This window comes from Pseudomonas sp. NFACC39-1 (assembly GCF_900110355.1).
GTDB lineage: Bacteria > Pseudomonadota > Gammaproteobacteria > Pseudomonadales > Pseudomonadaceae > Aquipseudomonas > Aquipseudomonas tehranensis.
In genome coordinates this window covers 1-57,671 of sequence record NZ_FODL01000001.1, presented here as the reverse complement: position 1 = coordinate 57,671, position 57,671 = coordinate 1, and the positions used below count along the sequence as shown (strand labels likewise).

Below are 57,671 nucleotides of genomic sequence, written 5' to 3'. Positions count from 1 at the left end.
TCCCTGTAAGGGAATATTGCAGGCCCGTTTAAGGCGGCATTATAAGGACTTTTTTGCCTACGTGCTGCGGCGAAATAGCCCACGGAGGAGGTCGCGGGCGGCATATCCGCGTGGGAGCAAGGGTTTACAAGGCTTTGGCCGCTGAAGATTTTTTTTGCATGGGTTGGGTGACGGTATTTTTTGATCAAAAAACGAGCGTTTTTTGTGGTTTTGCACTACATGTTGTGTTTGCAAGGGCTTTTTGACGGTTGCAGACACAACCAAGCCCGATCGAAACCGGGCTGTGGAAAATGCCATTTATGATCAACCGATGTGTGCCGAACCGGTGTGGTCGTAACCATCTTCAGCGACAGTGGCGGAGCCGGTGCGGTCGTAGCCGTCCTCAGCGACTGTCGCCGAGCCGGTGCGGTCATAGCCGTCTTCAGCGACAGCGGAACCGGTGCGGTCATAACCGTCGGCGGCAAAGGTATGGGCGGCCAGGACGGACAGGGTCAGGGCGAGGATCAGTTTGGTTTTCATGGAGGTTGCTCCTGGTGGGTTTAGGTTGATCAGCCGTTGGAGCAGCCGTTGCCCATGACGCTGTAGCGCAGGATGTGGCGCTGGCCTTTGGAGTCGTCGTATTCAATCTTGGCCGGGACTACTTCGCAGACGTTCGGGATCTCGCTCATGGAGATGACTTTGGCGATGTCCAGATGGGTGGAGTAGGTGTACTCCTCAATGGCTGGTGTTTGCTGTGCAACGTCGGTCGGGGCCTCGTCTGCCATCGCGGTGGCGCTAAGGCCGGCGATGACCAGAACCCATAAAGCTTTCATCTGTTTCACCTTTTTTGAGGTCGAGTGGGGTCACGCAACCTTTTTGGGGCTGCGTGTGGAGCAGGTTTTGGGGGGGTGGATTAACGGCCTTCGTGGGGGCTGTGTTGCGTTAATCGTGTTTGCCGGTTGGCGAGGTGGATTTTAGGGGGTGGGGTTAATCGCAAAAAGACCGGGTTTTGATAAACACTGTTGGTTGATCTGGTAATAATCGTTGCTGCAACCGCTTGTTTGCAGTTACGTCGGTGTTGGATTTACCGCCGTTTTCGCGAGCAAGCCCGCTCCCACAGAGGAGCTGTGTTGGACAGAAGATAGGCGTTCACTGAATTCAACTGTGGGAGCGGGCTTGCTCGCGAAGACGTCAGGTCAGTCAGCAGCACTGTTGACTGACACACTGCCATCGCGAGCAGGCTCGTTCTCACAGGAAAATGCCTGCTGGCAAGGGCTGGCACGTTAGTACCGACATTTTGTAGGGACTTGTTACTACCATCGTCGAATGGTTCTATAGGCTCGCCCCGGCTACAACGGGTACATACAAAAACAACTATGTCACCGAGGTAAGAAAGATGAGTGCGGCTTCTCTGTATCCCGTTCGTCCCGAGGTAGCGGCTAACACGCTGACTGACGAGGCGACCTACAAGGCCATGTACCAGCAGTCGGTGGTCAACCCGGATGGTTTCTGGCGCGAGCAGGCCAAGCGCCTCGACTGGATCAAGCCTTTCACCACGGTGAAGCAGACGTCCTTTGACGATCACCATGTCGACATCAAGTGGTTTGCCGATGGCACCTTGAACGTTTCCTACAACTGCCTCGACCGTCATCTGGCCGAGCGCGGCGATCAGATTGCGATCATCTGGGAGGGCGACGACCCTGCCGAGAGCCGCAACATCACCTATCGCGAGCTGCATGAAGAAGTCTGCAAGTTCGCCAACGCCCTGCGCGGCCAAGACGTGCATCGCGGTGACGTGGTGACGATCTACATGCCGATGATCCCCGAAGCCGTGGTCGCCATGCTGGCCTGCACCCGGATCGGCGCGATTCACTCGGTGGTGTTCGGCGGTTTCTCCCCCGAAGCACTGGCTGGCCGGATCATCGACTGCAAATCCAAAGTGGTGATTACGGCCGATGAAGGTGTTCGTGCCGGCAAGAAGATCCCGCTCAAGGCCAACGTCGATGACGCACTGACCAACCCGGAAACCAGCAGCATTCAGAAAGTCATCGTGTGCAAGCGCACCGGTGGCGGCATCAAGTGGAACCAGCACCGCGACATCTGGTACGAAGACCTGATGAAGGTGGCCGGCACCGTTTGCGCGCCGAAAGAGATGGGCGCCGAAGAAGCGCTGTTCATCCTCTACACCTCCGGTTCCACCGGCAAGCCCAAGGGCGTGCAGCACACCACTGCCGGCTACCTGCTCTATGCGGCCCTGACCCATGAGCGCGTGTTCGACTACAAGCCGGGCGAAGTCTACTGGTGCACCGCCGACGTCGGCTGGGTCACCGGCCACAGCTATATCGTCTACGGTCCGTTGGCCAACGGCGCGACCACGCTGTTGTTCGAAGGCGTGCCGAACTACCCGGACATCACCCGGGTGGCCCAGGTCATCGACAAGCACAAGGTCAATATTCTCTACACCGCGCCGACCGCTATCCGCGCGATGATGGCCTCGGGCACCGCCGCCGTCGAAGGCGCCGACGGCAGCAGTCTGCGCCTGTTGGGCTCGGTGGGTGAGCCGATCAACCCGGAAGCCTGGGACTGGTACTACAAGAATGTCGGCAAGGAACGTTGCCCGATCGTCGACACCTGGTGGCAGACTGAAACCGGTGGCGTGCTGATCAGTCCATTGCCGGGTGCCACGGCGTTGAAGCCGGGTTCGGCCACGCGTCCGTTCTTCGGCGTGGTGCCGGCGCTGGTGGACAACCTCGGCAACCTGGTGGAGGGCGCGGCCGAAGGCAACCTGGTGATCCTCGATTCGTGGCCAGGCCAGGCGCGTACGCTGTACGGCGACCACGACCGCTTTGTCGATACTTACTTCAAGACCTTCAGCGGCATGTACTTCACCGGTGACGGCGCGCGTCGCGACGAAGACGGTTACTACTGGATCACCGGTCGGGTGGATGACGTGCTCAACGTGTCCGGCCACCGCATGGGCACGGCCGAGATCGAAAGCGCCATGGTCGCCCACCCGAAAGTCGCCGAAGCGGCGGTGGTGGGTGTGCCGCACGACATCAAGGGGCAGGGCATTTACGTCTACGTGACCCTCAATGCCGGCGAAGAAACCAGCGAGGCTTTGCGTCTGGAGCTGAAGAACTGGGTGCGCAAGGAGATCGGTCCGATTGCTTCGCCGGACGTGATCCAGTGGGCCCCGGGCCTGCCGAAAACCCGCTCCGGCAAAATCATGCGCCGCATCCTGCGCAAGATCGCCACGGCGGAATACGATGGGCTGGGTGATATCTCCACCCTGGCTGATCCGGGTGTGGTGGCGCATCTGATCGAGACGCACAAGACCATGAATGTTGCCTGACGGTAGCCCGTAACACCAAAAGCCCCGCCCGGTTTTGCCGAGCGGGGCTTTTTTATGGGGCTGGTGCGCCCCTCGCCACAGGTTGAGTGTTCGACGACCGCGGTGCCTGGCTTTGGAGCTGCTTCGCAGTCCAGCGGGAGCAAGCTCCCTCGCCACGGGTTCGATGGGTGAATAAATATCGGCGTTTAAAGTAAGAGGTGTCTGAACGTTACCGACCTTTCGAAATGTGTAACCAAAGGCGCCATCACGGGGCGATGTGCAACGCAATGCCCCGTTTGAGGGCCTTTGCTCGCTGTTCGTGAAAGAAGGCGACACGCTGTGCTTGCCGGATTAGAAGGGTTTGCGAATAATGGGCCCGCTATTTGCAGCATGGATCGGTTCCCTTTCTTTTGCTCTTGCATGAATTTGCGGGGCTGTCAATGCGCTCGGTTCGCGTTTTCGGTGCTTCTGTAATTTGTTGTCGCATTGAAGAAATATCGGCTTCGGGCCTGTCGTTAGAATGCCGATCACTCGCTCGTCGTGAGCTGCGTTGAATTGACGCACGCTTTCTTAGGACGCAGCACTAAAGTTCGTTTCACCCATTCGCATATTGGGCTGTTGCTCACTCTGCCGTTTTTGCCCTTTCCCGATGGAGTTCCAAGATGAAGAAACTTGTGCTGCTTGGCGCCCTGGCACTGTCCGTGCTGTCCCTGTCGACATTCGCCGCAGAAAAGCCCCTGAAAATCGGTATTGAAGCGGCTTACCCTCCGTTCGCCTCGAAAGCCCCGGACGGCAGTATCGTCGGTTTCGACTACGACATCGGCAATGCGCTGTGCGAAGAGATGAAGGTCAAGTGCGTGTGGGTCGAGCAGGAGTTCGACGGCCTGATCCCGGCGCTCAAGGTGCGCAAGATCGACGCGATCCTGTCGTCCATGTCCATCACCGAAGATCGCAAGAAGTCTGTTGATTTCACCAACAAGTACTACAACACCCCAGCCCGTCTGGTGATGAAGGCCGGCACCCAGGTCAGCGACGGCCTGACCGAGCTCAAGGGCAAGAATGTCGGCGTGCAGCGCGGTTCGATCCACGAGCGCTTCGCCCGTGAAGTCCTGTCCCCGCTGGGTGCCGAGATCAAGCCGTACGGTTCGCAGAATGAAATCTACCTGGACCTGTCCGCCGGCCGCCTAGACGGCACCGTGGCAGACGCTACCCTGTTGGATGACGGTTTCCTCAAGACCGACGCCGGCAAGGGCTTTGCGTTCGTGGGTCCGGCCTTCACCGATGTCAAATACTTCGGCGACGGCGTAGGCATCGCGGTGCGCAAGGGCGATGCTCTCAAGGACAAGATCAACGGCGCGATTGCCGCCATTCGCGAGAACGGCAAATACAAGCAAATCCAGGACAAGTACTTCGCCTTCGATATCTACGGCCAGTAACAACGTCCCGCCACTCGTGCGAAATGGCGCAAGCAACAGGATCTCTGCGGTTTGCGCCATTTTTTCATCCCACTCTCGAGGACCTGAATCATGTTGAAAGGCTACGGGGCTGTCATCCTCGATGGCGCATGGTTGACGCTTCAGCTCGCCTTGTCGTCCATGGCCCTGGCCATTGTCCTGGGGCTGATCGGCGTCGCGTTGCGCCTCTCGCCGGTGCGCTGGCTGGCGTGGTTGGGCGACCTGTATTCCACGGTCATTCGCGGCATTCCCGACCTTGTGCTGATCCTGCTGATTTTCTATGGCGGCCAGGACCTGCTCAATCGCGTGGCGCCGATGCTCGGCTATGACGATTACATCGACCTGAACCCGTTGGCCGCCGGTATCGGCACCCTGGGCTTCATCTTCGGTGCATACCTGTCGGAAACCTTTCGCGGCGCGTTCATGGCTATCCCGAAGGGGCAGGCCGAGGCGGGCGTGGCGTATGGCATGAGTGGGTTCCAGGTGTTTTTCCGGGTGATGGTGCCGCAGATGATTCGTCTGGCGATTCCGGGGTTCACCAACAACTGGCTGGTGTTGACCAAGGCCACGGCGCTGATTTCGGTGGTGGGCCTGCAAGACATGATGTTCAAGGCCAAGCAGGCGGCGGATGCCACCCGCGAGCCTTTCACCTTCTTCCTGGCAGTGGCGGCGATGTACCTGGTGATTACCAGTGTCTCGTTGCTGGCATTGCGTCAACTTGAGAAGCGCTACTCGGTAGGCGTAAGGGCGGCTGATCTATGATCTTCGACTACAACGTCATCTATGAAGCGTTGCCACTGTACTTCAGTGGCCTGCTGACCACCTTGAAGCTGCTGGCCCTGTCGCTGTTCTTTGGCTTGCTGGCGGCATTGCCCCTGGGCCTGATGCGGGTGTCCAAACAGCCGATCGTCAACATGACCGCCTGGCTCTACACCTATGTGATTCGCGGCACGCCGATGCTGGTGCAGCTGTTTTTGATCTACTACGGGTTGGCGCAGTTTGAGGCCATACGCGAGAGCTTCCTCTGGCCATGGCTGTCCAGCGCGACCTTCTGTGCGTGCCTGGCGTTTGCCATCAATACCAGCGCCTACACTGCCGAAATCATCGCCGGCAGCCTGCGGGCCACGCCTAACGGTGAGATCGAGGCGGCCAAGGCCATGGGCATGTCGCGCTACAAGCTGTATCGCCGGATCCTGCTGCCATCGGCGCTGCGCCGGGCGCTGCCGCAATACAGCAACGAAGTGATCATGATGTTGCAGACCACCAGCCTGGCCTCCATCGTGACCCTGATCGACATCACCGGTGCCGCGCGTACGGTGAATGCGCAGTACTACTTGCCGTTCGAGGCTTACATCACGGCCGGCGTTTTCTACCTGTGCCTGACTTTTATCCTGGTGCGCCTGTTCAAGCTGGCCGAGCGCCGCTGGCTGGGTTACCTGGCCCCGCGCAAGCACTGATAACGCATCGATCCGATCGACTGCTCAACGACTGACGTTTTGTGAGAACCGACCGCATGTACAAGCTCGAAGTCCAAGACCTGCATAAACGCTATGGCAGTCACGAGGTGCTCAAGGGTGTCTCCCTCAAGGCCGCCGCCGGCGATGTGATCAGCATCATCGGTTCCAGTGGCTCGGGCAAAAGTACCTTCCTGCGTTGCATCAATCTGCTTGAGCAACCCCATGCCGGCAAGATTCTGCTCAACAACGAAGAGCTGAAACTGGTGTCCGGCAAGGACGGCGCCTTGAAGGCCGCCGATCCCAAGCAACTGCAGCGCATGCGTTCGCGACTGTCGATGGTGTTCCAGCATTTCAACCTGTGGTCCCACATGACCGCGCTGGAAAACATCATGGAAGCGCCGGTGCATGTGCTGGGCGTGGGCAAGGCCGAGGCGCGCGAAAAGGCCGAGCACTACCTGAACAAGGTCGGCGTGGCGCATCGCAAGGACGCCTACCCTGGCCACATGTCCGGCGGCGAACAGCAGCGCGTGGCGATTGCCCGGGCGTTGGCGATGGAGCCGGAAGTCATGCTGTTCGATGAGCCGACTTCGGCCCTGGATCCGGAACTGGTGGGCGATGTGCTCAAAGTGATGCAGGCCCTGGCGCTGGAAGGCCGGACTATGGTGGTGGTGACCCACGAAATGGGCTTTGCCCGTGAGGTGTCGAACCAACTGATCTTCCTGCACAAAGGCATCGTCGAAGAGAGCGGCAACCCGCGCGAAGTGCTGGTCAATCCGCAATCGGAGCGGCTGCAACAATTTCTTTCGGGCAGCCTCAAGTAATCGCTCCCGTTTCGCACCTGATTCAGGTCATGCTGCGCACCGTGCGCCAGATGGTCTAATTTGGTTGCAGCCGCTTTTGGCTTTAATACTGTTTTCGCTTCGGATTGCCCACCATGACTGCCCATCGAATTGGTTTCCTGATTTGGCCCAGCACTAAAGCCTTGACGCTGGCGCTGGCCGAGGAGGCCTTGCGTGTTGCTCAGCGGGTGCATCCGGATGTCGTCTACGAATTGTCGTTCCTGCAGGCCGAGCCACAGGCCGAAGGCGCCTGGCAGCTACCGGGCGAGCCTTGGGCCGGCAAACTCGAAGGCTTGCATAAGCTGTTCCTGCTGGCCGACGAGCCACCGACGGCTCTTGCGCCGCCCCTGAGCAGCGCGCTCAAACAACTGGTGCGTGCCGGTTGTGTGATTGGTGGTTTGTCCGCCGGTGTCTACCCATTGGCCCAGTTGGGCTTGCTCGACGGTTTCCGCGCCGCGGTGCACTGGCGCTGGCAGGATGACTTTTCCGAGCGTTTTCCCAAGGTCATTGCCACCAGTCATCTGTTTGACTGGGACCGCGATCGCCTGACCGCGTGCGGTGGCATGTCGGTGCTCGATCTGCTGCTGGCGGTGCTGGCCCGGGATCACGGCGCGGAACTGGCCGGCGCGGTCTCGGAAGAGCTGGTGGTCGAGCGCATCCGCGAGGGTGGCGAGCGCCAGCGCATCCCCTTGCAGAACCGTCTGGGCTCCAGTCATCCGAAGCTCACCCAGGCCGTGCTGTTGATGGAAGCCAACATCGAAGAGCCGCTGACCACCGACGAAATTGCTCAGCATGTGTGCGTGTCTCGTCGCCAGTTGGAGCGGATTTTCAAGCAATACCTCAACCGTGTGCCGAGCCAGTACTACCTGGAATTGCGCCTGAACAAGGCCCGGCAGATGCTGATGCAGACCAGCAAATCGATCATTCAGATCGGCCTGTCCTGCGGCTTCTCCTCGGGGCCGCATTTTTCCAGCGCCTATCGCAACTTCTTCGGTGCCACGCCCCGGGAAGACCGCAACCAGCGGCGCAGCAGCAGCCCCTTCGAACTGTCGTCGGTGCCGTCCGAGCGCGGCTAGGGCCGGCGCCTCCTCTGTAAGGGCCGGGGTATGTAACCCTGTGGCAAGGGGATTTATCCCCGTTGGGTTGCGAAGCAACCCCAAGACAGTCAACCCAATCTATCTGGCACACCGAATTGCCTGGCTTTAGGGTTGCTTCGCAACCCAGCGGGGATAAATCCCCTCGCCACAAGGTTTTGCATGGCCAGGGAAATATAGAAGCCAGCGCCTAAAATCCCGCGACAACGTTTAAACTGCGCCTTTGCGACGCTAATTGTCGCATTGCCATAAACCCGCTAAAAACGGGGGTTGGCGCTATAAGAAGTTGTCGCTTGGCGACAAGGCCGGGCTGAAAACTGTCCTTACAATCCCCTCATCGCTCGCCAGTTCCAGGCGGGTGTTCCTCTTCAGGAGACTCCGATGTCCGTTGAGCAAGCCGCCGTACAACGCGCCGATTTCGATCAGGTTATGGTCCCCAACTACGCGCCAGCTGCTTTCATCCCTGTGCGTGGCGCCGGTTCCCACGTGTGGGACCAGTCCGGTCGCGAACTGATCGACTTCGCCGGCGGTATCGCGGTCAACGTATTGGGACACGCCCATCCGAAACTGGTCGCGGCCCTGACCGAACAAGCCAACAAGCTGTGGCATGTGTCCAACGTCTTTACCAATGAGCCGGCCCTGCGCCTGGCCCATAAACTGGTCAATGCAACCTTTGCCGAGCGGGCGTTCTTCTGCAACTCCGGCGCCGAAGCCAACGAGGCCGCGTTCAAGCTGGCGCGTCGCGTCGCGTTCGATCGTTTCGGTAGCGAAAAGTACGAAATCATTGCCGCGCTCAACAGCTTCCACGGCCGTACGCTGTTCACCGTGAACGTGGGCGGGCAATCGAAGTACTCCGACGGTTTCGGGCCTAAAATCACCGGTATTACCCACGTTCCCTACAACGACTTGGCGGCTTTGAAAGCGGCCATTTCGGACAAGACCTGCGCCGTGGTGCTGGAGCCGATCCAGGGCGAGGGCGGCGTATTGCCGGCCGAGCTGGGTTACCTGCAAGGAGCCCGTGATTTGTGCGATGCCCACGACGCACTGCTGGTATTCGACGAAGTGCAGACTGGCATGGGCCGTAGCGGCCACCTGTTCGCCTACATGCATTACGGCGTGGTCCCGGACATCCTCACCAGCGCCAAGAGCCTGGGCGGTGGTTTCCCGATCGCGGCAATGCTCACCACCGAAGCGTTGGCCAAGCATCTGGTGGTCGGCACCCACGGCACCACTTACGGCGGCAACCCGCTGGCGTGCGCGGTAGCCGAAGCGGTGATCGATACGGTCAACACGCCTGAAGTGCTCGAAGGCGTCAAAGCCAAGCACCGCAAGTTCAAGGCCCGCCTGGAGCAGATCGGCGAGAAATACGGCCTGTTCACCCAGGTGCGTGGTTTGGGGTTGCTGATCGGCTGTGTGCTGAACGACGCCTGGAAAGGCAAGGCCAAGGACATTTTCAACGCCGCCGAACAGGAAGGCCTGATGATCCTCCAGGCCGGTCCGGACGTGATTCGTTTCGCCCCGAGCCTGGTGGTCGAAGATGCCGACATCGATGCCGGCCTGGACCGCTTCGAGCGGGCTGCGGCGAAGCTGACGCAAGCCTGATTGTTTACAGACTGTACCGGCTCCAATGGGAGCCGGGCTTTTGTGGGAGCGAGCCTGCTCGCGATTGCAATCGCCTTGGTCCGCCAGGCAGACCGAAGTGTCTGCATCGCGAGCAGGCTCGCTCCCACAAGAAGTCCACTCTCGCGCTTGGATTGATGCGTAGCCGGTCCGTATTTTTTCTCTGTGTATCGACCTGCTGGTCGAACCATTTATTTCAAGTAAAGGAGTGACACCATGCTGGTGATGCGCCCCGCACAAATGGCGGATCTGGGCGAGGTACAGCGTCTGGCTGCGGACAGTCCGATCGGTGTCACTTCCTTGCCGGATGACGTGGAACGCCTGAGCGACAAGATCGCCGCGAGCGAAGCCTCGTTCGCCGCCGAGGTCAGCTTCAACGGCGAAGAAAGCTATTTCTTCGTCCTTGAAGACACCGCGACCGGCAAGCTGGCGGGCTGTTCGGCCATCGTGGCCTCGGCCGGTTATTCCGAGCCGTTCTACAGTTTTCGCAACGAGACGTTCGTTCACGCTTCCCGTGAGCTGAAGATCCACAACAAGATCCACGTGCTCTCCCAGTGCCACGACCTGACCGGTAACAGCCTGCTGACCAGCTTCTATGTGGTGCCGGAATTGGTCGGCTCGCCGTGGTCGGAACTCAATTCGCGTGGGCGCCTGCTGTTTGTCGCCAGCCATCCGGAGCGCTTTGCCGATTCGGTGGTGACCGAGATCGTCGGCTACAGCGATGAAAATGGCGACTCGCCGTTCTGGGACGCCATCGGTCGCAACTTCTTCGACCTCAACTACGCTGCCGCCGAGCGCCTGTGCGGGCTGAAGAGCCGCACCTTTCTCGCCGAGCTGATGCCTCACTATCCGATCTACGTGCCGCTGTTGCCGGACGCCGCCCAGGAAGCCATGGGGCAGGTCCATCCGCGTGCGCAGATCACCTTCGATATCCTGATGCGCGAAGGTTTCGAGACCGATCATTACATCGACATCTTTGACGGTGGCCCGACACTGCATGCGCGTGTTTCGGGGATCCGCTCGATTGCCCAGAGCCGCGTGGTGCCGGTCAAGCTCGGCGAGCCCGTCAAGGGCGCCGGCCGGCAATACCTGGTGGCCAACGCCCAGTTGCAGGATTACCGCGCCGTTTTGTTGGAACTCGACTACGCGCCCGGCAAACCGGTGACCCTGGATATGGAAGCGGCCGAAGCCTTGGGCGTCGGCGAGGGTGCCAGCGTGCGCCTGGTGGCGGTTTAACGCTTTACAGCTGAGTTTCGCGGGTGGCGCAAGCGGCCCGTATGAGGAGATAGCATGATCGTTCGTCCCGTACGCAGCAGCGATTTACCCGCTCTGATTGCCCTGGCCCGCAGCACCGGCACCGGCCTGACCACCTTGCCGGCCAACGAGGAGCGCCTGGCTCATCGGGTCGGCTGGGCCGAGAAGACTTTTCGCGGCGAAGCCGGACGTGGCGATGCGGACTACCTGTTCGTGCTCGAAGACGACGACGGTCGCGTGGTGGGCATTTCCGCCATCGCCGGGGCCGTTGGGCTGCGCGAGCCCTGGTACAACTTCCGGGTCGGCCTGACGGTCAGCGCCTCCCAGGAACTGAACATCTATCGGGAAATTCCGACGCTGTTTTTGGCCAACGACCTGACCGGCAATTCCGAGCTGTGTTCGCTGTTCCTGCACGCTGACTACCGCAGTGGCCTCAATGGCCGCATGTTGGCCAAGGCGCGGCTGCTGTTCATCGCCGAGTTCCCGAATCTGTTTGGCAACAAGATCATCGCCGAGATGCGTGGCATGTCCGATGACAGAGGTCGCTCGCCGTTCTGGGAAAGCCTGGGGCGACACTTTTTCAAGATGGAATTCAGTCAGGCCGATTACCTGACCGGCGTGGGCAACAAGGCGTTCATCGCTGAGCTGATGCCCAAGTTCCCGCTGTACACCTGTTTCCTGTCGGAGGATGCCCGGGCGGTGATCGGCCAGGTTCATCCCGACACGGAGCCTGCGCTGTCGATGCTCAAGAGCGAAGGGTTCAGTTACCAGGGTTACGTCGACATCTTCGACGCCGGTCCGGCCGTTGAATGCGAAACCGGCAAGATCCGCGCGATTCGCGACAGCCAGGCACTGGTATTGGCCATCGGCACGCCGGGCGACGACGCCACGCCGTTCATCATGCATAACCGCAAACGCGAAGACTGCCGCATCACTGCTGCGCCGGCCCGCTTGGCCGCGGGCACCCTGGTGGTGGATCCGCTGACGGCCAAACGTCTTCAACTCAACGCCGGCGATCAGGTGCGTGCCGTTGCGTTGTCCGCTGCTCGGGAGTCGAAATAATGAAGTCGCTGTACATCGCTGGAAGCTGGCTGGAAGGTCAGGGTGACCTCTTTGAGTCGTTGAACCCGGTGACTCAGCAAGTGCTGTGGTCGGGTAATGGCACCACGGCCGCGCAGGTGGAGTCGGCGGTGCAGGCCGCACGTCAGGCCTTTCCGGACTGGGCCCGCCGTTCGCTGGATGAGCGTATCCAGGTGCTGGAAGCGTTTGCCGCTGCCTTGAAGAGCCACGCGGATGAACTGGCTCACTGCATCGGTGAAGAAACCGGCAAGCCGTTGTGGGAAGCGACCACCGAAGTCACCAGCATGGTCAACAAGGTCGCCATTTCCGTGCAGAGCTACCGCGAGCGCACCGGCGAGAAGAGCGGCCCCCTGGGCGACGCCACCGCCGTGCTGCGCCACAAACCCCATGGTGTGGTGGCGGTGTTCGGCCCTTACAACTTCCCCGGCCATTTGCCCAATGGGCACATCGTCCCGGCCTTGTTGGCCGGCAACACGGTGTTGTTCAAGCCCAGCGAGCTGACCCCGAAAGTTGCTGAGCTGACGGTCAAGTGCTGGGTCGAGGCCGGTCTGCCGGCGGGCGTGCTGAACCTGCTGCAAGGCGCGCGGGAAACCGGCATCGCCCTGGCGGCGAATCCGGGCATCGACGGGTTGTTTTTCACCGGTTCCAGCCGCACCGGCAACCTCTTGCATCAACAATTCTCCGGGCGCCCGGACAAGATCCTGGCGCTGGAAATGGGCGGTAATAATCCGCTGGTGGTGGATGAAGTGGCGGACGTCGATGCGGCGGTCTACACCATCATTCAGTCGGCCTTCATTTCTGCCGGCCAGCGCTGCACCTGCGCACGGCGCTTGTTGGTGCCGCAAGGGGCGTGGGGCGATGCCTTGCTGGCGCGCCTGGTGGCGGTCAGCTCGACGCTGGAAGTCGGCGCCTTTGATCAGCAACCGGCACCGTTCATGGGCTCGGTGATTTCCCTGGGCGCAGCGAAGGCGCTGATGGATGCGCAAAACCATTTGCTGGGCCTGGGCGCCGTGCCACTGTTGGCCATGACCCAACCGCAAGCCCAGGCTGCGTTGCTGACACCGGGCATCCTGGATGTGACGGCGGTGGCCGAGCGTCCTGATGAAGAACTGTTCGGGCCGTTGTTGCAGGTGATTCGCTACGCGGATTTCGCCGCGGCAATCACCGAAGCCAACAACACCCAATATGGCTTGGCTGCGGGGCTGCTGTCGGATTCCCAGGAGCGCTACCAGCAGTTTTGGCTGCAGAGCCGTGCCGGCATCGTCAACTGGAACAAACAACTGACCGGCGCCGCCAGCAGCGCGCCGTTCGGCGGTGTCGGGGCCTCGGGCAACCACCGCGCCAGTGCCTATTATGCGGCTGATTATTGCGCGTACCCGGTGGCGTCACTGGAAACCCCAAGCCTTGTCATGCCGGCTGCCCTGACCCCCGGTGTGAGAATGGTGTAGCCCCAATCGCGAGCAGGCTCGCTCCCACAGATATGATGCAAAACCTGTGGGAGCAAGGCTTGCCCGCGATAGCCGCGCCGCGGTGTTCGATGAACCGTTACTTGATGCCTATAAAAAACAGATTCTCGTGGAGCCTCGCTGATGAAATCCTATGAAGTCAACTTTGACGGTCTAGTGGGGCCGACCCACAACTACGGCGGGCTCTCGTACGGCAACGTCGCGTCCCAGAGCAATAGCCAGCAGTCCTCCAACCCCAAGGAAGCGGCGTTGCAGGGCCTGGCGAAAATGAAAGCGTTGATGGACATGGGCTTCCAGCAAGGCGTGTTGGCGCCCCAGGAGCGTCCTGATGTGGCGGCCCTGCGTCGGTTGGGTTTTGCTGGCAGCGATGCCCAGGTCATACAGCAGGCTGCCAAAGAAGCGATGCCGCTGCTGGTCGCCAGTTGCTCGGCCTCCAGCATGTGGGTGGCCAATGCCGCTACGGTCAGCCCGAGCGCCGACACGGCTGATGGCCGCGTGCATTTCACCGCTGCCAACCTGAACTGCAAATACCACCGCAGCATTGAACACCCGACCACCAGTCGGGTGCTGGGGGCGATGTTTGCCGATCAGCAGCACTTTGCCCACCACGCCGCGCTGCCGGCGGTGGCACAGTTCGGTGACGAAGGCGCGGCCAACCACACGCGTTTCTGTCGGGCTTACGGCGAGGCGGGTGTTGAATTTTTCGTGTTCGGCCGCAGCGCCTTCGACACTCGTTATCCCGCACCGCAGAAATACCCGGCACGCCAGACCCTGGAAGCTTCTCAGGCGGTCGCTCGTCTGCATGGTCTGAGGGAGGAGGGCGTTGTGTACGCCCAACAGAACCCATCGGTGATCGACCAGGGTGTGTTCCACAATGATGTGATCGCGGTGGGCAACGGCGAAGTGTTGTTCTATCACGAGGATGCGTTTCTCGAGACCGACCGGATGCTGGCCGAACTGAGCAGCAAACTCGCCAAGGTCGGGGGGAAATTTCAGTCGGTGTGCGTGCCGCGTTCGGCGGTTACCGTCGATGACGCGGTACGTTCCTACCTGTTCAATAGCCAGTTGCTGTCGCGTCCCGACGGCTCGATGCTGTTGATCGTGCCGGAAGAGTGTCGCGGCAACGAGCGCGTCTGGCAGTACCTGCAAGGCCTGACGGGCTCTGGCGGGGTGATTGGCGAAGTGAAAGTCTTCGACCTCAAGCAAAGCATGCAGAACGGCGGTGGTCCGGCTTGCCTGAGGCTGCGCGTGGCCCTCAATGAAACCGAACTGGCCGCCGTCAACCCAGGGGTTATCATGACCGCGCCGTTGTACGATTCGCTGACCCAATGGGTCGAGCGTCACTACCGCGATCGCATGACCGAAAACGACCTGGCGGACCCGCAGCTACTGCTCGAATGCCGGGCGGCACTGGATGAGCTGACACAAATCCTTAAACTTGGCGCGGTTTATCCTTTCCAGATCAATTGAAAGCGCGCGCGACCTGACTACAGTCAAAGCAGGGCGCGTTGCCTTTTCCCCCGACGAGAACGTAAAAACATGAGCGATACCTTGCAACTGATCCTTGAAGACACCGACGGCACCCAACTGGAAACCTCCTGCACCCGCGTTGCGGTCATGTGGCAGGGCAAAGAGGTGTGGATCCAGCAGGATGGCCGCGGTCAGTTGCTGATCGGCGTCGACGTCGAGGAAGGGGATGAGGAATACGCGAACCTGTTGCTGCGCCCCTTGGCGACCAACCTGGTGAGCCTGCAACTGGAAATGGAACCGGCCGACATGGGCGACGATGATCATGTCCATGGCCCGGATTGCGGCCACGACCATTAAGGAGCCGCGCTATGCTCGCCCTCGGCAAATTGCTTGAACTGACCCTCGCCGGCCGTGAACCGGCGGAGAAGACTCAACTGACCGTCGAGGGCGTACGGATGCGCTGGCTGAGCGAGGGCGCGCTGGAGGTCAAGCCGCCCCAGGCCCGGGACAATGGCCAGGACCTGTTGCTGTCAGCCGGTATCCACGGCAACGAAACCGCACCGATCGAATTGCTTGATCGGTTGCTGCACGACATCGCCCGTGGGGATCTCAAGCCACGGGCACGCATTCTGTTTCTGTTTGGCAATCCCGAGGCCATCCGCCGCGGAGAGCGTTTTGTCGAGCAGGACGTCAACCGGTTGTTCAACGGTCGTCATGAGCTGAGCGGCGGCGCCGAGGCGTTGCGGGCTTGTGAATTGGAGCGGTTGGCCGCCAGTTTCTTCAGCGTGCCGGACCGCAGTCGCTTGCATTACGACCTGCACACCGCCATCCGGGGTTCGAAGATCGAGCAATTCGCCCTGTATCCGTGGAAGGAAGGTCGCCAGCATTCACGCCGTGAACTGGCGCGGCTGCGCGCCGCCGGCATGGAAGCGGTGCTGCTGCAGAACAAACCGTCCATTGTGTTCAGCGCCTACACCTATGACCAGTTGGGTGCCGAGTCTTTCACCCTGGAACTGGGTAAGGCCCGGCCGTTCGGGGAAAACGATGGCGTCAACGTCAGTCTGCTGGAAACCCGTCTGCAACAGATCATCGAAGGCACCGAACCCGAATCGGACGAAAGTCTGGACGGCCTGCAACTGTTCAGCGTCGCGCGGGAAATCATCAAGCACAGCGACAGTTTCCGTCTGAACCTGCCGGCGGACATCGAGAACTTCTCGGAGTTGGGCAAAGGCTATGTCCTGGCTGAAGACATCGCCCAGACCCGTTGGGTCATCGAAGAGGAAGGTGCGCGGATCATCTTCCCGAACCCCAAGGTCAAGAATGGCTTGCGGGCGGGGATCCTGATCGTGCCGGCCACGGATGAAAACCTGGCTTGACCCGAATGTAGACTCAATACATGCCCCCTGTGGGAGCGAGCCTGCTCGCGATAGCGGTATATCGGCCGACATTGTTGGCGACTGACACTCTGTCATCGCGAGCAGGCTCGCTCCCACAAGGGAATCTGTGTCTAGCCTTAGACCGCTACCGCCCGCTGCTCACTACGACGCAGCACCCGGGTCTTGTGCAGGGTGTCGGCGCAGGTCTTCGCCGCTTCCTGGCCCTTGTGCACAAAATGCTCAAAGAAGAATTTCTGATGCTCTTCCCCAGCATGGAAGTGATGCGGCGTGAGTACGACCGAGAACACCGGCACCTCGGTTTCCAGCTGCACCTGCATCAGGCCGCTGATCACCGATTGGGCGACGAACTCGTGACGATAGATACCGCCGTCCACCACCAGCCCGGCGGCGACGATGCCGGCGTAGCGGCCAGACTTGGCCAGCAGTTTGGCATGCAGCGGGATCTCGAAGGCGCCGCCGACTTCGAAGAAGTCGATATCGCTTTCCTGGTAACCCTGGCTGATCATTTCGGCGACGAAGCCTTTACGACTCTGGTCGACGATTTCCTTGTGCCAGCAGGCCTGGATGAACGCGACGCGCTCGCCGGGATGACTTTTGGTTTTGCTGTCGATTGCGGTGGGTTGCATGTTCTGGTTCCTGTTTGTGTAAAAAACAGGGCGTCATGAATCGAAGGGGATTCGAGGGTGCGTCGCGCGCAGACAGTCGCAGACGGCCCTTGGGTGCCGATCCCGTTCTCTCTTCATCCGGACTATGACCGTCGGCCCCGGAATCACACCGGGTCTGCTGACCTTGGCACTACACCGCAGAAGCCGTGTATCGCCAAGCGCTCGCGGGCTATGCACCTTGCGTGCAATTACCGCCGGTGGGGAATTGCACCCCGCCCTGAGAACGTTTTTGCCGCCATGGTTTATGGCAGCGGAGGATTTTTAACACATATTTCAGCACAGCGCATGACCTGGATGGCCCGAGCACAATGTGGCGAGGGAGCTTGCTCCCGCTCGGGTGCGAAGCAGCCGCCAGAGATTGGGCCTGCTTCGCAGTCCAGCGGGAGCAAGCTCCCTCGCCACGGAAATTCCTTCAATCAGACTTGATTATTCACCGCCAAGCCCGCAGTAATTGCCCTTCGAAAAGGATTCCCCTTCACCTGAACCCGAGGCCAGATTCATGAGTGTTATCGATCTTCGCAGCGACACGGTCACCCAGCCCTCCGCCGCCATGCTGGAGGCTATGGCCAGCGCGCCTACCGGCGACGATGTGTATGGCGAAGACCCGACCGTCAATCGCCTCGAAGCCGAACTGGCCGGGCGCCTGGGGTTCGCTGCGGCGCTGTTCGTACCCACCGGCACGATGAGCAACTTGTTGGGGTTGATGGCCCATTGTGAGCGTGGTGACGAATACATCGTTGGCCAGCAGGCCCACACCTATAAATACGAGGGCGGCGGCGCGGCGGTGCTCGGTTCAATCCAGCCGCAACCCCTTGAGCTGCAAGCGGACGGCTCTCTGGACCTGGAGCAAGTGGCGGCCGCCATCAAACCCGATGACTTCCACTTTGCCCGTACTCGCCTGCTGGCGCTGGAAAACACCATGCAGGGCAAGGTCCTGCCGCTGGAGTACCTGGCCCGGGCCCGGCGCTTTACCCAGGCGCATGGCTTGGCCCTGCACCTGGACGGCGCGCGGCTGTACAACGCCGCAGTCAAGTTGAATGTCGATGCCCGGGAGATCACCCAGCATTTCGATTCGGTGTCGGTGTGCCTGTCCAAAGGCCTTGGCGCACCGATTGGCTCGGTCCTTTGCGGCAGCGCCGAACTGATCGGCAAGGCACGCCGGCTGCGCAAGATGGTGGGCGGCGGCATGCGCCAGGCTGGGATCCTGGCAGCGGCGGGGCTGTATGCCCTGGATCATCAGGTCCAGCGTCTGGCCGATGACCATGCCAATGCCCAGCGGCTTGCCGAGGGCTTGCTCGGGGCGGGTTACGAGGTCGAGCCGGTGCAGACCAACATGGTCTACGTGCAAATGGGCGAGCGGGCCGACGCCATCAAGGCGTTTGCCGCTGAGCGTGGCATCACGCTCAGTGCCGCGCCAAGGCTGCGAATGGTGACTCACATGGATGTCAGCGGCGCGCAAATCGACGAAGTGATCTGCGCTTTCGTCGACTTTTCCCGTAACTGACCCGTCAAGCGGTCCAATTGACCGTTTCTATCGCATAAACACGCTGTACCCCAGGCGAAGGGCCGATATAATGCGGCCCTTTGCCGTTGCTTCGTCTGTTGACGTTTTGCACAGGCCTTTGGCCGCAGCCTCCGTGGAAGAACCTAATGAAAAGCGCAGAAATCCGTGAAGCCTTCCTTCGCTTCTTCGAAGAGCAAGGCCACACCCGAGTAGCCTCCAGCTCTTTGATTCCGGGCAACGACCCGACCCTGCTGTTCACCAACGCGGGGATGAACCAGTTCAAGGACTGCTTCCTGGGCCAGGAAAAACGTGCCTACACCCGTGCCGTCAGCAGCCAGAAATGCGTGCGCGCCGGCGGCAAGCACAACGATCTGGAGAACGTCGGCTATACCGCTCGTCATCACACTTTCTTCGAAATGCTGGGTAACTTCAGTTTCGGTGATTATTTCAAGCGCGACGCCATCACCTTCGCCTGGACCTTCCTGACCTCCGACAAGTGGCTGAATCTGCCCAAGGAGAAGCTCTGGGTAACGGTCTACGCCACCGATGACGAGGCTTATGACATCTGGACCAAAGAGGTCGGTGTTCCGGCCGAACGCATGGTGCGTATCGGCGACAACAAAGGCGCGCCTTACGCCTCCGATAACTTCTGGACCATGGGCGACACCGGTCCATGCGGCCCTTGCACCGAGATTTTCTACGATCACGGCGCCGACATCTGGGGCGGCCCACCCGGCTCGCCGGAAGAAGATGGCGACCGCTACATCGAGATCTGGAACAACGTCTTCATGCAGTTCAACCGCACCGCCGATGGTGTGTTGCATCCGTTGCCCGCGCCGTCGGTCGACACCGGCATGGGCCTGGAGCGGATCAGTGCGGTGCTGCAGCACGTTCACTCCAACTACGAAATCGACCTGTTCCAGAGCCTGCTAAGCGCTTCGGCCAAGGCCATCGGTTGCAGCAACGACAATCAGGCGTCGCTCAAAGTGGTCGCCGACCATATCCGGTCCTGCGGCTTCCTGATTGCCGATGGCGTGTTGCCGTCCAACGAGGGCCGCGGCTATGTGCTGCGCCGGATCATTCGTCGCGCCTGCCGTCACGGCAACAAGCTGGGCGCCAAGGGCAGTTTCTTCTATCAGATCGTTGCGGCCCTGGTGGCCGAAATGGGTGAGGCCTTCCCGGAACTCAAATCCCAGCAGGCGCACATCGAGCGTGTGCTCAAGGGTGAAGAAGAGCAGTTCGCCAAGACCCTGGAGCAGGGTTTGAAGATCCTCGAGCAGGATCTGGCCGAGCTCAAGGGCAACGTGGTACCGGGCGATGTCGTGTTCAAGCTGTACGACACCTACGGTTTCCCGATGGACCTGACGGGCGACATCGCCCGCGAACGCAACCTGACCCTCGACGAGGAAGGGTTCGAGCGCGAGATGGAAGCCCAGCGAGTGCGTGCGCGTTCCGCCAGCTCCTTCGGCATGGATTACAACAGCCTGGTCAAGGTAGACGTGGCCACCGAATTCACCGGCTACGCCGCCACTACCGGCTCTGCCAAGATCGTGGCTATCTATAAGGACGGGCAGTCGGTCGACATCCTGAGCGAAGGTCAGGAAGGGGTGATCGTACTGGACCAGACGCCGTTCTACGCCGAATCCGGCGGGCAGATCGGGGACAGCGGTTACCTGCAGGCCGGCAACTCGCGTTTCGATGTGCGTGACACCACCAAGACCGGTGGCGCATTCCTGCACCACGGCGTATTGGCGTCGGGCAGCCTGATGATTGCCGCTCCGGTCGCCGCTCATGTCGATGCTGAGGTTCGTCACGCCACCTCGCTGAACCACTCGGCTACGCACTTGCTGCACGCCGCGTTGCGTCAGGTACTGGGTGAGCATGTTCAGCAGAAGGGCTCTTTGGTCGACAGTCAGCGCTTGCGCTTTGACTTCAGCCATTTCGAAGCCATCAAGCCTGAGCAGCTCAAGGCGCTGGAAGACATCGTTAACGCCGAGATCCGCAAGAACTCGCCGGTTGAAACCGAAGAAACCGACATCGAGACCGCCAAGCGCAAGGGTGCCATGGCGCTGTTCGGCGAGAAGTACGGCGACAGTGTGCGCGTGCTGAGCATGGGCGGCGATTTCTCCGTGGAACTGTGTGGTGGTATCCACGCCAACCGGACCGGCGATATCGGCCTGCTGAAAATCATCAGCGAAGGTGGTGTGGCTGCCGGCGTGCGCCGCATCGAAGCGGTCACCGGCGCGGCGGCCCTGGCGTACCTCAACGCCGCCGAAGAACAACTCAAGGAAGCGGCGAGCCTGATCAAGGGCAGCCGTGACAACCTGATCGACAAGCTCTCGGCTGTGCTGGAGCGCAACCGTCTGCTGGAAAAGCAACTCGAGCAGTTGCAGGCCAAGGCTGCCAGCGCCGCGGGCGACGATCTGTCGGCCCAGGCCGTGGACGTCAAAGGCGTGAAAGTGCTGGCCGTGCGTCTTGACGGTCAGGATGGCAAAGCACTGCTGGCGCTGGTCGATCAACTGAAAAACAAACTCGGCCGCGCAGTGATCCTGCTCGGCAGTGTCCATGAGGAAAAGGTCGTTCTCGTCGCAGGCGTGACCAAAGACCTGACTGGCCAACTCAAAGCCGGTGATTTGATGAAGCAGGCCGCTGCGGCAGTGGGCGGCAAGGGCGGTGGTCGTCCGGACATGGCGCAAGGCGGCGGCACCGACGCCAGCGCCCTGGATGCGGCACTGGCCCAGACCGTTGCATTTGTAGAGCAGGGTATTTAAGGCAGCGTTCCGGGCGCGTGGTCTAGTCGCGAGCCCGGCCGCTGTTGAGTGATTATTGGGCGCCCTTCATGGGCAGAGGCGGCTTTGAAATGGCTTTGATCGTACAGAAATTTGGAGGCACCTCGGTCGGCACTGTCGAGAGAATCGAACAAGTCGCCGACAAGGTTAAGAAATTCCGTGAAGCGGGCGATGACCTGGTGGTTGTGTTGTCGGCAATGAGCGGCGAGACCAACCGTCTGATCGATCTGGCCAAGCAAATCAGCGGCGAGCAGCAACCGGTTCCGCGTGAACTGGACGTGATCGTTTCCACCGGCGAGCAGGTGACCATTGCCTTGCTGGCGATGGCGCTGATCAAACGGGGTGTGCCGGCAGTGTCCTATACCGGCAATCAGGTTCGTATCCTGACGGACAGTGCGCACAATAAAGCGCGTATTCTGCAGATCGACGATCAGAAAATTCGCGGTGACCTGAAGGCCGGTCGCGTGGTGGTGGTCGCCGGTTTCCAGGGTGTGGACGAGCACGGCAATATCACCACCCTTGGCCGTGGCGGCTCCGATACCACGGGCGTGGCGCTGGCGGCGGCACTCAAGGCTGACGAATGCCAGATCTACACCGATGTGGATGGTGTCTACACCACCGACCCACGGGTGGTGCCTGTGGCTCAGCGCCTGGACAAGATCACCTTCGAAGAGATGCTGGAAATGGCCAGCCTCGGTTCCAAGGTGCTGCAGATCCGGGCCGTCGAATTCGCCGGCAAGTACAACGTTCCGCTGCGCGTTCTGCACAGCTTCAAAGAGGGTCCGGGCACCCTCATTACTATTGATGAAGAGGAATCCATGGAACAGCCGATCATTTCCGGCATCGCTTTCAACCGCGATGAAGCCAAGCTGACCATCCGTGGCGTGCCAGACACCCCCGGCGTGGCGTTCAAGATTCTCGGCCCGATCAGTGCCGCGAACATCGAAGTCGACATGATCGTGCAGAACGTCGCGCACGATAACACCACCGACTTCACCTTCACCGTGCACCGCAACGACTACCAGGCCGCGGAAGCTGTGCTGAAAAAGACTGCTGACGAGATTGGTGCCCGAGAAGTGGTGGGTGATACCAAGATCGCCAAGGTCTCGATCGTCGGTGTCGGCATGCGTTCTCACGCAGGCGTGGCCAGCCGTATGTTCGAATCCCTGGCCAAGGAAAGCATCAACATCCAGATGATCTCTACTTCGGAAATCAAGGTTTCCGTGGTCATCGAAGAGAAGTATCTGGAGCTGGCCGTGCGCGCCCTGCACACGGCTTTCGAACTCGACGCTGCTGCCCGACAGGGCGAGTAAGGCGTTGTCTTGGGGGCGCGGTTTACCGCGCCCTTTGTTTTTCTGAAAGGCGCGCTCCAAAACTGTTCTTTTGCTCGCGCTGGTCAATACTAGGCTTGTAGGCTGCGACCGTTTCGGTTGTAGGGCCTACGCCTTTTTTTTGCAGACTGTTGTCCCTGAACTGAATTGCGTGAGGAGAAAGGTATGCTGATTCTGACTCGTCGGTGCGCAGAGAGCCTGATTATTGGCGATGGCGAAATCACCGTGACCGTGCTCGGCGTCAAAGGAAATCAAGTGCGTATTGGCGTCAACGCCCCGAAAGAGGTCGCGGTGCACCGAGAGGAAATTTACCTGCGTATCAAGAAAGAGAAGGACGACGAACCAAGCCATTAATTTTTATCGTTTTTTATGTTTGCAAACGGGGATGAAGGTGGTTAATATACGCCCCGTGTTGCGGAGAGCTGGCCGAGTGGCCGAAGGCGCTCCCCTGCTAAGGGAGTACACCTCAAAAGGGTGTCGGGGGTTCGAATCCCCCGTTCTCCGCCATTATTTATTTAGTGCGACGTAATCTGGCTTTATCGGTAAGTTGTTGTAATTACTGAAAAAAGCGCTTTACAAAAAGATTCGGCGACCTATAATGCGCGGCAACAAATGCACTCGTAGCTCAGCTGGATAGAGTACTCGGCTACGAACCGAGCGGTCACAGGTTCGAATCCTGTCGAGTGCACCATTTAAGAGTTGTTTGCAGTGATGCAAATAACTTGGCTTCAACCAGTTGTGATCTGGTATAAAACCACAATCTGCACTCGTAGCTCAGCTGGATAGAGTACTCGGCTACGAACCGAGCGGTCACAGGTTCGAATCCTGTCGAGTGCACCAAACACCAAAAAGCCCGCGTTTAACGCGGGCTTTTTGCTGTCTACGATTTGCCTTTTACACACCCCTTCTCATCGAACACGATCTCTGCGCTGCGACCTTTTTTCGCTTTGTAGGTATATCGGGTGCTGGAGTTCCTGATTTTGACTGAGTCGGGTCTGCCCAGAGCGCTTTCCACGTCCTGCTGGCTCATGCCGCTCACAATTCGTCTGTTTATGATCGCTTCGCGGCGTTGCCTAGGGTTGAGCATATTCGCGCAGTTGTCTTCAAGCTGGCCGACAACAGTCGGTTCCTTGCGGTTGGTTTTGTTGCCAGATGTTTGCCGAACCTCCGCTTCGGGCAGCAGGTTTTCTGTCAGCGGCTGGATCGTCCCTGGGCTGGTCGGATGGACCTGCTGAAGTGACAAGGTTTCTCCTGGTCGGCAACTCAGGGTGGTGAAGGTTACGTGCCCAGCGGTACTTTCGCAGCGATGCACGCTTTGCCCGGCAGCTCCCAAGGGCAGGCAGGGCAGGGCAGCGAGTAAAAACAGGTAACGACTGACGGGCATCCTGACGTCCTCCTTGACGGTGAAGAACAGAAGGGTAGTCGCTACATTTTTAGTGGGGCGTGTGTTTTCTTTTCAGGATAAGTCGTCGTAGGCATAGAGGTTCAATCTGCGTTCAGGTATGTCTCGCAAGCGCTTGTTCTTGCCATGATTTTTTAACGTTTTAAAGCGTCAAGCGGTGTATGATTGCGCCCGTCAGCCCCGCCGGGGCTTGTGGAATATCCCATGGACTTACCCAGTAGTTACTCAATATCCCGTTTCACCAATCATGAACTGACTGATTGATCCTTCCGGCGTGCTCCACTGCTGGGAGTGGAGTTCGCCTATGACCGAAATAGAAGTAAAGAAAACGCAGGAAAGCCTTCAGGATCGCCTTGCTCAAGTCGTTGAGCTGCTGCATCGCCAGCGGGTGGTCGAAGACCTGACACATCGCCAGGAAGGCCCGCATCACGACCTGGTCGAGAACCTGGTCCACCGGCAGAATCTCGTCGAGCTGCAACGCAAGCTCGATGACCTGCACTCCGCCGACGTCGCCTACATCCTTGAAGCCTTGCCGCTGGAAGAGCGTCTGACGGTCTGGCAGTTGGTCCAGGCGGATCGTGACGGTGACATCCTGCTTGAAGTGTCCGACTCGGTTCGTGAAACCCTGATCGCTGACATGGATGATCACGAACTGCTGGCGGCGGCCAAGGAAATGGACGCCGACGAACTCGCTGACCTTGCGCCCGAATTGCCACGGGACGTTATCCACGAACTGATGGAAACCCTCGACGGCCAACAGCGCGAGCGCGTGCGTTCGGCGTTGTCCTATGACGAGGAGCAGGTCGGTGCGCTGATGGACTTCGAGATGGTGACCATCCGTGAGGATGTCAGTCTTGAAGTGGTATTGCGTTACCTGCGCCGCCTCAAGGAGCTGCCGGGACATACCGACAAGCTCTTTGTAGTCGATTACGACGGCGTGCTCAAAGGCGTGCTGCCTATCAAGCGATTGCTCGTCAATGATCCGGAAAAGCAGGTGGCCGAGGTCATGGCCAGCGATCCGGTGAGTTTTCATCCGGACGAGGATGCCTACGATGCGGCCCAGGCGTTCGAACGTTACGATTTGATTTCTGCACCCGTCGTCGACAAGAACGGCAAGTTGATCGGCCGTCTGACCATCGACGAAATGGTCGACCTGATTCGTGAGGAGAGCGAAAGCGAAGTCCTCAACATGGCCGGTCTACGCGAAGAGGAAGACATCTTCGCCTCGGTCTGGAAGTCCCTGCGTAACCGTTGGGCCTGGTTGGCGGTCAATTTGATCACGGCTTTTATCGCCTCCCGGGTCATCGGTCTGTTCGAAGGCTCTATCGAAAAACTGGTAGCCCTTGCGGCGCTGATGCCTATCGTTGCGGGGATTGGCGGCAACTCCGGCAACCAGACCATTACCATGATCGTCCGCGCCATGGCGCTGGACCAGGTCAGTACCGGCAATACGTCGCGACTGATGCGCAAGGAACTGGCCGTGGGCTTGATCAACGGTCTGGTTTGGGGTGGGGTGATCGGCGTGGTGGCGTATCTGCTGTATGGCAGTTGGTCGCTGGGTGTGGTGATGACCGCCGCGATGACGCTCAACTTGTTGTTGGCGGCCTTGATGGGGGTATTGATTCCCATGACCCTGGCTCGATTGGGGCGTGACCCCGCCATGGGGGCCAGCGTGATGATTACCGCCATGACCGACAGTGGCGGGTTCTTCATTTTCCTGGGGTTGGCAACGATTTTCCTGCTCTGATTCGCACCTCAATAAAGCCCGCCAATTTGGCGGGCTTTTTCGTGGGCGTCAGAAATCTCAGTCACCAAATTCCAGGCAAAAAAAAGCCAGCACAAGGCTGGCTTTAACATTTTGGGTGCGATCAGGACGCGTCTGCGGCCATTTCTGCGTCATGGGCAATCAGCGAAACGAGGGCGTTTTGCTGGCGATGAGAGAGTTGTCGGAAGCGTTGAAGCAGCTCGCGTTCGTGCAGTGACAGCTCTGGGCTGTCCAGCCGCATGCTCAGCTCTTCACCCAACGCACCTTCCTGAATAAGGCTTTGCTCAAGGCGCGCGATGATTTCGGAGTTCATGCTGCGGTGATGATTGCGAGCCACCTCGGCAATGCGTTCCCGCATTCCGTCTGGCAGACGTACGACGAACTTGTCAGCCGTACGGCTGGAATAAATTGCCTGTTTCATTGGGCGCATATTTATTTAACCGGTTAGTTCAGGGGAGCGGTTCTCGGGATTGGCCGCAGGATGTCGATAGGACAAGCCCCTTAGCCAAATGTTCAACCTGAATTGTTAAGAGGCCCGCATCATGCCTCAAAATTGCCAGATCATTGGCGCCAATTCTGTGACAAATATTGATCCGCGTAAAGGCGTTATGCCAGTACCCTTCGTCAAAAATGCGGACTGGTTTGAAAAATTCCCAGGTTCGCATCTTGTGACCACTGCATCGTGTCTATGTGCCATACCGTCTGGCGGATAAGCGCAGAAGGGGGCAGAGGCGTGTGCTGTCCTTGTATTGTACAGGATAGTGGCAATTTGCCGATTTACTAGAATGAGCAGGGTGGGCCAGATAAGCGGCAGTCCGGTCCGGGATTTTCGATGGAATGCGTGGCGAGCGGTACATCTGCCTACACTTAAAAAGCCATGGACGACATGACAAACGCCAGGCTGACCGTTAACATGCACGCCGTCCAACGCACCGCGTTTCTCGTGGTCGACTTGTGTCTCAGTAGCTCAATTGGATAGAGCATCCCCCTCCTAAGGGGAAGGTTGGCAGTTCGAACCTGCCCTGGGACACCATCATTTCTCCAACCCTCCAATAGTTTGCCCCCTTTCGCCAAATCCCCATGGTGGGTGCGGACGTCGGTTCGTTCACCGCGAAAAAATCCATCTCGTACAGGTCCGAGCAGACGATTTCTGTCGGTGGTTTTTAATGCGTCCTGTGAGACACGTCTATTTTTTGAGCAGAAAGTTTCTCCTCCCTTGAACCGAAGGCGATATGCAGAGTCTGGTGTGCGCGTAGTTTTGCGCATCAGCAGCGTGAGTATTTTTGGTGTCAGCCTGGATTTTCCGGTGTTTCCCGAAATGAAAAGACCGATACCCGGTGCTTTGTCTGCTCGCCAGTTTGCTGCTATTTCCGTATCGAGGGATCGAACATGTTTTCACCCGCCCATTGGGCGAGGTTATGCCTGGCTTTGCTGTGCTTTTCTTCGCTGACGCCCGCTTACGCTGCACCCACCCCCGGCGACACGGACCTGATTCGTGAACGCCAGGATCGCTTGCTCGAAGAGCAGCGTCGGCGGCTTGAAGAACTCAAGGATCTGCCAGGCAAGTCCGCAGCGCCCCAGGCCCCGGCCGCGCCGAGCGACAGCCGTTGCTTCCCGATCAAGACCATCGAGCTCAAGGGTGCCGATGCGTTGTCCGAGAGAGAGCGCCAAGACCTGCTCAGGCCCTATATCAACCAATGCCTGGGCGTGCCACAGCTTAATGAGCTGCTCAAGGTCATCACCGATTACTACCTGGAAAAAGGCCTGGTCACCAGTCGTGCCTATTTGCCGCAACAGGACCTGTCCAGCGGTCACCTGCAAGTGCTGGTGGTTGAGGGCCGACTGGAAGGGCTGAAGGGTGCCGAGGGCAGTGGTCTGTCCGAGCGGGAACTGGCCATGAGCTTTCCCGGCAAGGCGGGCGATTTGCTCAATCTGCGGGACATCGAGCAAATGGTCGACCAACTGAACCGTTTGCCGTCCAATCGCGTGCAGATGGAGTTGGCGCCAGGACAGGATCTCGGTGGCAGTGATGTGCGGGTCAAAAACACCCCGCAAAAGCCTTGGCGCGTTGGCGTGGCGCGACATAACGATGGCCAGAAGAGCACCGGCGAACAGCAATGGGGCACCTCATTCGACTGGGACAGCCCGCTGGGCCTGGCCGATCAACTGGCCTTGCGCGGCGGCCACGATGCCGTCAGCGATCACCAGAAAACCTCGCGCAATGCCATGCTCTATTACAACCTGCCGTTTGGCTGGTGGAACCTGAGCTACAGCTACAGTCAGAGCGAGTACCGTGCGCTGGGCCAGGCCAACGGCTTCAATTTCAAACAGAGCGGCGATAGCCAGAGCCATCAGGTGCGCCTGGAACGGGTGGTCCATCGCGACGCGGTGAGTAAGACTTCGCTCAACACCGGCTTGGCGTACCTGCGCACTAACAACTTCGTCAACGACAGCAAGCTTGGTACCAGCAGCAATCGCATCAGCGAGGCGCAGTTCGGCATCAATCATGGACGACGAGTCGGCAATGCATTCGTCAACCTGGACCTGGGTGTGCAGCAAGGCATCGGCGCCTTCGATGCGCAGGGCGACGAAGACCCGGGTCCCGGTCAAGCCGACGCCCGCTACCGCAAATACACCGCCACCCTCAGCTATTTGCAGCCCTTCATGCTGGGCGGCGAATCCTTCAGTTTCAGCAGCCTGATGACTGGCCAGCGCAGTGAAGATGCACTGTTCAACCCGCAGCGCATGAGCCTGGGCGGCCTGGCGTCGATCCGGGGCTATAAGGACCAGACGCTGTCCGGCGACAGCGGTGGTTACTGGCGCAACGACCTGCGCTGGAGTCGTCCGGTGACACTGCCATGGCTGCGCCCGGTGTTCGCCGAATACGGCACCAGCCTCGGTTATGACGTGGGGGTGATTCGCGGCAATCGCTACAACGGCGACCAGCACGGGCGCATGTCGAGCCACTCGCTGGAGTTGTTCGCCCGCGGTGAACACCTGAGCGCCAGCGTCACCTTCGCCCATTCTCTGGAACGACCGGATGCCCTGACCGAGCGCGAAGCGCCGATCTATTTCCGTGTGGATGTATCTATCTAATTTCTGCTGCAACGAGACCCGATCATGGACGACCGCCTACACGCTTTTCTGGCCCGCCAGCCTTCTGCTGCCGTGCAAACCCGCGAGCACTTCTGGGGCATGCCCAAGCGCGGCCTGGCATTGCTGTTGGCCAACGTCATGTTCTGGCAGCCGCTGTGGGCCCAGGCCGACGGCATCGTCGTCAGCGCACCGGGCACGACCCTCGGTCAGGCCGGCAATGGCGTACCCATCGTCAACATCGCCAAACCCAACGGCAGCGGCCTGTCCCACAACCAGTTCAAGGACTACAACGTCGGCAGCAACGGCGTGATCCTCAACAACGCCACCAACCCCGCCCAATCCACGCAACTGGGCGGGATCATCCTCGGCAACCCGAACCTCAACGGCGCGGCGGCCAAGACCATCCTCAACGAAGTCAATGGCGGCAACCCCAGTCAGTTACGCGGTTACACCGAAGTAGCGGGGCAGTCGGCGCATGTGATCGTCGCCAACCCTTATGGCATTTCGTGTAACGGCTGTGGGTTTATCAATACCCCCAAAGCGACCTTGACCACCGGCAAACCGATTATCGAAAACGGTCAGTTGAGTCGCTATCAGGTCGACCATGGCAGCGTTGCGATCGAAGGCGCAGGCCTCAACGCCAACAACGTCGACCGTTTCGAGATCATCACCCGCAGCGCGAAGATCAATGCCGAGATCCAGGCAAAGAATCTGACGATTATTGCCGGGCGTAACGACGTCAACGCTAACTCCCTCAACGCTACCGCCCGCACCGACGACGGCAGCGCCAAACCGCAATTGGCCATCGACTCCTCGGCCTTGGGTGGCATGTACGCCGGGGCGATCAAACTGGTGGGTACGGAGGCCGGGGTTGGCGTGAAGCTGGACGGCAAGATGGTTGCCAGCGGCGGTGATATCCAGCTCGATGCCAATGGTCATTTGAGCATGGCCGAGACGGCTGCCGCCGGCGCCGTCGACATCCAGGCCAAAAGTGTGGAAGCCCGCGGCCAGGTGTACGCCGGTAGCCGACTGGACGTGACGACACCGGGTGACCTGACCAGCCAGAACAATCTGGTGGCGCGCGACAGCATTCGCCTGGACAGCGGCGGCACGCTGAGCAACAACGGGATTATCGAAGCCGGGGTCAACGCCGATAACAGCCGCAATACCGTAGGTGATGTCACCCTCACTGCCAAGCAACTGAACAACGGCGGCAAAACTGTCATCGCCAGTCGTGACTTGAATGTCACGACCACGGCGGCGCTGAACAACCAGGGCGGTACGCTCAGTGGGCAGCGCAAGACCACCATCACCGGCAACATGGTGGATAACCGCAACAAAGGCCGCCTCCTCGGCGGCACCGAACTGCACCTGAACGCCGATCAAGTCCTCAACAGCCAGGGCGGCCTGATCAACAGCCAGGGTCTGCTGACAGCCAACCTGGGCCATCTGGAAAACAATGCAGGTGAACTGTCGAGCCTGAACAGCGCGACGCTGGTCCTCGGCAGCCTGGACAACCTAACCGGCCTGGTCATGGCCGGCAAAAACCTCGACATCACTAACACCGGCGCGATTAATAACCGGGGCGGCGAGCTATCCAGCCAAGGCATCGTGACCGTGCGCACCGCCAGCCTGGACAACAGCAACAAAGGCACTGTTGCCGCCAATGGCAAGCTGGTGGTCACGGCGACCGGCAAGGTCAACAACGCTGACAGAGGCCTGATCGCCAGCCGCAGTGCCGGTGTCGAGCTCGAGGCCTCCAACTTGGATAACGCCAAGGGCACTTTGCAGGGCAAGGGCTTGGTCACCGTGGATGTATCCGGCGATATCGATAACCAGGGCGGTACGATCATCGCTCAAGACGCCAACCTGAACATCGAAGCGGCCAACCTGGACAACCGTGGTGGCGTGCTCTCCAGCGTCAAGGCCGCCCTGGAGGCGCGTACCACTGGCGTGCTGAGAAATGGCTATGACCTCGATGGCCAGGGCGGCACGATCCAGGCCCAAGGACTGAACATCCAAGCCTTGGCGGGGCTGTTCAACGACGGCGGGCGCATGGCCGCAAAGGCGGGCGATATCGTGATCACCAACGTGGCTGCGGATATCGACAATCGCAGCGGTGGGATGTACGCCACGGGCAAGGTCAAGGTCATTGGCCGGGACATGGACAACAGCGGCGGCGGGCAGGTCAGTGCCAATCGCATCGACTTTGACCTTTCGGGCGCGCTTAACAACAGCGCCGGCATCATCGAAAGCCAGGACAGCCTGGATATTCTCGCCGCCAGCCTGAGCAACCAGAAAGGCCAACTGCGCACCCTGGGCCAGAACAGCACCACGGTATTCAACATCGGTGGCCTGTTCGATAACAACGACGGCACCCTGGAAACCGCCAGCCAAAATGTCGGGCTGGACACCAACAGCCTCCAGAACGTGGGTGGCAAGCTGTTGCACACCGGCCTGGGAGTGTTCGGCATCAGCCAGGCCAACCTGGGGCAGGCCGGCGGTCAGCTGGTGACCTACGGCAACCTGACGGTGACGGCTGACCGCTGGACCAACAGCACGGCGATCCAGGCCGGGCACTTGGTCGTGGATGTCGACCAGATGACCCAGACCGCCACCGGCCAGTTGCTCAGTACCGACAGCCTGGTGGGCCGTGGCAGCAACTGGCACGTTGACGGCCTGATCGGCAGTGATGGGACCATCGATCTGCAACTGACCGGCGCCTATACAGGCAACGGCCGCTTGAGCAGTCTCGGCACCTTGGGCCTCAAGGCCGCGCTGATCAATCTGGAGCAAAACGGCAGCATCGCGGGCGGTGGCAACACAACCGTCGTGGTCGATGGCGTCCTCAACAGCTACGGTCGCCTGACCTCGGCGGCGGACCTGAGCGTCAGGGCCGCCACGCTCAACAACTATGGCACGCTGGGCAGTACCGGCGCGCTCGGTGTGTCGACCGGTGACCTGCTCAACGAACACGGATTGATCTTCAGCGGCGGCAATACCAGCCTGCGCGTCAATAGCCTGACCAACCGCTATGCCGATATCTACAGCCTGGGTGATCTGAGCATCGATCGCGACGGCCTCGGCACGCGTGCCAGCCGCATCCTCAACAGCTCCGGCTCGCTGCAGAGCAACGGCAACATGCGCCTGGCGGCCAGCACCATCGACAACGTCCGCGAGGTCTTGACCACCAACGATGCAGGCATCTACACCGCCTCGATCAGGGAAGTGGCCTGCATCCCAGGTGATTGCGACGGCCCCAAGCAAAACCACGTCTGGCAGATCATCCAGCGCGACAAGTTCGAAGTCACCGCGGCCAGCGCTGCCTCCAGCATAACCACCGGTGGCAACCTGGACATCCAGGGCGACACCCTGACCAACCGGAGCAGCAGCATCGGCGTCGGCGGTGGATTGACCGCCGACCTCGTCAGCCTGAACAACATCGGCATCGAGACTGGCGAGATCGAAACCTCGCGCACCTTCAGGTCCCAACGCACGCGCCACCCGAGAGGCTGGCGCGCCGCCGCGAATGACTTCACCAACAAATATTGGCTGCAGAGCCCGGGCTACAACGCCAACGACCTGGGTGGCCTTGAAGCAGCGATGAGCCGCTTCATCGGCATGACCGAGATCGAGCTGCTGCAGTTTCGCACCCAAACCAGTACTACCGATAACCAGACCTATGCCGCGATTATCCAGGCCGGTGGCGCCATCGACATTCCCACCCAGGGCGACGTCAACAGCGGCGTCGTGCGTGGCGGCTACAACTACGTCGGCGCTGGCCCACGCACCGACACCCAGGCCGACAACGCCTTCTCGACCCGTATCAGCGTCAATCGGCAGCTACCCCCGAACCTGACCCAGCAACAAGTCGATCCGCTGTCCTTGCCGGGTTTTGACTTGCCCACCGGGCAAAACGGCCTGTTCCGCATGAGCGGCGACGGCTCTACCACGCCAACCCAAAGCACGGGACTGACCCAAGTGCGCGGCCTGCCGGACCGCTCGTTCCAGGCCAACCCGCAAAAATACCTGATCGAGACCAACCCGGCGCTGACCGACATGCGCCGCTTCATGAGCTCGGACTACCTGCTGACGAACCTGGGCTACGACCCCGACGTCGCCGCCAAGCGTTTGGGCGACGGCTTCTACGAACAACGCTTGATCCAACAGGCGGTGATCGCCCGTACGGGCCAACGCTTCCTCGACGGCCAGACCTCCGACGACGGCATGTTCAAGTACCTGATGAACAATGCCATCGCCAGCAAGGACGCGCTCAACCTGTCCCTGGGCGTGAGCCTCACCGCCGAACAGGTTGCGGCCCTGACCCATGACATCGTCTGGATGGAAAACCGGACGGTGAATAACGAGCAGGTGCTGGTGCCGGTGCTTTATCTGGCCCAGGCCAATAATCGTCTGGCGGCTAATGGGGCGTTGATTCAGGGTTCAGACGTCAGCCTGATTGCTGGTAAGAACCTGAACAACGCCGGCACCTTGCGGGCGACCAGCAACCTGAGGGCGACGGCTGGCGACAGTCTGGTTAACAGCGGGTTGTTGGAGGCTGGTAACCGGCTTGAGGCGTTGGCGGGGAATGACCTTGCTAACAGGGCGGGCGGGGTGATCGCTGGGCGGGATGTCAGCGTCGTCGCCGTGGCCGGTGATGTGACCAACGAACGCACCATCACCCGCCACGCCAGCAGCACTGGCTACAAGACCGAGCAACGTGGTTTTGCCGACAGCGCGGCGCGGATCGAGGCGAGCAATGATCTGGCGTTGGGGGCCGGACGGGATATCGCCAATAAGGGGGGCGTGCTCAAGAGCGGCAATGACATGAGTTTGCGGGCGATGCGTGATGTAAATATCGCCTCCGCCGAGCAGGTGGACAGCAACACGATGGGCAGCAGACACCGGGACCAAACCATCACTCAAAGTGGTTCCAGCGCTACTGCGGGCCGGGAGCTGAAGGTGACGGCCGGGCAGGATCTGCGGGTCGTTGCCAGCAACGTCATCGCCCAGAGCGCCCTGGCGCTGACGGCCGGGCGTGATATCGCTATCACGTCTGCCGCCAACGAAAGCCATCGCTCGTCCCAGAGCAAAAAAGTCAAAAGCAGCAGCGACCTGGTGCGCCAGCAGTCTTCGGTTATCCAGTCGGGTGGGGACCTCAGCGCCAAGGCGGGGCAAGACCTGAGTCTCGTCGCCAGTCAGCTGAAAGGGGCCAAGGACGTTGCGCTCGACGCCACGCGGGACATCAGCCTGTTGTCCGCAACGGATGAAGCCGCAGAGTTTTACTCGAAGAAAAGCAAAGGCTCCTTTGGTCGCAGCAAAAGCGAGCAACGGGAAAGCTATGACAGCACCAACGTCGCGTCGGTGGTGGAGGCGGGGCAAGACCTGACGGTCAATACCAGCCAGGCCGCCAGTGGCGGTGTCACGCTGGACGGCGGTCGCAACGTCACGGTGATCGGTAGCCAGTTGAACGCCGGCAATGATTTGGTGGTGGGGGCCACCGGTGATGTGGCGGTGCTCTCGGGCATCGAAGAACACGGTGCCTACAGCAAGAAAACCAAATCGGGTTTCCTCGGCTTGTCCAAGAGCGGCAAAAGCGAGTTGAAAACCACGGCTTCCCAAGTGGCCAGCGAGCTGGAAGCAGGCAACGATGTGGTGCTGGTCGCGGGCAACGACTTGCGTTTGCGCGCCAGCGAAACCACCGCTGGTAATGACGTGGAACTGCGTGCGGGCCTGGTCAAGGACGGCGGCGACATCAACCTCGTCGCGGCCAATGACACCGCTTACAGCCATAGCGAGCAATACAAGAAGAAAACCGGGCTCTCGGTCTCGGGTGGCTTCCTGTCGTTCTCCTCGGCCAAAGAGTCGGGCCGGATCGCGCAAAGCAGTACCAGCGTCGGCAGTCAGGTGACGGCGGAACGCGACGCGACCTTGCAGGCTAGGCGTGACATCAACCTGGTGGGTAGTGGTATCGATGCTGGGCGTAATGTCAGTTTGAATGCCGGGCGTGATGTGAATGTTCTGGCGGCGCAGAACAGTCGTTCCGAGCGGGATTGGGAAAAGAACAAGCAGGCTGGGATTGGTGTGTCCAGCAATGCCAATGGAATCAATTTCTTTGCAGGTGCCGATAGCCTCAAGGAAAGGAACCGTCTGGAACAGCAAACAGCTGCCGCCAGCCAGATCAGTGCAGGGCAAGACGTTTCTATCAGCGCTCAGCGCGACATCAACCAGACCGGTTCGGATCTACGTGCCACCCGTGACATTGGCCTCACGGCCGGCCGGAATATCAACGTCGATGCGGCGCGTGAAACCCAACTGATCGAACAGCAGCGCGAAGCCAGTCGTAACGGTCTTGGCATTTCCTTCAACCATAATTATGGCAGCACCCGGGATGCGGTCAGCGGTGCGGGGAAAGGGGAAAATGGTGTCAGCAAAGCGTCCAGCACCCTCAAAGGCGTTGATGCAGTCACCCAATTTGTCAACGGACCGACCGTCGACGTCAAATTCGGAAACAGCACGCAAACCAGTAGCCAGCAAGTCATTGAGCAGACCAACCGGGCGTCGACACTCGATGCGGGCAACGACCTTAGTCTCCACGCCTATAACGACGTCACGGTAAAAGGCACCCAGCTACATGCCGGTCGGGATATCAACATCAAAGGTCGCGACGTCACGCTGGATGTGGCGAAAGGAAGTGTCAACCAGGAAAGCAGTGAGCGCGAAAGCTGGGGTGGGATTCATGGCGGCACCAGCGGCGGCTTTAAGCTGGGAGTCGGTGGCAGCTATGGTGTTGCCACCGAGGATGGCGTTCACGGTAGCTCGACCGCCACCCAAGTCGTTGCTGGAAGGGATTTCAATCTGGACGCCAGCCATGACATCAACTTGATAGGCACCCAGGTCAAGGCTGGGCGGGGCATCGCGCTTGATGCGGGTAATGAGCTGAACATCAGGTCAGCGCAGAACGCTAGCGACAGTGAGAGCAACCGACACAACGGGGGCGGTGAGGTTGGTCTGGTGTTCGGCTCCGAAGGCGTGGGTGTCTACGCCAGCGTGAACATCGGTAAAGGTAATCTTGAGCGTGAAGGCAATCGCCAACAAGAAGCTTACCTCTATGCCGGTGATCGCTTGGGCTTCACCAGTGGCAAGGACACCAACATTATTGGCGCTACCCTGCGCGGTGATGAGGTCGTTGGTCGTGTCGGCGGGGACTTGAACGTCTCCTCAATGCCTGACACAGGCGAAGTCAAAGGCAAGGAATTCGATCTTAGCGTCACCGTAACCGTCGGTCCGGGGGCGGGTGTCAGCGGGTCGGTGGGGTATGGACAGACGACCGGTGAGACACGTTGGGTCGAACAGCAAACCAGCATCACCGGCGAAAAAAAGGTCGATATCCGCACCGAGGACCATACCCAGCTAGATGGTGCCTTGATTGCTGCCGACAACGGCAACCTCAAACTGGACACCGCAACTTTAGGCTTCAGTGACATCGCCGGTAAGGACAAGGAGCACGGTTATTACCTGAATGTCGGCGGCAGCTACTCCAAGGGTGGCGCCGGTGCCCAGGACAGCAGTCAGGTTGGCAAAGGCGAGAAAGATAAAAACGGCTGGAGCGCGAGCGGTTGGGAGTATGAGAAGGATCGTGCCCAGATCGTCCGGGCCACCGTTGGGACCGGCGACGTCGTGGTGCGCAATGATGCTCAAATCGGGACTGACTCGACGGTTGGGCTCAACCGGGATGTGAGCAAAGCCTATGAGATCACCAGAGATAAGGAGTCTCGGACCGATCTGTACGTCACCAAATCCTCGTTGGAAGCCGTGGCTGATCCTTCCGGGACGGTGGAGAACTGGAAAAACAGCATCAAAAAATACCCGGAAAACAGCCGAAAAGCATATGAGGCGGCACTCCAGTTGATCGCAGGGCCCGTCCAAGCCGCTGGACAGGTTTGGACCAATATCCAGGCCCAGCGAGTTTCAATTGAAGAGGTTCCTGCTTCCGCGAGAGCTGCGTTGGGGGATGAGGTTGCGCTGAATGTTGCGAAGAATCTTGTTCGCAATGGTAAGGATGCTGGGAAGATCAAAGACCTGACGCCCGCAGATGTGATCGTCATTAAAGGCGCGGCGGTAGCATTCGCAGAGTTCGCCAAGTTGCAAGAAACCTGCGAGGCCACGGGTGGCTGTCCAGAGAATAACGAAGGCCCGAAGAAGGCTGAACGTTTCAAGTATTCGGATAGGATCGATCACGTCGCGTTTTTCTCTCCTTTGAAAGAGAGCACGCCTGGCAGTCAACTGCTGGAAAAAACGGCGGCGCTTCAAACTTACTTAGATGGGCTGCCAGTAGAGCAGGTGCAGCTTCTGGGTTTGGGAATCCAGGCCGTCATGGGCCCTGGCAAAATGGCTGTCGGTCTGGCCGGTAACGTTATAGTCGAAAAGCTGTTTGGCGACAAAATCGCAGCAGCCAAAGATTCAATCTCCAAATCGATTGCGAGCGGACTCACGGGTAAGACCAAGGAGCATTTACAAGAAGAAGACGACCTCCGTAAAAGTCTGGAGAAACCGGGCGACGTATACGTTCGTGGCGCAACGACGCTGCTGAATATCGCCTTGGGGACGGTTACAAACGCTGCAGGTGCTGCGACGGGTAAGGTCGTCGGGATTGTAGGTAAGGGGCCTTCGGATGGTATAACGAAGGGGACCGACGGACTGGTGATTGATCCGAAACATCCGGATTGGGCTAAGGAGTTTGGGGAGACGCCGTCGAAGGAATGGGTGGATGCGGCCCCGACTGGCAAGCAGCCAACGACGTCTGTGTCCGACCATGGCCTCAAACCTAACGTTGGGGGGCATGCCGATATTCCTGTGGTAAAGGTCAATACCGGCAACGCCGTCAAAGGCTCTCCTGAGTACGAGATTCTCAATAGTCCGAGTGCAAGGAGCCCCAATACCCGATACGAGCTTGATAATGGCGATTCCTTTACGACAAACAGCAAGGGTTTCGTAGAAGAGCTTACGTTTAATCCGAACCAGACGAAGGTCCCTCGAGATTCGAGGCAAACAGCGGCAGGCAAGGAAGGGCGGGACACAGACGTTGGCGGTCATGCCCAGGCGTGTAGCCAGGGTGGGACCTGTGATGGTTATAATCTGTTTCCACAGGACAAGAATTTCAATAACTCGGCCTATAAGGTTTTCTATGAAAATAGAATAAAGGAAGCTTTAAATGATCCTTCTAAAACTGTTGGTCCGACTACTATAAAGTTTAATCGCACGGATCCTGGTTCGGCGAGGCCCGACACGATGGAATTGACGTATACAATAGATGGCAAGAGTAAGACTTTGCGATTTGAAAATGAGGCTAAAAAAATTCCGGAGGTTATAGAGTGATTATTGAAGATATAGAGTTGGCAAAAGAAATTTTTGCACTGATAGAGGCTGGCATTGTGCATGGTTATGACTCTTTTCGTTACGAAGTTGAGGTGGGTGACGGCTATTCGGAGGAAGAACTCGTGGTTGAAAATAATGGGGTGGAGGTGACAAATGCCGAAACTGATTTCAATGGCGCGGTTCTATATAGTCTGGTAAAGCGATTAAAAGAAAACTCTAGAAAGCGTGGTGAAAACTGGACTTCATTTGTCATGTCCTATAGGCGTGGTGGCGAAGTAAAAACAAATTTCAAGTACTAATGTTCTGGAGCTATAGAGAGTAGGTCACGAACAAATATGGAAAAGGACAGAACATCGTCCGGTTTCTCCAGACTTTTACGGAGGTCGTCTTCTTCCTGTAAATGCCGCGCGATGCACCAACCCGACTCATCATCTGCACCGATGCGGGTCGGCGTCGGGCTGGGCCTTGCCGTTGCCGTCTACACAACCGGAAAAGGCCCCTTCTTCCTGGAGAATTTTGCATACTCCTGGTTACCGCAAGCGGCGGTGCTTTGCATAGCGTTGCTGTGCAAAGCGTCACGAGAATCGCTGGGGGGAATGGCTACTGCCATGGGGCTGTACTTGTTCCTTTTCGACCTCTGGGTCACAGACTCCATGGGGTGGCTTTGCTACTTATTCAGCTTTCCAGGCATCCTCATAGGGGCATTGCTTAACGTTGTTTTCAGCCCCTCGCGGAAGGTATTCAAGGCGCTGGTAGCGTTTGCGTAGGTGGTTCTCGGTATAGTGGGAAATTTGGCGGTTCTCGCTATTTCGGTCACATAAGACTCCTAGCAGCGATTGGCAATATGATATGTACTAACAGGCGGCTTGCAGCCTTGAGCAACTGATAGCAAACCGAATGTAAGCGTCCGAACTACACCGCCTTGCAGCTCAAACCTTAACCCGTTTAAACCACTGATTCACACGCTCGCACTCAAATGCAGCCGGATCAAAAACATCTCCATGCCATTCAACCATCGCCTCATGCTCTGGATGATCGGGGTTGGCCATCGCCTCTAGAAATTCCTCATAATCAGACCCGCCACCCACGTCTTCCGGTGGGGAAGCATTGGCACCGTCGATGCAATACGGCACCTGAGGACAGGCAATGGAAAAGGGGACCAATTGAAAAGGGGACAGATTTATTTAGTTGCGCTGTGTCTTAAATAAATCTGTCCCCTTTTCTGGTTACCCGGACTTTTCTCCGGTTACACTTCATGAGGTTAGGCTTCCTGGTCTGATATCTACAAATCGAGATGCTAACTTTCGTGCTGCCAACCAGATGCTGGCTAATAAGCTTGGTTTGAAAGAGTCAGATGTGGCTCGGTTTATGAGGGAGGAAAAATTTACCTGGCATGAGGTTGAGGATATGCGAAGAATGCAGTTGGTGCCTTCGTTTATCCATACTGGCAAGGTAAATTCGATGGATTTTGGTGTGAAATATGGCCACCTAGGCGGCGTTGCCGAGAAAGCTTTGTTGGAGGTGGTTAAAAAATGAGTGTTGTCTCAGATAGAGATTTTGGTGAGTTGCATTTTGATGGGGTTTGGGCTGGGCATATGTTATGCAGCGATTTTTGGAAATAACTATGAGGTGCAGCTTGTTGTTCAGACTTTTGATGGTGAACCGATCTCTGAAACTCAGCGGCTTGCGTTTCGGGAGTTTGATTCAAACAAAGTCGCTATTTCTTTGTTGGTAGAAGAAGCTGTTTTTAACTATTACCTTGGTAGGCTTGAGGAATACCGAGCATGTTTTGATGCTGATGAGGTTGACACCAAGGCGCCCAGAGTCCTTACAGTTGATGATATGCGGGGTTTGGTTTCTTTGAAGTGTGTGAAAGTTATGTCCGCTTTTAATGCGGGAGCACGTGAGATTGGTTTTATTTTTGATGCTACCTTTGACCCCCAGCTTGGTTTGGGGGTTCTGGTTACTAACGGTTCTGTGGAAGCTGTTGATACGCAGGATATTTTGCTGGGTTAATTGGTGCAAAAATAGTTGTGAGTCAAACGAGCGAAAAGGGGACAGATTTATTTTGTAAACACAGAGGGAGCGGGCTCGTTGGTTTCTCGGTCTATAAATAAATCTGTCCCCTTTTCTCGTTCGGATATGAGAATGGATACTGGCGTTGGCAAAACTCCGGCAAACAACCAATGAACCCCGCGACAGGAAAACCTGGGAAGGGTCAGGGCGACACACATGTTCCTCTTCCCCCCGACACTTTACCGCCGGTTCGGCGTTGAACTTGAGGTTTGACATAGGTGACGTATGTACGCATTGCCCGATGATTTTGATTTTTTGCTACTGTCCGAGTGTTACTTGGAAATGGTTAGTTTTGGGGTGGCAATCACCAAATTGGAATTTGCACGTCCGCAAGTGGCCCCAGGTGTGCCTCCATATAAAGTCTCTTTCTGTATAGAAGGAGGCTTGACGTATGAGGTCGGCGGCACTTTAGGGCGGCGAGAGTTTTCTGATTCGTATACGAGTGCGCCTTTACTGGACTTTTTATTACAAGATGTCGCGTCGGTTAAAGAGTTTGAAGGCGCAGGGTTGAAGATAACATTCCATTCTGGCGACACGATCGTCGTTGAGGCTGATAGTGGTAGTGGGTATGAGGCCTATTCAATTTATTTGGATTCCGGTGATGTTGTAGTGGTTTAGTTTGCAAATAGATCTCCATTCTCCTGTTTTCATCGAAGTAGGATGGAGTATGAATAGAGTTACAACAGTCCGTAGCTTTGATCTGAGCCTAGGAGCCATTGATGCGACACGATATTGTCCTACGCTTTATTGTAATGATTTTGTTCTGCTTCACGCTGACAGGATGTATCCATTACGAGCATAAAAGCGCAGAAGGAAAACCTTGGGGCGAGATCGCGACGATTCGGCAGTATGACAAAAGTCTGTCGATATATAAGATCGATGACGATACGTCGCTCTATTGGCTAGCCCGCCAAACCGAGTATCGACTCGGGGCAGGAAGGCATAAACTTTCGGTTCAGTACGCCATTGGAACCGAATACTCACGTCCCATTGAAATGACCGTGGATCTGGTCGGTGGCCGTACCTATGGGCTTTATGGCGTCTCTTCGATGAAATGGTGGTATTACGAAGTTCGTGATGTCGAGACAGGGCGTTCCGCGAAAGTTATAGAGCCGGCTGTTACAACTCCGCCTTCTGGATCAGTCGAGCAGGTAGTCCCATGATCCGAGCGGAACACGACCTTATCCAGCACTGATTGGAATACGCAACCGATGCTTTAGAAGAATGAAATATCTTGTATGGGACGTTTCCCATTGACTTGAAGGACATTTCCTAGAAAATCCCAACCCCTTGCGCCTGCCGATTCCGGTGCCTAGTCTTTGTCCACCGCTGCCAATCCAGCGGTCGGGTTTAGCAGCTCGGAGTCACGTTAGGCGCATGGCAACTGCCATTCAGTGCGAGCGATTTTTATCGCTCGAATTCTTATGGCGGCTGTGTGCAGGGCATCCTTGGGTGCGCCGGTTTCCTAACGTACCGGTCTGCTAACCTGCGCACGTCTGCCACCCTCTCGTTTAGCAGCGAACGTGGCGGCTCTTACTTACGTTAGGAGCATTCCATGGACAAACTCATCCCCGACCCACCCGTACCGCCGATGCATCTAGACATCGCCGCCGACGCCAACGCCGAACGTGTCATCGATTCCTATCTGAATCCCAAACCCGCCCAGCCTGACAAGAAGTCATCTCCCGACCTGCTTTTCACGGAAAAGGGGACAGATTTATTTAGTTGCGCTGTGTCTTAAATAAATCTGTCCCCTTTTCTGTACAACTATCACCGTAGACCAAGGCCAGCCTTTTTTCATTTTTTCGTAGTCGTATCAGCTAGTTAGCTGTTAAGTAAGTGTCATTAAAATCTGTCCCCTTTTTACTGTTTACTATAATCCCAAGGGGCAGAAGGTTATGTTTAATTCCTCGAAGAGTCTATGGGAGCCCAAATGAGTGATTTTATTATTTTGTGGACAGCTCCAGTTATGCCGTCCCGTTCACTTGCAGGGATTCCCCTAGGGGTTTCTGTTAGTGACTTTGAAGAGGTACTGAATAAATACGCTCTGAATGACATGGGCGGTATATATGGGTTTGTCAATTCTCCAACTCTAAGGATGGAGAGGAGTATTGATTCCAAAGGAGATGGTGGATATGGGTTTCATGTTGTTGATTTGGAATTGACTAATTGGCGTTTATATTACGATAGCCCAGATCATGCAGGTGTTGAGACAAGGGCCCTTCATGTGCTTACTCGCGACTGGAAGGTTTATGCTGTTAAGGTATGGATGTATGAATGCCTTGCTGATGGTGCCAAGCCAGTCAATTCATATCAAGGTACGCTGCCAGAAGGGATAGGGCTTGGGAGCTTTGTGCGAGAGCTATTACCGTATACAGATCTTGAGTTTGATAGCGCAGAGGAGTGGTTTTACACCAGCGAGGAGTATGGGGGGCTGGAAGTGACCGGTTATTGCAGTGACTTGAATGATAAGTCGGATCAAATTATTACTGCGTTGACAGTTGTTAACTGGCAGTGAAAAGCGACTGCGAAAATAGGTGGAGTTGAATGGGTCTAACTTAGCATGCTTTGGGTAACCATATTCTCTGACAACCGCCCTTGCTGATTGACGTGATTTAGTCCACAAGGATCTAGGGGCTTGAGCAAAAAAGGGTATATTTATTTGTTGTTTGCCATTCAGCTGTCGCCGAAGTATTTCGGTGGTCTGCGATCATTCAAATTTTGCAGGGAAGTAATCATGAAAAAAACCACCTTTTTAGTTCTAGCCATGGCCCTGGCAGGCTGTCACTCAAATGTCAGGGACTCCTCGCCAAGCCTGCTCAAGGACGGCGTCCAGTTGCAGCAAACCAAGGTCGTCGCTGATGCGGAACACGCCAAGATCATCATGAAGGCGACAGGGTTCACTCACCCGGTGCAGTTCTCCATACGACGCAGTTCCGATGCGGATCAGCGTGCCGAGGTCTTGGGAACCGTGGTCGACTCCGGTCGTGGCAAGGTATTCGGCTGGATCGCCAAAGTGAACGAGGTTGCCAACAGCGCCACCGTAAAACGTTTCCCCCAGTTGGAGGTGCAGGCTGACCCCGGGCAAGCGATTGAAGTGATCGGTGAATCACGGGTCTACGACTCGAACTACTACCGCTATGCTGAAAAAATTGTTTATGCATGCGGCCCTATGAGTTCCACTTTCAAGCCCGAGAAGCAAAAAGTTTACCTGGTGGAGTTCGTGATCATTGGGGCAGGTTGCGAGCAGCATGTTTACGATGTCACCCAGCCCCAGGAGCGTATTCCTGTTGCGAGCGCCCAAGGGCACTGAGTTCGACCTAAGAATTAGAAGGACCGGCCTTCCGGACGAGGTGGCAATCGCAGATTTCAGGGGCTGCTGCGCAGCCCAGCGGGGATAAATCCCCTCGCCACAGGTTCTGTGCCCGGCAGGTAGCCGATCTGTCCGGTATGAACCCCCTCACACAATCCCCTTAACGGAACGCCATTTCCTGCCGATACCCTGACGAGCCCGGTTTTCTATCGCGTTTCGGCGCGCGAAAACGGCTAGCAATGCGCGCCACACCGGGCGGTGACACGGCGTTTCGTTGTTTTGCCATTGGGTGCATCTTTTTACTTGCCTGGACATCCTCGATGCTGGCGTACCACCAAAAAAGTTTTCTGATCGTCGATGATTTCTCGGATTTCCGCAGTTCCGTCCGGTCCATGTTGCGTGAATTGGGCGTCAAGGACGTGGACACCGCCGACACCGGTGAAGTGGCGCTGCGCATGTGCTCGCAGAAGCGCTATGACTTCATTTTGCAGGACTATCACCTGGGCGACGGCCGCAAGAACGGTCAGCAGGTGCTGGAAGACCTGATGGTCGAGAAGCTGATCAGCCATGAAAGTGTGTTTCTCATGGTGACGGCTGAAAGCAGTCAGGCGATGGTGCTCAGTGCCCTGGAGCATGAGCCCGATGCGTACCTGACCAAACCGTTCAATCGCTCGGGGCTGGCTCAGCGGCTGGAACGGCTGGAGCAGCGCAAGACCCTGCTCAAACCGATCCTGCAAGCCCTGGATCGTGGCAAGCCGATGGAGGTGCTTAACGCCTGTATCGCCCTGTGCAAGCAGGATCCGCGCTATGGCCCGCTGTGCCTGCGTTATCGGGCCGATGCGCTGCGCGACCTGAATCAGAATGAAGCGCTGGAGCGTCTGTACAACACCATTTTGGCTGACCGTCCTTTGCCGTGGGCCTATGCGGGGCTGGGGAAGTTGTTGTTCAAGCGTGGCCAGGTCAGGCAGGCCAAGGATGTTTATGAAAAAGCCCTGAAAGTATTCCCGATGATGCCGGCGTTGTATGACGGCATGGCTGAAGTGCTGGTGGCCGAAGGCGATACGAAGCAGGCGCAGCAGGTGCTGGAAGAGGCGGTTCGCCTGTCGCCGCTGGCGGTGCGCCGGCAGTCGCTGCTGGGCAAGCTGGCGATGACCAACGAAGATTTCGAGACGGCGTCCAAGGCCTATCGGCAGGCGGTCGGGCAGGGCGCGCAGTCGCGCTTCAAGGACCCGGAAAGCAACCTGGGCCTGGCCCATGCGCTGATCAGCAAGGGCAGCGAGAAAGGCCTGGATACCCGCACCCGGCTGGAAATCAACACCACCCTCAGCGCGGTGGCCAAGGAAAATATCAACGACCCTGGATTGCAGGTGCGTGCGCGGTTGATGAAGGCCACCAGCCTGTTGCTCAACGATGCCGAAACTGCCGAAAAGCTCACCGAACAGGCCTTGCAGCGTCTGGACGGCATGGAGCAGTTCATGAGCGCCGAGGCCGCGTTGCTGGTGGCCAAGCAGTTGCAAATGCTCGGCCAGACCAGCGCTGGCGAGTCGATGCTCAAGAACTGCGCGGAGATCTATGGCGATGATCCGACGGTGATGCAAGGCATCGCCAAGCTGACCGACGACCCGAACATCCTCAATCAAGGCAATGCCGCCGCCGAGCTGAACCGCGAAGGTGTGCGCGTGTACAAGACCGGTGCCTTGCCCGAGGCGCGAGAGCTGTTCCGGCGAGCCCTGAAGATGCAACCGAAGAACATCAGTATTGCTTTGAACATGGCGCAGTCACTGTTGCATGGCACCGATACCAGCGTGGAGTCGGAACTGCTGCAGGAATGCCGCGCCTGCCTGAAACTGGTGGGCATGATGCCCGACACCGATGCGCGTTTTGCGCGTTATCAGAAACTGCGAAGCAAGGCATTTGGCGATGAATGACAGCGAACAGGCCCTCGATTTTTCCACGGTGATCGCATCTACCGTGCACGACATGAAAAACTCCCTGACCTTGCTCATGCAGGCTCATACCCAATGGCTTGAGCGTTTGCCCGACCCTGAGCGGCAGACGTCGGAGCAGGGCGTCATGGAGTTCGAGTTCGCTCATCTCAATGGTCTGCTGGTGCAGTTGCTGGGGTTGTACAAGCTGGGGGTCAACCAATTGCCGCTGCACCCGGCCTATCACGAGCTGGATGACTTTATCGAGGCGCAACTGGCCGGCCATCAGGACGTGTTCCGCAGTCGCGGGATCATGGTCACTTACGACGTCGACCCCCTCAGCCCCTTGGGTTTTTTCGATCGTGAGCTGATTGCCTCAGTGCTCGATAACAGCATCAACAATGCCATCCGCCACGCGCGCCAGGCGTTGCTGATCAGTGCGAGCGACGAGGCCGGGCAACTGGTGCTGACCATCAATGACGACGGCGAAGGCTACCCGGCCGAGATGATCGAGCGTCAGGCCGAGTATGTGCAGGGCATCAATCACAGCAGCGGCAGCACCGGGCTGGGCTTGTACTTCGCCGCGCGGATTGCCGGGTTGCATCAGCGTGGCGGCCAGTGCGGACGTACCGAGATTGCCAATGGCGGCACGTTGGGCGGGGGCGTGTTCCGGATTTATCTGCCCTGAACAATAACCCTGCCTAATACAAAGCAACTGTGGGAGCGGGCTTGCTCGCGAAAGCGGTGGGTCAGTTTGCAAATGTCTTACTGACACACCGCTTTCGCGAGCAAGCCCGCTCCCACACTAGATCCCACCTGTCCCCAGCACTGAGTGTTTATTGTCTTGGGCCGCTTGATATTCCGAACACCCGAAGCCTATTTTGTACGGGTTGCCGATCGCGGCTCGCACATTACAAGGATTGCGTCATGACGACCGATGGCCAGTGTTCACTCGCGCAGCGACTGACGGGCATTGATGAGATTGAGTGTGTCACCCCGGATTTGAATGGCGTGCCACGAGGCAAGGTGATGACCGCCGAGGGCTTCCTCGAGGGCCGACGGTTGCAGATGGCGCGGGGTGTGCTGTTGCAATGCATCATGGGCGGTTATCCGCCGTCGCGTTTTTATGGCAGCGACGACGGCGATCTGGCACTGGTGGCCGACCCGAAACAGATCCACCGCCTGCCTTGGAGCGAACAACCGCGAGCCTTGGCGATTTGCGACGCCGATGAGCTGACCGGGGAAAGCTCGCGGCTCTCCACGCGCGGCCAGCTCAAGCGCGTTGTTGCCCGTTATGCAGCCCTTGGCCTGGCGCCCGTGGTGGCGACCGAGCTGGAATTTTTTGTGTTTGCGCCCAACCCGGACCCGACCCAACCGTTCCAGCCGCCCGTGGGCCTGGACGGACGGCGTGAAGACGGTCATTCGGCGTTCAGCATCAGTTCCAATAATGGCCTGCGCCCGTTCTTCAAAGAGGTCTATGCCTGCATGGCGGCGCTGGGCTTGCCCCGCGACACCTTCATGCATGAAATGGGCGTGAGCCAGTTCGAGATCAATCTGCTGCACGGCGACCCTTTGTTACTGGCCGACCAGACGTTCCTGTTCAAGCACCTGCTCAAGGAAGTGGCGCTCAAGCACGGCCTGACCGTGGTTTGCATGGCCAAGCCCCTGGCCCATACGCCGGGCAGTTCGATGCATATTCACCAGAGCGTCGTCGAGCTGGACAGCGGCCGTAATGTGTTCAGCGACGAAGCGGGCGAGCCAACGGCGGCGTTCCGGCATTTCATCGGCGGGCAACAGGCCGGCATGGCGGATTTCACGGCGCTGTTTGCGCCGAACGTGAACTCCTACCAGCGCCTGTGTCACCCGTTTGCGTCACCGAACAATGCCTGTTGGTCCCATGACAATCGTTCGGCCGGGTTGCGCATTCCCGCCAGTTCGCCAGCGGCCCGTCGGGTCGAGAATCGCTTGCCGGGGGCCGATGCCAACCCGTACCTGGCGATTGCCGCCAGTCTGGCTGCGGGGCTTTATGGCATTGAAAACCGCCTGGAGCCAAGCGCCGCGATCCAGGGCGAATTCCAGGTGCCGGATAATCTTTCGCTGCCATGTACCTTGCATGCCGCCCTGGAACGTCTGAAGCGTAGTCATCTGGCGAAGGAACTGTTCGGTACGGAGTTCATCGAAGGCTACATCGCTTCGAAGACTATGGAACTGACCAGCTTCTTTGATGAAATTACTCCCTGGGAGCGGCGTGTTCTAGCGGCCCAGGCATAACCAAACGTCGCATTCGGGCTATCTTCAAAATAGCCCGTACTCATCTCAAGGAGCCGCTCGGAACGCCGATGCGCCAAATCTGGAAACCTTTTCGAGCGCTGTATTTCGCCTCGCTGATGATGTTGATCGGCTCGGGCCTGCTGAGTACCTACCTGGCCTTGCGCCTGGCCGCCGACAATGTCGACAGCCTGTGGGTCGGTGCGCTGATGGCCGCCAACTATTTCGGCCTGGTGCTGGGCGGCAAGATTGGCCACCGGCTGATCGCCCGCGTCGGGCACATCCGGGCTTATTCGGCCTGCGCCGGGATTGTCGGTGCGGCGGTGCTGGGCCACGGTTTGGTGGATTGGCTGCCGGCCTGGATCGTGCTGCGGGTGATCGTCGGCCTGGGCATGATGTGTCAGTACATGGTGATCGAGAGCTGGCTCAACGAGCAGGCCGATGCCAAGCAGCGTGGTGTGGTGTTCAGTGGTTACATGATCGCCTCCTACCTGGGTCTGGTGCTGGGCCAGTTGATTCTGGTCATGCATCCGTCCCTGGGGCTTGAGCTGCTGATGCTGGTGGCGCTGTGCTTCGCCTTGTGTCTGGTGCCAGTGACATTGACCCGGCGAATTCACCCGGCGGCGCTGCATCCGGCGCCGATGGAGCCACGCTTTTTCATCAAGCGTGTGCCGCAGTCGTTGAGTACGGTGCTGGGCTCGGGGCTGATCGTCGGCTCGTTCTATGGCTTGGCGCCGCTGTACGCCTCTCAGCAGGGGCTGTCGACCGAGCAGGTGGGTTTGTTCATGGGTAGCTGCATCTTTGCCGGATTGCTGGTTCAGTGGCCCCTGGGCTGGCTGTCCGATCGCTATGACCGGGCGCTGCTGATCCGTTGTTTTGCGCTGGTCCTGACGGTCTGTGCGCTGCCGCTGGCGATCCTGCCGACGGTGCCGTTGGAGGTGCTGTTCGTCGCGGGGTTCTTCTGTTCGTTGGTGCAGTTCTGCCTGTATCCGCTGGCGGTGGCGTTTTCCAACGACCACGTAGAAGCTGACCGACGGGTATCCCTGACTGCCATGTTGCTGGTGACCTATGGGGTTGGCGCCAGTATCGGACCGCTGGTAGCAGGGGTGCTGATGAAGATGTTCGGCAGCCAGATGCTCTATGCCTTTTTTGCCTTCTTCGCCCTGGTGCTGGTGTGGCGAATCCGGCCGAAGGCGGTGACCAACCTGCATCAGGTCGACGACGCACCGCTGCATCACGTGGCGATGCCGGACAGCATGTCCAGTTCGCCCCTGGTGGCGTGCCTCGATCCCCGGGTGGACGAACAAGTGGTGCAGGAGCAGATGCACGTCGAGCCTGTGCCGGCGGAAGAGCCAGTCGACGAAGAACCCGTCATGGAGGAAGCTGCCGCCGCAGAGGCGAACGACGAGCCGCCGAGCCCCGATTTCACTCAGGCCAGGCCTTGAGCCAGCCATAAAAAAAACGGGCAGTCACCGCAAGGGACTGCCCGTTTTTTTACGTGTCGAAAATCAGAGGTCGTCTTTGTCGAAACGACGGGCTTCGCGCTGCAGTTGATACACAAAACGCTCAACCTGCCGTTGCACCAGGCCGCTGATGTTGTGGAAGCGCACGCCGGCGAAGGTGGTGTTGATCCTTTCTTCGAAATGCAGATAGCGCAGCTCGACCGGTGCGGTCATGTTGCCGAAGGGCAATGCCGCGATAAAGCGCTCGTAGACCTGGCCCAATTGCAGGCGCGCAGTAATGTCACCTTCGAAACGCAACTTGCAGCCTGTGGCGGAAATGTCCAGCAGCTTGCCGTCCACCGGTGACTTGAGTTTGTCGCCGCCCAGCTCGACGTTCACCAGTTGCGCCAGCTTCAGGGCGGCACGGAAGGCGTTGCGGCGTTGGTGGTAAACCACTTCGTCAGGCAAGGCGCCGCGATAGCAGCGACCATCGCTGGACTCATCGATGGTCAAAGGGCCGTTGCCGTCCCACGCGATGCGCACGCCATCATGAAAACCCTCGACACGAAACGGTTCGCCCGCCAGCAGGAAGCGTTCGCCGTCCCGGGGGATCATTTCGTCCAGGGCGATGACGTTACGCTCTCGGTCGACGTCGACCAGATAGCTCTGAAAGCGCTGGCTGCGTTCGTGAAAGGTGATGATCAGCGGGTCGTGGCTCTCTTGCAGCATCCGCAGGTTGCCGGAAATTTCCAGGGGCGTGGTAAGGACCTTGGGCGGCTGCGGAGCATCATCCGCGTTTGAGGCATTGAACACGGTGGGTCAATCTCCAGGCAAAATACGACGAGTAGCCAGCATTTTGCCAGCATGTGTCGCGCGTTGATAGAGCGCCGGCACTGTTCGTTTCATGCCTGGCTGAGCGGGCGGTGCTTGACCATCTTGGCGGTCGAACCGCGAGCGTCATAGAGCGTCGGGATTTCACCGCCGTTAAGGATGCGCAACTGGTTGGCGGTGGCGGCCTGCTGAACCTGGATCGACTGTCCGTTGCGAGTGTTGGCAGCCTGGCATTGAGCGAGCAGGTCGTTGAGCACTTCGCTTTGGGCCAACAGTTGATCGCCAACCGACGAATGGCTGGCCAGTTGCTCAAGGCCGTCACGATTGGCGGGCAGGTTGAGGCTGGCAAGGATCTCGCTGCGCTTGCGGCCATGCTGATCGAGCAGAATGATCAATGCCTGTTTCTGCGCCAGGATATTCTCCAGCGACGGCATGTCGCGACCGTGCAATGCCAGGGACTCGGCCTGCAATAGCTCCAGCAATTGTTGCGCCGGGGCAAAGTCGTCGGTGATCAGTTGCAATAAATTCGTGTCGTGCATGGCTGGCCTTGGTTCTTAAGCGTCCAAAAGCCTGGCGCTGGCGGTGGCCTAGCGCTGGGCTTCGAAGTTGAGCAGTTTGCTGGCTACACGGTTGCTGTCGACTTTATAGCTGCCATCGGCGATTGCTGCTTTCAACTCGGCCACGCGGGCGTTGTCGACGACAGGTTGATCGCGCAGCTTGTCAGTGACCTTCTGCAACTGCTGAGCCTCATTGCTGAGGTGTACCGACTCCCCGTTGCTGACAGTGGCGGCTTTTTCGGCCGGCGCGGATTTGTCGGCTTCGACGGTTTCCTTGCTGGCGTTAGGACGCGTGGTGCCTGTTAGCGGTGAGGAGCTGTTTAAACGATTGAAATCGATGACCATGGTAAAAAACCTCTGGGTATTTGGACGCTTGCCATGTTTTCGGCCATCCCCAAAAAAACTTTAGGCTCATTTATTCAATGAACGTGCGCACGTCTGCGCTTGCCTTTGCGTAAGGCACAGTCTAGGGAACACCGTGGGCAAGCGCCAGCTCTCTACCCATTTCCAGCCGATTGCTACATAGCCACTTCCACATGGCCGGGGGCCATTACCTGCGCCTTGATAACGCGTTGGGAGTTAAGGTTTTTCACCCGAATCTGTTCTCGCATGCCACCGTTGGATAACGCCTCGCCCGGCATCCGCACGGCCAGGGTCCCACTGCGGGCAGTGATGACCACCTGATCGCCCTTGCGGACCACTTCGGCCTGTTCGAGGTGGACCAGGGTAATGACCTGGTCGGCGACCATTGGTCGGACAAGTTTCTGGCCGATGGCCTGATCGACGGAGGTCAGGAACCCCTGGTTGATCTGGCTGACATCCCGTTCCCGCAGCGTCACATCCTGAGGCTCGACGATCCCGGCCCGCTTGAGCGGACGGGTGGTGGTGACGATTTCGCGAAACAGGCGCACTTGAGCGGGCACGAACACCGTCCAGGGCGCGGCGCTGTCGCAACGCAGCTTCACCGTGACCCGACCCAATGGTCTGGCCGGGCTCTCCAGGGAAGCAGTCAATTCCTTGTCACACATGGGCATGCGCAGGCGTGGATCGAGCTGGTTGACTTCGATTTCGTAGCGACCTTCGGTTTGACTGGTTGCCAGGTAGTCTTCTACGGTGAATTCAAGAAAGCCCTGAGTGACGCCGATAAGGAGATCAGGCAAGGTAACCGGAACAGCACCAACGGCAGGGCCGCCCAAAGTGAGCAGGCAGGCAGCCAACAGTGCACCGAGCCAGTGGCGGCAGTGAGTGGTCAGGCGTCGAAAAAATGTCGTTTGTGCGTTCATGCCGGTTCAATAGCAAGCCCCGTGCCGTTTAGTGATGAATGCGCGTCGGACACATTAGCGTTAGGTAGGAGTCAGGGCATGGCGGGAGTAATGGATTCGGTAAACCAGCGCACTCAACTGGTCGGTCAGAATCGCCTGGAGCTGTTGTTGTTCCGTCTCGACGGGCAACAGATGTACGGGATCAACGTGTTCAAGGTTCGCGAGGTGCTTCAATGCCCGAAGCTGACCCTGATGCCCAAGTCCAGCCCCGTCGTGTGCGGTGTGGCCAATATTCGCGGAGCAACCATCCCGATTCTTGATCTGGCGATGGCCACCGGTTCGGGGCGGCTGCTGGATCAGAGCAATCCGTTCGTGATCATCACCGAGTACAACACCAAGACCCAGGGTTTCCTGGTGCGCTCGGTGGAGCGCATCGTCAACATGAACTGGGAGGAGATCCATCCGCCGCCCAAGGGCACCGGTCGCGATCACTACCTCACGGCGGTGACCCGGGTCGATAACCAGTTGGTGGAAATCATCGACGTGGAGAAAATCCTCGCCGAAGTGGCACCGACCCCGGAAACGATTTCCGTGGGGGTGGTCGACGCCGAAACCCAGCACAAGGCGATTTCACTGCGTGTCCTGACGGTCGATGATTCTTCGGTGGCACGTAAGCAGGTGACCCGTTGTCTACAAACGGTCGGTGTCGAAGTGGTAGCGTTGAACGACGGACGCCAGGCCCTGGATTACCTGCGCAAGCTGGTGGAAGAGGGCAAGAAGCCGGAAGAGGAGTTTCTGATGATGATCTCCGACATTGAAATGCCGGAGATGGACGGGTACACCCTGACGTCGGAAATCCGCAACGACCCGCGCATGCAAAAGCTGCATATTGTCTTGCACACTTCGTTGTCCGGTGTTTTCAACCAGGCGATGGTCAAGAAGGTGGGGGCCGATGATTTCCTGGCCAAGTTCCGGCCCGATGACCTGGCTTCCCGGGTGGTCGAGCGCATCAAGGCAGCAGAATAAAGGTCGGGCGCGTTGTGCGCCCGGCAAATCAACACGATGAAAGAGGCGGTATTTTGTCTACGGGTAATTTGGATTTCGAACAGTTCCGGGTCTTCCTGGAAAAAGCCTGTGGCATTTTGCTTGGTGAAAACAAGCAATACCTGGTGTCGAGCCGTCTCAATAAATTGATGGAACAGCAGGGCCTGAAATCGTTGGGCGAACTGGTCCAGCGCATCCAGACCCAGCCACGCAGTGGGTTGCGCGAGATGGTGGTGGATGCCATGACCACCAACGAAACCCTGTGGTTTCGCGACACCTATCCGTTCGAGGTGTTGAAGAACAGGGTGCTGCCGGCGGCCATCAAGGCCAGTCCGGGGCAACGCTTGCGGATCTGGTCGGCGGCCTGTTCGTCGGGACAGGAACCCTATTCGCTGTCGATGTCCATCGATGAGTTCGAGCGGACCAATATCGGCCAGCTGAAAATGGGCGTGCAGATCGTCGCCACCGATTTGTCCGGGACGATGCTCAATAACTGCAAGACCGGTGAGTACGACAGCCTGGCCATCGGTCGTGGCCTGTCGCCTGATCGCCTGCAACGCTACTTCGACCCCAAAGGGCCGGGCCGCTGGGTGGTCAAGGCGCCGATCAAGAACCGCGTGGAGTTCCGTTCGTTCAACCTGCTGGACAGCTACGCCAGCCTGGGCAAGTTCGACATCGTGTTCTGCCGCAACGTGCTGATCTACTTCTCTGCCGAAGTGAAAAAAGACATCCTGCTGCGCATCCACAGCACGCTCAAACCGGGCGGCTACCTGTTCCTCGGCGCCTCCGAGGCCCTGAACGGTTTGCCGGACCATTACCAGATGGTGCAGTGCAGCCCAGGGATCATCTATCAGGCGAAGTGATTCGCTCGGGTTGTCAAAAAACGGGAGTCCTCAGGGGCTCCCTTTTTTATACCTGCCAATTTCCTCCCCACCACCACTATCCCTGTGGGAGCGGGCTTGCTCGCGAATGCAATTGCACATTCAGCATTGTTGCAAGCTGACCCGCCGCCTTCGCGAGCAAGCCCGCTCCCACAAGTTGAGTGTCATTGCGCTTGAGAAGCGGCAGAAAAGCGGCAGCCAGCGGAAACCGATTGCCGCTTTTCTGGCATTGCCGCCTTGCCGATGCCCGCAAAGCCCCGGTTTATGGGGTTTTTGAAAGTGGCACGACGCTTGCTATGTCCATCGTACGTAAATTCTGGTCACCCGAAGGTTTCCAACATGAGCATCAGTTTCGATAAAGCGCTCGGCATCCACGAAAAGGCTTTGAGCTTCCGCGCCCAGCGTGCCGAAGTCCTGGCCAACAACATCGCCAACGCCGACACCCCGAACTTCAAGGCTCGGGATCTGGACTTCTCCAAAGTGCTCGCCGAGCAGAACGAGAAGACCAAGAACGGCCACTTCGCCCTGAACATGACCAACAGCCGTCATATCGAAGCGGAAGGCCTGGGCAATGGCGATGAATCGCTGATGTACCGCACGCCGATGCAGCCTTCGATCGACCAGAACACTGTGGATGCTCAACTGGAACAGTCCAACTACACGGAAAACTCCGTGAACTTCCAGGCCAGCTTCACCCTGCTCAATAGCAAATTCAAAGGGCTGGTATCGGCCCTGCGCGGAGAGTAAGTCATGTCGATTGCGAGCGTATTCAACATTGCCGGCAGCGCCATGAGTGCCCAGACCACGCGTCTGAACACCGTCGCCAGTAACATCGCCAACGCCGAGACCGTTTCGTCGAGCATCGACCAGACCTACCGCGCCCGTCACCCGGTATTCGCCACCATGTTCCAGGGCGGCCAATCCGGCGGCAGCGACTCGCTGTTCCAGGAGCAGGACGCCGCAGGGCAGGGTGTGCAGGTGCTCGGTGTGGTCGAAGACCAGAGCAACCTCGACGCACGCTACGAGCCGAACCATCCGGCCGCCGACGCCAAGGGCTACGTCTATTACCCGAACGTCAACGTCGTCGAAGAAATGGCCGACATGATTTCCGCCAGTCGTTCGTTCCAGACCAACGTCGAAATGATGAACACCGCCAAAACCATGATGCAGAAGGTCCTGACCCTCGGTCAGTGATAAGGGGCGAGTCACATGAGCGTCACCAACACTACCAGTGGTTTGAGCCTAAACGAGATTCTGGCCAACTCCTCGGTCAAGACCAACACCACCACCGATGGGCTGGGGGCGGCAACGAACGCAGCTACCGGCTCCAAGGAGCTGGGCAAGGATGCGTTCCTGCAACTGCTGGTCACCCAGCTGAAAAACCAGAACCCGCTGGAGCCGCAGGATAACGGCGAGTTCGTTGCCCAGCTGGCGCAGTTCAGCAGCCTGGAAGGCATCACCACGCTCAACGAAACCGTCAGTGGTATTGCCGGTAACTACAACTCGTCCCAGGCCCTGCAAGCCTCGTCCCTGGTGGGCCGTTCGGTCATCGCCCCGGGTGACAAGGCGGTGGTCGATACCTCCAAGAGCCTTAACGGCACGGTGGTGGTACCGGCCTCGGTGTCCTCGCTCGCGATCAAGATCGCGGACAAGGACGGCAAGACCGTCCGTACGATCGAGCTGGGCAGCCAGAATGCCGGTAACTCGGCCTTCATTTGGGATGGCAAGAACGATGCGGGCACCACCCTTGAGTCGGGCACTTACACCTTCACCGCTTCGACCACTATCGACGACAAGCCTGTGTCGCTGATCACCCACCTGCCGGCCACTGTCAGCAGCGTGACGATCAGCCAGACGGGCGGTGAGCTGATGCTCAACCTCGCCGGGCTGGGCAGCATTGCCCTGTCCAAAGTACAAACTATTGGTATGTAGAGCCGACTAAACCGGCAAAAGGAGTGCAACATGTCTTTCAACATCGGCCTTAGCGGTCTCTATGCAGCCAACAAGCACCTGGACGTAACCGGCAACAACATCGCCAACGTGGCGACCACCGGTTTCAAATCGTCCCGTGCGGAATTCGAAGACGTCTACTCGGCTACCAGACTGGGCAGCGGCACCAAGACCGTCGGCAACGGCGTGCGCTTGGCCAACGTCTCCCAGCAGTTCAGCCAGGGTGACGTCAACAACACCGGCAACGTATTGGACATGGGTATCCAGGGCTCCGGCTTCTTTGTCCTGAGCAACGACGGTTCCCTGAGCTACACCCGTGCCGGTACGTTCAAGACCGACAAGGAAGGCTACATCACCAACAGCGATGGCACTGCGCGTTTGCAGGGCTATGGCGTGGATGCCAATGGCAACATCCTCAACGGTATTCTGACCGACCTGCGCATCGACACCTCCAACCTGCCGCCACAAGCGACCAGCCTGGTTTCGTCGACGATCAACCTGAATTCGACAGCAACGCCGATTTCACAGGCGGCGCCCTACGTATTCGATCCAACCGATACCGCCACGTTCACCAAGCAATTCACCACCCCTGTCTACGATACCCAGGGCAACCAGCACTCCATGGACCAGTACATGGTCAAGACTGGCGCCAACACGTGGGATGTCTACACCCTGATCGATGGTCGTAACCTGGATGGCAGCGCGCCGGTCGCTCCAAACGCTCCCGTTCCTTCGACGATGACCTTTGATTCGAGTGGTAAGTTGGTCCAGGTCAGCACCCCGCCTGCGACCATCAACAACGATCTGGTACTCACTGGCTGGGTGCCTGGCACCGTGACCAACGGTGTGTGGACCGCCAACGGCGCCGGCTCGTCGACTATCACCGTCTCCATGGCCAACACCACCCAGTTCAACGCCGACACCGCGCGTTCGATTCCTGCCCAGAACGGCTACGCCACTGGCCAGATCACCAACCTGACCATCGACGGTAGCGGTGTACTGTTGGCCAACTTCAGCAACAACCAGACCAAGCCGATCGGTCAGCTCGCCCTCGCCAGCTTCACCAACGAGCAAGGCCTGCAGCCGGTAGGCGGCAGCGGCTGGAAAGAAACCTTTGCGTCGGGCATCCCTGGCTACGATGCCCCGGAAACCGGCACCCTGGGGTCGATCGTCTCCAACTCCCTGGAAGAGTCCAACGTCAACCTGACCAACGAACTGGTCGAGCTGATCAAGGCCCAGAGCAACTACCAGGCGAACGCCAAGACCATCTCTACCCAAAGCACCATCATGCAGACCATCATTCAGATGGCGTGATATCGATGGATGCTTGAAAGCAGCACAAGGAGCCCCTCGCACGAGGGGCTTTTTCTTGAGCGCCGGTTTTTTTGGTGCCTGTTCCGGCCTCTTCGCGAGCAAGCTGTTCTGGTCAAGTTTTTCCGGACACCGATTACGGTGATCAAGCTGCCTGCTGCTCCATGGCTATTGGCGGCAGGTAGTTGTTATAGCTGTGGAGCCTGATTCGGTTGTATCGCATGAAGAAGCTGGTCATATCCTGCTTGGCTTCTTCAACTGTCGTGTAGCCCTTGATGGGCACCCACTCTGATTTGAGCGTCCCGAAAAAACGCTCTGTTGGCGCGTTGTCCCAGCATTGTCCTCGACGACTCATGCTTTGCGTTATCCCATGCTCAAGCAGCTCAGATTGAAAGCGCTGGCTGGTGTATTGGCAGCCTTGATCCGAATGAAACATCAAG

Annotated in this window: 48 protein-coding genes, 4 tRNA genes, 1 pseudogene and 1 riboswitch; of the genes and pseudogenes, 42 read left to right on the top strand and 11 right to left on the bottom strand. The window is 58.4% G+C overall.

From position 1 onward, the window contains the following. Positions 1-303: 303 nt before the first annotated feature. Both BMY45_RS00270 and BMY45_RS00265 read right to left on the bottom strand, forming a co-directional pair. Entirely contained in the window at positions 304-519 is a 216-nt protein-coding gene (locus BMY45_RS00270; RefSeq protein ID WP_092393010.1) for a hypothetical protein, read from the bottom strand. A 29-nt stretch (positions 520-548) separates the two neighbouring features. Continuing rightward, complete coding sequence (locus BMY45_RS00265; RefSeq protein ID WP_092393007.1) at positions 549-812, bottom strand: DUF2790 domain-containing protein; 264 nt, start codon at positions 810-812, stop codon at positions 549-551. Between the two features lie 563 nt (positions 813-1,375). On the opposite strand from BMY45_RS00265, the gene acs reads away from it, so the two are divergent. The 13 genes from acs to astE all read left to right on the top strand — a co-directional run bounded on the left by acs (position 1,376) and on the right by astE (position 16,420). Further along, a complete protein-coding gene (gene acs / locus BMY45_RS00260; protein WP_092393004.1) occupies positions 1,376-3,331 on the top strand; it encodes an acetate--CoA ligase in 1,956 nt (651 codons plus the stop codon). A gap of 641 nt (positions 3,332-3,972) precedes the next feature. Further along, on the top strand, positions 3,973-4,746 hold the full coding sequence (locus tag BMY45_RS00255) for an ABC transporter substrate-binding protein (RefSeq protein WP_092393001.1): 774 nt from the start codon (positions 3,973-3,975) through the stop codon (positions 4,744-4,746). Between the two features lie 90 nt (positions 4,747-4,836). After that, positions 4,837-5,526 (top strand): ABC transporter permease, encoded by a 690-nt coding sequence (locus BMY45_RS00250; RefSeq protein ID WP_092392998.1) that lies wholly within the window; start codon positions 4,837-4,839, stop codon positions 5,524-5,526. Next, positions 5,523-6,221 carry an ABC transporter permease gene (locus BMY45_RS00245; RefSeq protein WP_092392995.1) on the top strand — a complete coding sequence of 233 codons (699 nt, stop codon included), beginning with the start codon at positions 5,523-5,525 and terminating at the stop codon, positions 6,219-6,221. Before BMY45_RS00250 ends, BMY45_RS00245 begins: the two co-directional genes overlap by 4 nt. A 56-nt stretch (positions 6,222-6,277) precedes the next feature. Continuing rightward, positions 6,278-7,042, top strand: a complete 765-nt coding sequence (locus tag BMY45_RS00240; protein WP_092392992.1) for an ABC transporter ATP-binding protein — start codon at positions 6,278-6,280, stop codon at positions 7,040-7,042. A gap of 113 nt (positions 7,043-7,155) precedes the next feature. After that, positions 7,156-8,136: a transcriptional regulator ArgR gene (argR, locus tag BMY45_RS00235; RefSeq protein ID WP_092392989.1), complete on the top strand. Its 981-nt coding sequence runs from the start codon at positions 7,156-7,158 to the stop codon at positions 8,134-8,136. Between the two features lie 399 nt (positions 8,137-8,535). Next, positions 8,536-9,756, top strand: a complete 1,221-nt coding sequence (locus BMY45_RS00230; protein WP_092392986.1) for an aspartate aminotransferase family protein — start codon at positions 8,536-8,538, stop codon at positions 9,754-9,756. Between the two features lie 234 nt (positions 9,757-9,990). Further along, positions 9,991-11,010: an arginine/ornithine succinyltransferase subunit alpha gene (aruF, locus tag BMY45_RS00225; protein WP_047228784.1), complete on the top strand. Its 1,020-nt coding sequence runs from the start codon at positions 9,991-9,993 to the stop codon at positions 11,008-11,010. Positions 11,011-11,064: 54 nt separating this feature from the next. After that, positions 11,065-12,090: an arginine N-succinyltransferase gene (gene astA, locus BMY45_RS00220; RefSeq protein WP_092392983.1), complete on the top strand. Its 1,026-nt coding sequence runs from the start codon at positions 11,065-11,067 to the stop codon at positions 12,088-12,090. After that, entirely contained in the window at positions 12,087-13,556 is a 1,470-nt protein-coding gene (gene astD / locus BMY45_RS00215; protein WP_177193296.1) for a succinylglutamate-semialdehyde dehydrogenase, read from the top strand. The genes astA and astD overlap by 4 nt, the downstream gene beginning before the upstream one ends. A gap of 141 nt (positions 13,557-13,697) precedes the next feature. Then, complete coding sequence (astB, locus tag BMY45_RS00210; protein ID WP_092392976.1) at positions 13,698-15,044, top strand: N-succinylarginine dihydrolase; 1,347 nt, start codon at positions 13,698-13,700, stop codon at positions 15,042-15,044. Positions 15,045-15,113: 69 nt separating this feature from the next. Continuing rightward, complete coding sequence (locus BMY45_RS00205) at positions 15,114-15,401, top strand: topoisomerase II (RefSeq protein WP_092392973.1); 288 nt, start codon at positions 15,114-15,116, stop codon at positions 15,399-15,401. A gap of 11 nt (positions 15,402-15,412) precedes the next feature. Then, the gene (gene astE / locus BMY45_RS00200) at positions 15,413-16,420 is read left to right on the top strand and encodes a succinylglutamate desuccinylase (protein WP_076383740.1); all 1,008 of its coding nucleotides are present in this window, start codon (positions 15,413-15,415) and stop codon (positions 16,418-16,420) included. A gap of 137 nt (positions 16,421-16,557) precedes the next feature. Here the strand turns inward: astE and BMY45_RS00195 are convergent, their stop codons facing one another. Further along, positions 16,558-17,067: a 6,7-dimethyl-8-ribityllumazine synthase gene (locus BMY45_RS00195; RefSeq protein ID WP_092392970.1), complete on the bottom strand. Its 510-nt coding sequence runs from the start codon at positions 17,065-17,067 to the stop codon at positions 16,558-16,560. 100 nt (positions 17,068-17,167) lie between these two features. Then, a riboswitch (FMN riboswitch) is annotated at positions 17,168-17,335 on the bottom strand. Positions 17,336-17,605: 270 nt separating this feature from the next. On the opposite strand from BMY45_RS00195, the gene ltaE reads away from it, so the two are divergent. The 7 genes from ltaE (at position 17,606) to BMY45_RS00160 (ending at position 23,570) form a co-directional block, all read left to right on the top strand. Then, entirely contained in the window at positions 17,606-18,610 is a 1,005-nt protein-coding gene (gene ltaE, locus BMY45_RS00190; protein ID WP_092392967.1) for a low-specificity L-threonine aldolase, read from the top strand. A gap of 146 nt (positions 18,611-18,756) precedes the next feature. After that, positions 18,757-21,381 carry an alanine--tRNA ligase gene (gene alaS / locus BMY45_RS00185; protein ID WP_092392964.1) on the top strand — a complete coding sequence of 875 codons (2,625 nt, stop codon included), beginning with the start codon at positions 18,757-18,759 and terminating at the stop codon, positions 21,379-21,381. Positions 21,382-21,470: 89 nt separating this feature from the next. Next, a complete protein-coding gene (locus BMY45_RS00180) occupies positions 21,471-22,712 on the top strand; it encodes an aspartate kinase (RefSeq protein WP_092392961.1) in 1,242 nt (413 codons plus the stop codon). Positions 22,713-22,895: 183 nt separating this feature from the next. Beyond that, positions 22,896-23,084, top strand: coding sequence for a carbon storage regulator CsrA (gene csrA / locus BMY45_RS00175; RefSeq protein ID WP_003178872.1), 189 nt, complete (start codon positions 22,896-22,898; stop codon positions 23,082-23,084). Between the two features lie 62 nt (positions 23,085-23,146). Continuing rightward, positions 23,147-23,237: transfer RNA gene (locus tag BMY45_RS00170), tRNA-Ser, on the top strand. Between the two features lie 107 nt (positions 23,238-23,344). Next, positions 23,345-23,421, top strand: a tRNA-Arg gene (locus BMY45_RS00165). Between the two features lie 72 nt (positions 23,422-23,493). Continuing rightward, positions 23,494-23,570 (top strand) — tRNA-Arg (locus tag BMY45_RS00160). Between the two features lie 40 nt (positions 23,571-23,610). Here the strand turns inward: BMY45_RS00160 and BMY45_RS00155 are convergent. Further along, positions 23,611-24,114 carry a cell envelope protein SmpA gene (locus BMY45_RS00155; protein ID WP_092392958.1) on the bottom strand — a complete coding sequence of 168 codons (504 nt, stop codon included), beginning with the start codon at positions 24,112-24,114 and terminating at the stop codon, positions 23,611-23,613. Positions 24,115-24,436: 322 nt separating this feature from the next. Here BMY45_RS00155 and mgtE point away from each other — a divergent pair, with 322 nt between their 5' ends. Continuing rightward, entirely contained in the window at positions 24,437-25,879 is a 1,443-nt protein-coding gene (gene mgtE, locus BMY45_RS00150; RefSeq protein ID WP_092392955.1) for a magnesium transporter, read from the top strand. Positions 25,880-26,000: 121 nt separating this feature from the next. Here the strand turns inward: mgtE and BMY45_RS00145 are convergent, their stop codons facing one another. Further along, a complete protein-coding gene (locus tag BMY45_RS00145; RefSeq protein WP_010226671.1) occupies positions 26,001-26,327 on the bottom strand; it encodes an Arc family DNA-binding protein in 327 nt (108 codons plus the stop codon). A gap of 526 nt (positions 26,328-26,853) precedes the next feature. Between BMY45_RS00145 and BMY45_RS00140 the strand changes: the two genes are divergently transcribed. From BMY45_RS00140 to BMY45_RS00125, 4 genes are all read left to right on the top strand, one after another. Then, positions 26,854-26,930 (top strand) — tRNA-Arg (locus tag BMY45_RS00140). Positions 26,931-27,286: 356 nt separating this feature from the next. Beyond that, complete coding sequence (locus tag BMY45_RS00135) at positions 27,287-28,993, top strand: ShlB/FhaC/HecB family hemolysin secretion/activation protein (protein ID WP_092392952.1); 1,707 nt, start codon at positions 27,287-27,289, stop codon at positions 28,991-28,993. A gap of 24 nt (positions 28,994-29,017) precedes the next feature. Further along, entirely contained in the window at positions 29,018-38,371 is a 9,354-nt protein-coding gene (locus BMY45_RS00130) for a hemagglutinin repeat-containing protein (protein WP_256573609.1), read from the top strand. Continuing rightward, entirely contained in the window at positions 38,368-38,670 is a 303-nt protein-coding gene (locus BMY45_RS00125; protein ID WP_019579680.1) for a hypothetical protein, read from the top strand. Before BMY45_RS00130 ends, BMY45_RS00125 begins: the two co-directional genes overlap by 4 nt. Positions 38,671-39,300: 630 nt before the next feature. On the opposite strand, the pseudogene BMY45_RS00115 reads toward BMY45_RS00125, so the two are convergent. Then, a pseudogene (locus BMY45_RS00115) lies at positions 39,301-39,516 on the bottom strand (plasmid pRiA4b ORF-3 family protein); the annotation flags it as partial. Between the two features lie 43 nt (positions 39,517-39,559). On the opposite strand from BMY45_RS00115, the gene BMY45_RS00110 reads away from it, so the two are divergent. From BMY45_RS00110 to BMY45_RS00060, 11 genes are all read left to right on the top strand, one after another. Beyond that, positions 39,560-39,907: an HNH endonuclease gene (locus BMY45_RS00110; RefSeq protein WP_092392946.1), complete on the top strand. Its 348-nt coding sequence runs from the start codon at positions 39,560-39,562 to the stop codon at positions 39,905-39,907. A gap of 24 nt (positions 39,908-39,931) precedes the next feature. Then, positions 39,932-40,387 (top strand): DUF6985 domain-containing protein, encoded by a 456-nt coding sequence (locus BMY45_RS00105; protein WP_143071590.1) that lies wholly within the window; start codon positions 39,932-39,934, stop codon positions 40,385-40,387. A gap of 285 nt (positions 40,388-40,672) precedes the next feature. Beyond that, positions 40,673-41,065 carry a hypothetical protein gene (locus BMY45_RS00100; protein ID WP_025211708.1) on the top strand — a complete coding sequence of 131 codons (393 nt, stop codon included), beginning with the start codon at positions 40,673-40,675 and terminating at the stop codon, positions 41,063-41,065. A gap of 101 nt (positions 41,066-41,166) precedes the next feature. Then, positions 41,167-41,610 (top strand): hypothetical protein, encoded by a 444-nt coding sequence (locus BMY45_RS00095; RefSeq protein ID WP_092392940.1) that lies wholly within the window; start codon positions 41,167-41,169, stop codon positions 41,608-41,610. A gap of 392 nt (positions 41,611-42,002) precedes the next feature. Further along, positions 42,003-42,188 carry a hypothetical protein gene (locus tag BMY45_RS00090; protein ID WP_092392937.1) on the top strand — a complete coding sequence of 62 codons (186 nt, stop codon included), beginning with the start codon at positions 42,003-42,005 and terminating at the stop codon, positions 42,186-42,188. 192 nt (positions 42,189-42,380) lie between these two features. Continuing rightward, on the top strand, positions 42,381-42,965 hold the full coding sequence (locus tag BMY45_RS00085) for a hypothetical protein (protein WP_143071589.1): 585 nt from the start codon (positions 42,381-42,383) through the stop codon (positions 42,963-42,965). A gap of 219 nt (positions 42,966-43,184) precedes the next feature. Continuing rightward, entirely contained in the window at positions 43,185-43,760 is a 576-nt protein-coding gene (locus BMY45_RS00080; RefSeq protein ID WP_092394858.1) for a hypothetical protein, read from the top strand. 320 nt (positions 43,761-44,080) lie between these two features. Next, positions 44,081-45,688, top strand: a complete 1,608-nt coding sequence (locus BMY45_RS00075; RefSeq protein WP_092392931.1) for a tetratricopeptide repeat-containing response regulator — start codon at positions 44,081-44,083, stop codon at positions 45,686-45,688. Next, positions 45,681-46,373 (top strand): sensor histidine kinase, encoded by a 693-nt coding sequence (locus BMY45_RS00070; protein ID WP_092392928.1) that lies wholly within the window; start codon positions 45,681-45,683, stop codon positions 46,371-46,373. Before BMY45_RS00075 ends, BMY45_RS00070 begins: the two co-directional genes overlap by 8 nt. A gap of 341 nt (positions 46,374-46,714) precedes the next feature. Further along, positions 46,715-47,956, top strand: coding sequence for a glutamine synthetase family protein (locus BMY45_RS00065; RefSeq protein WP_177193295.1), 1,242 nt, complete (start codon positions 46,715-46,717; stop codon positions 47,954-47,956). A 68-nt stretch (positions 47,957-48,024) separates the two neighbouring features. Continuing rightward, a complete protein-coding gene (locus BMY45_RS00060) occupies positions 48,025-49,398 on the top strand; it encodes an MFS transporter (protein WP_092392922.1) in 1,374 nt (457 codons plus the stop codon). A gap of 63 nt (positions 49,399-49,461) precedes the next feature. On the opposite strand, the gene BMY45_RS00055 is transcribed toward BMY45_RS00060, so the two are convergent. The 4 genes from BMY45_RS00055 to flgA all read right to left on the bottom strand — a co-directional run bounded on the left by BMY45_RS00055 (position 49,462) and on the right by flgA (position 52,066). Beyond that, positions 49,462-50,208: a flagellar brake protein gene (locus tag BMY45_RS00055; protein ID WP_092392919.1), complete on the bottom strand. Its 747-nt coding sequence runs from the start codon at positions 50,206-50,208 to the stop codon at positions 49,462-49,464. An 89-nt stretch (positions 50,209-50,297) separates the two neighbouring features. Next, positions 50,298-50,765 (bottom strand): flagella synthesis protein FlgN, encoded by a 468-nt coding sequence (locus BMY45_RS00050; RefSeq protein ID WP_092392916.1) that lies wholly within the window; start codon positions 50,763-50,765, stop codon positions 50,298-50,300. 48 nt (positions 50,766-50,813) lie between these two features. Beyond that, a complete protein-coding gene (gene flgM / locus BMY45_RS00045) occupies positions 50,814-51,128 on the bottom strand; it encodes a flagellar biosynthesis anti-sigma factor FlgM (protein WP_092392913.1) in 315 nt (104 codons plus the stop codon). A gap of 173 nt (positions 51,129-51,301) precedes the next feature. Then, positions 51,302-52,066, bottom strand: a complete 765-nt coding sequence (gene flgA, locus BMY45_RS00040) for a flagellar basal body P-ring formation chaperone FlgA (RefSeq protein WP_092392910.1) — start codon at positions 52,064-52,066, stop codon at positions 51,302-51,304. 78 nt (positions 52,067-52,144) lie between these two features. Between flgA and BMY45_RS00035 the strand changes: the two genes are divergently transcribed. From BMY45_RS00035 to flgE, 6 genes are all read left to right on the top strand, one after another. Beyond that, a complete protein-coding gene (locus BMY45_RS00035) occupies positions 52,145-53,071 on the top strand; it encodes a chemotaxis protein CheV (protein ID WP_047228760.1) in 927 nt (308 codons plus the stop codon). A gap of 53 nt (positions 53,072-53,124) precedes the next feature. Beyond that, positions 53,125-53,952 (top strand): protein-glutamate O-methyltransferase CheR, encoded by an 828-nt coding sequence (cheR, locus tag BMY45_RS00030; protein ID WP_092392907.1) that lies wholly within the window; start codon positions 53,125-53,127, stop codon positions 53,950-53,952. A 357-nt stretch (positions 53,953-54,309) separates the two neighbouring features. Next, on the top strand, positions 54,310-54,717 hold the full coding sequence (gene flgB / locus BMY45_RS00025) for a flagellar basal body rod protein FlgB (RefSeq protein WP_092392904.1): 408 nt from the start codon (positions 54,310-54,312) through the stop codon (positions 54,715-54,717). 3 nt (positions 54,718-54,720) lie between these two features. Beyond that, a complete protein-coding gene (gene flgC, locus BMY45_RS00020; RefSeq protein WP_014339780.1) occupies positions 54,721-55,164 on the top strand; it encodes a flagellar basal body rod protein FlgC in 444 nt (147 codons plus the stop codon). A gap of 15 nt (positions 55,165-55,179) precedes the next feature. Further along, positions 55,180-55,902 carry a flagellar hook assembly protein FlgD gene (gene flgD, locus BMY45_RS00015; RefSeq protein WP_092392901.1) on the top strand — a complete coding sequence of 241 codons (723 nt, stop codon included), beginning with the start codon at positions 55,180-55,182 and terminating at the stop codon, positions 55,900-55,902. 30 nt (positions 55,903-55,932) lie between these two features. Continuing rightward, positions 55,933-57,234 (top strand): flagellar hook protein FlgE, encoded by a 1,302-nt coding sequence (gene flgE / locus BMY45_RS00010; protein ID WP_092392897.1) that lies wholly within the window; start codon positions 55,933-55,935, stop codon positions 57,232-57,234. A gap of 142 nt (positions 57,235-57,376) precedes the next feature. Here flgE and BMY45_RS28545 read toward each other — a convergent pair. Then, a partial coding sequence (locus BMY45_RS28545) for an integrase core domain-containing protein (RefSeq protein ID WP_177193286.1) occupies positions 57,377-57,671 on the bottom strand: 295 nt, incomplete at its 5' end.

What these genes read in the sequence shown, in the direction of transcription:
- BMY45_RS00270 (WP_092393010.1), bottom strand. Translation starts at nt 519, where the DNA reads ATGAAAACCAAACTGATCCTCGCCCTGACCCTGTCCGTCCTGGCCGCC.
- BMY45_RS00265 (WP_092393007.1), bottom strand. Translation starts at nt 812, where the DNA reads ATGAAAGCTTTATGGGTTCTGGTCATCGCCGGCCTTAGCGCCACCGCG.
- acs (WP_092393004.1), top strand. Translation starts at nt 1,376, where the DNA reads ATGAGTGCGGCTTCTCTGTATCCCGTTCGTCCCGAGGTAGCGGCTAAC.
- BMY45_RS00255 (WP_092393001.1), top strand. Translation starts at nt 3,973, where the DNA reads ATGAAGAAACTTGTGCTGCTTGGCGCCCTGGCACTGTCCGTGCTGTCC.
- BMY45_RS00250 (WP_092392998.1), top strand. Translation starts at nt 4,837, where the DNA reads ATGTTGAAAGGCTACGGGGCTGTCATCCTCGATGGCGCATGGTTGACG.
- BMY45_RS00245 (WP_092392995.1), top strand. Translation starts at nt 5,523, where the DNA reads ATGATCTTCGACTACAACGTCATCTATGAAGCGTTGCCACTGTACTTC.
- BMY45_RS00240 (WP_092392992.1), top strand. Translation starts at nt 6,278, where the DNA reads ATGTACAAGCTCGAAGTCCAAGACCTGCATAAACGCTATGGCAGTCAC.
- argR (WP_092392989.1), top strand. Translation starts at nt 7,156, where the DNA reads ATGACTGCCCATCGAATTGGTTTCCTGATTTGGCCCAGCACTAAAGCC.
- BMY45_RS00230 (WP_092392986.1), top strand. Translation starts at nt 8,536, where the DNA reads ATGTCCGTTGAGCAAGCCGCCGTACAACGCGCCGATTTCGATCAGGTT.
- aruF (WP_047228784.1), top strand. Translation starts at nt 9,991, where the DNA reads ATGCTGGTGATGCGCCCCGCACAAATGGCGGATCTGGGCGAGGTACAG.
- astA (WP_092392983.1), top strand. Translation starts at nt 11,065, where the DNA reads ATGATCGTTCGTCCCGTACGCAGCAGCGATTTACCCGCTCTGATTGCC.
- astB (WP_092392976.1), top strand. Translation starts at nt 13,698, where the DNA reads ATGAAATCCTATGAAGTCAACTTTGACGGTCTAGTGGGGCCGACCCAC.
- BMY45_RS00205 (WP_092392973.1), top strand. Translation starts at nt 15,114, where the DNA reads ATGAGCGATACCTTGCAACTGATCCTTGAAGACACCGACGGCACCCAA.
- astE (WP_076383740.1), top strand. Translation starts at nt 15,413, where the DNA reads ATGCTCGCCCTCGGCAAATTGCTTGAACTGACCCTCGCCGGCCGTGAA.
- BMY45_RS00195 (WP_092392970.1), bottom strand. Translation starts at nt 17,067, where the DNA reads ATGCAACCCACCGCAATCGACAGCAAAACCAAAAGTCATCCCGGCGAG.
- ltaE (WP_092392967.1), top strand. Translation starts at nt 17,606, where the DNA reads ATGAGTGTTATCGATCTTCGCAGCGACACGGTCACCCAGCCCTCCGCC.
- alaS (WP_092392964.1), top strand. Translation starts at nt 18,757, where the DNA reads ATGAAAAGCGCAGAAATCCGTGAAGCCTTCCTTCGCTTCTTCGAAGAG.
- BMY45_RS00180 (WP_092392961.1), top strand. Translation starts at nt 21,471, where the DNA reads ATGGCTTTGATCGTACAGAAATTTGGAGGCACCTCGGTCGGCACTGTC.
- csrA (WP_003178872.1), top strand. Translation starts at nt 22,896, where the DNA reads ATGCTGATTCTGACTCGTCGGTGCGCAGAGAGCCTGATTATTGGCGAT.
- BMY45_RS00155 (WP_092392958.1), bottom strand. Translation starts at nt 24,114, where the DNA reads ATGCCCGTCAGTCGTTACCTGTTTTTACTCGCTGCCCTGCCCTGCCTG.
- mgtE (WP_092392955.1), top strand. Translation starts at nt 24,437, where the DNA reads ATGACCGAAATAGAAGTAAAGAAAACGCAGGAAAGCCTTCAGGATCGC.
- BMY45_RS00145 (WP_010226671.1), bottom strand. Translation starts at nt 26,327, where the DNA reads ATGCGCCCAATGAAACAGGCAATTTATTCCAGCCGTACGGCTGACAAG.
- BMY45_RS00135 (WP_092392952.1), top strand. Translation starts at nt 27,287, where the DNA reads ATGTTTTCACCCGCCCATTGGGCGAGGTTATGCCTGGCTTTGCTGTGC.
- BMY45_RS00130 (WP_256573609.1), top strand. Translation starts at nt 29,018, where the DNA reads ATGGACGACCGCCTACACGCTTTTCTGGCCCGCCAGCCTTCTGCTGCC.
- BMY45_RS00100 (WP_025211708.1), top strand. Translation starts at nt 40,673, where the DNA reads ATGTACGCATTGCCCGATGATTTTGATTTTTTGCTACTGTCCGAGTGT.
- BMY45_RS00095 (WP_092392940.1), top strand. Translation starts at nt 41,167, where the DNA reads ATGCGACACGATATTGTCCTACGCTTTATTGTAATGATTTTGTTCTGC.
- BMY45_RS00090 (WP_092392937.1), top strand. Translation starts at nt 42,003, where the DNA reads ATGGACAAACTCATCCCCGACCCACCCGTACCGCCGATGCATCTAGAC.
- BMY45_RS00085 (WP_143071589.1), top strand. Translation starts at nt 42,381, where the DNA reads ATGAGTGATTTTATTATTTTGTGGACAGCTCCAGTTATGCCGTCCCGT.
- BMY45_RS00080 (WP_092394858.1), top strand. Translation starts at nt 43,185, where the DNA reads ATGAAAAAAACCACCTTTTTAGTTCTAGCCATGGCCCTGGCAGGCTGT.
- BMY45_RS00075 (WP_092392931.1), top strand. Translation starts at nt 44,081, where the DNA reads ATGCTGGCGTACCACCAAAAAAGTTTTCTGATCGTCGATGATTTCTCG.
- BMY45_RS00070 (WP_092392928.1), top strand. Translation starts at nt 45,681, where the DNA reads ATGAATGACAGCGAACAGGCCCTCGATTTTTCCACGGTGATCGCATCT.
- BMY45_RS00065 (WP_177193295.1), top strand. Translation starts at nt 46,715, where the DNA reads ATGACCGCCGAGGGCTTCCTCGAGGGCCGACGGTTGCAGATGGCGCGG.
- BMY45_RS00060 (WP_092392922.1), top strand. Translation starts at nt 48,025, where the DNA reads ATGCGCCAAATCTGGAAACCTTTTCGAGCGCTGTATTTCGCCTCGCTG.
- BMY45_RS00050 (WP_092392916.1), bottom strand. Translation starts at nt 50,765, where the DNA reads ATGCACGACACGAATTTATTGCAACTGATCACCGACGACTTTGCCCCG.
- flgM (WP_092392913.1), bottom strand. Translation starts at nt 51,128, where the DNA reads ATGGTCATCGATTTCAATCGTTTAAACAGCTCCTCACCGCTAACAGGC.
- flgA (WP_092392910.1), bottom strand. Translation starts at nt 52,066, where the DNA reads ATGAACGCACAAACGACATTTTTTCGACGCCTGACCACTCACTGCCGC.
- BMY45_RS00035 (WP_047228760.1), top strand. Translation starts at nt 52,145, where the DNA reads ATGGCGGGAGTAATGGATTCGGTAAACCAGCGCACTCAACTGGTCGGT.
- flgB (WP_092392904.1), top strand. Translation starts at nt 54,310, where the DNA reads ATGAGCATCAGTTTCGATAAAGCGCTCGGCATCCACGAAAAGGCTTTG.
- flgC (WP_014339780.1), top strand. Translation starts at nt 54,721, where the DNA reads ATGTCGATTGCGAGCGTATTCAACATTGCCGGCAGCGCCATGAGTGCC.
- flgD (WP_092392901.1), top strand. Translation starts at nt 55,180, where the DNA reads ATGAGCGTCACCAACACTACCAGTGGTTTGAGCCTAAACGAGATTCTG.
- flgE (WP_092392897.1), top strand. Translation starts at nt 55,933, where the DNA reads ATGTCTTTCAACATCGGCCTTAGCGGTCTCTATGCAGCCAACAAGCAC.